48 protein-coding genes, 2 tRNA genes and 1 rRNA gene (2 of these 51 running past the window's edge) are annotated in these 57,671 nt (G+C 33.3%); 29 read left to right on the forward strand and 22 right to left on the reverse strand.

The window, feature by feature from the left end; genetic code table 11:
* Positions 1-760 carry the 3' portion of a P-loop ATPase, Sll1717 family gene (locus tag ACMDB5_RS09985; protein WP_413998116.1) on the forward strand. It extends 872 nt beyond the left edge of the window, so only the last 760 of its 1,632 coding nucleotides appear in the window; its start codon lies beyond the left edge, outside the window; it ends in the stop codon at positions 758-760.
* A gap of 202 nt (positions 761-962) precedes the next feature.
* Here ACMDB5_RS09985 and ACMDB5_RS09990 read toward each other — a convergent pair whose 3' ends face one another.
* The gene (locus ACMDB5_RS09990) at positions 963-1,262 is read right to left on the reverse strand and encodes a transposase (protein ID WP_413998117.1); all 300 of its coding nucleotides are present in this window, start codon (positions 1,260-1,262) and stop codon (positions 963-965) included.
* 240 nt (positions 1,263-1,502) lie between these two features.
* Between ACMDB5_RS09990 and ACMDB5_RS09995 the strand changes: the two genes are divergently transcribed.
* From ACMDB5_RS09995 to ACMDB5_RS10005, 3 genes are all read left to right on the forward strand, one after another.
* The gene (locus ACMDB5_RS09995) at positions 1,503-2,216 is read left to right on the forward strand and encodes a DUF4886 domain-containing protein (RefSeq protein ID WP_413998118.1); all 714 of its coding nucleotides are present in this window, start codon (positions 1,503-1,505) and stop codon (positions 2,214-2,216) included.
* Positions 2,217-2,277: 61 nt separating this feature from the next.
* On the forward strand, positions 2,278-4,467 hold the full coding sequence (locus tag ACMDB5_RS10000; protein WP_413998119.1) for an ATP-dependent endonuclease: 2,190 nt from the start codon (positions 2,278-2,280) through the stop codon (positions 4,465-4,467).
* Positions 4,464-6,332 carry a UvrD-helicase domain-containing protein gene (locus ACMDB5_RS10005; RefSeq protein WP_413998120.1) on the forward strand — a complete coding sequence of 623 codons (1,869 nt, stop codon included), beginning with the start codon at positions 4,464-4,466 and terminating at the stop codon, positions 6,330-6,332. The genes ACMDB5_RS10000 and ACMDB5_RS10005 overlap by 4 nt, the downstream gene beginning before the upstream one ends.
* 248 nt (positions 6,333-6,580) lie before the next feature.
* On the opposite strand, the gene ACMDB5_RS10010 is transcribed toward ACMDB5_RS10005, so the two are convergent.
* Positions 6,581-6,868, reverse strand: a complete 288-nt coding sequence (locus tag ACMDB5_RS10010) for a transposase (protein WP_413998121.1) — start codon at positions 6,866-6,868, stop codon at positions 6,581-6,583.
* Positions 6,869-7,058: 190 nt separating this feature from the next.
* On the opposite strand from ACMDB5_RS10010, the gene ACMDB5_RS10015 reads away from it, so the two are divergent.
* Positions 7,059-7,427 (forward strand): hypothetical protein, encoded by a 369-nt coding sequence (locus tag ACMDB5_RS10015; protein WP_413998122.1) that lies wholly within the window; start codon positions 7,059-7,061, stop codon positions 7,425-7,427.
* A gap of 511 nt (positions 7,428-7,938) precedes the next feature.
* On the opposite strand, the gene ACMDB5_RS10020 is transcribed toward ACMDB5_RS10015, so the two are convergent.
* The 3 genes from ACMDB5_RS10020 to dinB form a co-directional block, all read right to left on the reverse strand.
* Entirely contained in the window at positions 7,939-10,428 is a 2,490-nt protein-coding gene (locus tag ACMDB5_RS10020) for an erythromycin esterase family protein (RefSeq protein WP_413998123.1), read from the reverse strand.
* A 1,023-nt stretch (positions 10,429-11,451) separates the two neighbouring features.
* Positions 11,452-14,505, reverse strand: a complete 3,054-nt coding sequence (locus ACMDB5_RS10025; protein ID WP_413998124.1) for a DNA polymerase III subunit alpha — start codon at positions 14,503-14,505, stop codon at positions 11,452-11,454.
* Positions 14,495-15,661: a DNA polymerase IV gene (dinB, locus tag ACMDB5_RS10030; RefSeq protein ID WP_413998125.1), complete on the reverse strand. Its 1,167-nt coding sequence runs from the start codon at positions 15,659-15,661 to the stop codon at positions 14,495-14,497. Before dinB ends, ACMDB5_RS10025 begins: the two co-directional genes overlap by 11 nt.
* 87 nt (positions 15,662-15,748) lie before the next feature.
* Here dinB and ACMDB5_RS10035 point away from each other — a divergent pair, with 87 nt between their 5' ends.
* Complete coding sequence (locus ACMDB5_RS10035) at positions 15,749-16,516, forward strand: XRE family transcriptional regulator (RefSeq protein WP_413998126.1); 768 nt, start codon at positions 15,749-15,751, stop codon at positions 16,514-16,516.
* A gap of 276 nt (positions 16,517-16,792) precedes the next feature.
* A complete protein-coding gene (locus ACMDB5_RS10040) occupies positions 16,793-17,530 on the forward strand; it encodes an NERD domain-containing protein (protein ID WP_413998127.1) in 738 nt (245 codons plus the stop codon).
* Between the two features lie 517 nt (positions 17,531-18,047).
* Here ACMDB5_RS10040 and ACMDB5_RS10045 read toward each other — a convergent pair.
* A complete protein-coding gene (locus ACMDB5_RS10045) occupies positions 18,048-18,224 on the reverse strand; it encodes a histone H1 (RefSeq protein WP_413998128.1) in 177 nt (58 codons plus the stop codon).
* Between the two features lie 72 nt (positions 18,225-18,296).
* Positions 18,297-19,982: an AraC family transcriptional regulator gene (locus ACMDB5_RS10050; protein WP_413998129.1), complete on the reverse strand. Its 1,686-nt coding sequence runs from the start codon at positions 19,980-19,982 to the stop codon at positions 18,297-18,299.
* 330 nt (positions 19,983-20,312) lie between these two features.
* On the opposite strand from ACMDB5_RS10050, the gene ACMDB5_RS10055 reads away from it, so the two are divergent.
* Positions 20,313-20,516 carry a hypothetical protein gene (locus ACMDB5_RS10055; protein WP_413998130.1) on the forward strand — a complete coding sequence of 68 codons (204 nt, stop codon included), beginning with the start codon at positions 20,313-20,315 and terminating at the stop codon, positions 20,514-20,516.
* A gap of 10 nt (positions 20,517-20,526) precedes the next feature.
* Here the strand turns inward: ACMDB5_RS10055 and ACMDB5_RS10060 are convergent, their stop codons facing one another.
* Positions 20,527-22,263: a hypothetical protein gene (locus ACMDB5_RS10060; protein ID WP_413998131.1), complete on the reverse strand. Its 1,737-nt coding sequence runs from the start codon at positions 22,261-22,263 to the stop codon at positions 20,527-20,529.
* A gap of 172 nt (positions 22,264-22,435) precedes the next feature.
* Here ACMDB5_RS10060 and ACMDB5_RS10065 point away from each other — a divergent pair, with 172 nt between their 5' ends.
* From ACMDB5_RS10065 to ACMDB5_RS10095, 7 genes are all read left to right on the forward strand, one after another.
* Complete coding sequence (locus ACMDB5_RS10065; RefSeq protein WP_413998132.1) at positions 22,436-22,858, forward strand: helix-turn-helix domain-containing protein; 423 nt, start codon at positions 22,436-22,438, stop codon at positions 22,856-22,858.
* 366 nt (positions 22,859-23,224) lie between these two features.
* On the forward strand, positions 23,225-24,646 hold the full coding sequence (locus ACMDB5_RS10070; protein ID WP_413998133.1) for an N-6 DNA methylase: 1,422 nt from the start codon (positions 23,225-23,227) through the stop codon (positions 24,644-24,646).
* Positions 24,643-26,217 carry a restriction endonuclease subunit S gene (locus tag ACMDB5_RS10075; protein ID WP_413998134.1) on the forward strand — a complete coding sequence of 525 codons (1,575 nt, stop codon included), beginning with the start codon at positions 24,643-24,645 and terminating at the stop codon, positions 26,215-26,217. The genes ACMDB5_RS10070 and ACMDB5_RS10075 overlap by 4 nt, the downstream gene beginning before the upstream one ends.
* Positions 26,214-27,815: an AAA family ATPase gene (locus ACMDB5_RS10080; RefSeq protein ID WP_413998135.1), complete on the forward strand. Its 1,602-nt coding sequence runs from the start codon at positions 26,214-26,216 to the stop codon at positions 27,813-27,815. Before ACMDB5_RS10075 ends, ACMDB5_RS10080 begins: the two co-directional genes overlap by 4 nt.
* Positions 27,812-28,648 (forward strand): hypothetical protein, encoded by an 837-nt coding sequence (locus ACMDB5_RS10085; protein ID WP_413998136.1) that lies wholly within the window; start codon positions 27,812-27,814, stop codon positions 28,646-28,648. The genes ACMDB5_RS10080 and ACMDB5_RS10085 overlap by 4 nt, the downstream gene beginning before the upstream one ends.
* Positions 28,648-29,895: a phospholipase D-like domain-containing protein gene (locus tag ACMDB5_RS10090; protein WP_413998137.1), complete on the forward strand. Its 1,248-nt coding sequence runs from the start codon at positions 28,648-28,650 to the stop codon at positions 29,893-29,895. Before ACMDB5_RS10085 ends, ACMDB5_RS10090 begins: the two co-directional genes overlap by 1 nt.
* The gene (locus ACMDB5_RS10095) at positions 29,895-30,638 is read left to right on the forward strand and encodes a hypothetical protein (protein WP_413998138.1); all 744 of its coding nucleotides are present in this window, start codon (positions 29,895-29,897) and stop codon (positions 30,636-30,638) included. Before ACMDB5_RS10090 ends, ACMDB5_RS10095 begins: the two co-directional genes overlap by 1 nt.
* A gap of 387 nt (positions 30,639-31,025) precedes the next feature.
* On the opposite strand, the gene ACMDB5_RS10100 is transcribed toward ACMDB5_RS10095, so the two are convergent.
* Genes ACMDB5_RS10100 through ACMDB5_RS10110 form a run of 3 tightly spaced genes read right to left on the reverse strand, consistent with a single transcriptional unit; the run spans position 31,026 to position 32,417 of the window.
* The gene (locus ACMDB5_RS10100; protein ID WP_413998139.1) at positions 31,026-31,253 is read right to left on the reverse strand and encodes a hypothetical protein; all 228 of its coding nucleotides are present in this window, start codon (positions 31,251-31,253) and stop codon (positions 31,026-31,028) included.
* A 12-nt stretch (positions 31,254-31,265) separates the two neighbouring features.
* The gene (locus ACMDB5_RS10105) at positions 31,266-31,661 is read right to left on the reverse strand and encodes a DUF5675 family protein (RefSeq protein WP_413998140.1); all 396 of its coding nucleotides are present in this window, start codon (positions 31,659-31,661) and stop codon (positions 31,266-31,268) included.
* Positions 31,662-32,417: a hypothetical protein gene (locus ACMDB5_RS10110; protein WP_413998141.1), complete on the reverse strand. Its 756-nt coding sequence runs from the start codon at positions 32,415-32,417 to the stop codon at positions 31,662-31,664.
* A gap of 433 nt (positions 32,418-32,850) precedes the next feature.
* Between ACMDB5_RS10110 and ACMDB5_RS10115 the strand changes: the two genes are divergently transcribed.
* Genes ACMDB5_RS10115 through ACMDB5_RS10125 form a run of 3 tightly spaced genes read left to right on the forward strand, consistent with a single transcriptional unit; the run spans position 32,851 to position 34,195 of the window.
* Positions 32,851-33,528, forward strand: coding sequence for a hypothetical protein (locus ACMDB5_RS10115; protein WP_413998142.1), 678 nt, complete (start codon positions 32,851-32,853; stop codon positions 33,526-33,528).
* Between the two features lie 6 nt (positions 33,529-33,534).
* Complete coding sequence (locus ACMDB5_RS10120) at positions 33,535-33,816, forward strand: hypothetical protein (RefSeq protein WP_413998143.1); 282 nt, start codon at positions 33,535-33,537, stop codon at positions 33,814-33,816.
* Positions 33,817-33,853: 37 nt separating this feature from the next.
* The gene (locus tag ACMDB5_RS10125) at positions 33,854-34,195 is read left to right on the forward strand and encodes a helix-turn-helix domain-containing protein (RefSeq protein WP_413998144.1); all 342 of its coding nucleotides are present in this window, start codon (positions 33,854-33,856) and stop codon (positions 34,193-34,195) included.
* A gap of 104 nt (positions 34,196-34,299) precedes the next feature.
* On the opposite strand, the gene ACMDB5_RS10130 is transcribed toward ACMDB5_RS10125, so the two are convergent.
* The 3 genes from ACMDB5_RS10130 to mnmE form a co-directional block, all read right to left on the reverse strand.
* Entirely contained in the window at positions 34,300-35,442 is a 1,143-nt protein-coding gene (locus tag ACMDB5_RS10130; RefSeq protein WP_413998145.1) for a tyrosine-type recombinase/integrase, read from the reverse strand.
* A 3-nt stretch (positions 35,443-35,445) separates the two neighbouring features.
* Complete coding sequence (locus tag ACMDB5_RS10135; RefSeq protein ID WP_413998146.1) at positions 35,446-36,000, reverse strand: helix-turn-helix domain-containing protein; 555 nt, start codon at positions 35,998-36,000, stop codon at positions 35,446-35,448.
* A 231-nt stretch (positions 36,001-36,231) separates the two neighbouring features.
* Positions 36,232-37,632 carry a tRNA uridine-5-carboxymethylaminomethyl(34) synthesis GTPase MnmE gene (mnmE, locus tag ACMDB5_RS10140; protein ID WP_413998147.1) on the reverse strand — a complete coding sequence of 467 codons (1,401 nt, stop codon included), beginning with the start codon at positions 37,630-37,632 and terminating at the stop codon, positions 36,232-36,234.
* 166 nt (positions 37,633-37,798) lie between these two features.
* On the opposite strand from mnmE, the gene ACMDB5_RS10145 reads away from it, so the two are divergent.
* Both ACMDB5_RS10145 and ACMDB5_RS10150 read left to right on the forward strand, forming a co-directional pair.
* Positions 37,799-38,632, forward strand: a complete 834-nt coding sequence (locus tag ACMDB5_RS10145) for a universal stress protein (protein WP_413998148.1) — start codon at positions 37,799-37,801, stop codon at positions 38,630-38,632.
* 126 nt (positions 38,633-38,758) lie between these two features.
* Positions 38,759-40,531, forward strand: coding sequence for a MutS-related protein (locus tag ACMDB5_RS10150; protein ID WP_413998149.1), 1,773 nt, complete (start codon positions 38,759-38,761; stop codon positions 40,529-40,531).
* A gap of 213 nt (positions 40,532-40,744) precedes the next feature.
* Here the strand turns inward: ACMDB5_RS10150 and dnaN are convergent, their stop codons facing one another.
* The 5 genes from dnaN to ACMDB5_RS10175 all read right to left on the reverse strand — a co-directional run bounded on the left by dnaN (position 40,745) and on the right by ACMDB5_RS10175 (position 45,619).
* Positions 40,745-41,863 carry a DNA polymerase III subunit beta gene (gene dnaN, locus ACMDB5_RS10155; protein WP_413998150.1) on the reverse strand — a complete coding sequence of 373 codons (1,119 nt, stop codon included), beginning with the start codon at positions 41,861-41,863 and terminating at the stop codon, positions 40,745-40,747.
* Positions 41,864-41,970: 107 nt separating this feature from the next.
* Positions 41,971-43,656: a gliding motility-associated ABC transporter substrate-binding protein GldG gene (gldG, locus tag ACMDB5_RS10160; protein WP_413998151.1), complete on the reverse strand. Its 1,686-nt coding sequence runs from the start codon at positions 43,654-43,656 to the stop codon at positions 41,971-41,973.
* A complete protein-coding gene (gldF, locus tag ACMDB5_RS10165) occupies positions 43,656-44,381 on the reverse strand; it encodes a gliding motility-associated ABC transporter permease subunit GldF (RefSeq protein ID WP_413998152.1) in 726 nt (241 codons plus the stop codon). The genes gldG and gldF overlap by 1 nt, the downstream gene beginning before the upstream one ends.
* Before the next feature lie 62 nt (positions 44,382-44,443).
* Entirely contained in the window at positions 44,444-44,740 is a 297-nt protein-coding gene (locus ACMDB5_RS10170; protein ID WP_413998153.1) for a putative quinol monooxygenase, read from the reverse strand.
* A gap of 48 nt (positions 44,741-44,788) precedes the next feature.
* The gene (locus tag ACMDB5_RS10175; protein WP_413998154.1) at positions 44,789-45,619 is read right to left on the reverse strand and encodes an S-adenosyl-l-methionine hydroxide adenosyltransferase family protein; all 831 of its coding nucleotides are present in this window, start codon (positions 45,617-45,619) and stop codon (positions 44,789-44,791) included.
* 196 nt (positions 45,620-45,815) lie between these two features.
* Here ACMDB5_RS10175 and ACMDB5_RS10180 point away from each other — a divergent pair, with 196 nt between their 5' ends.
* The 4 genes from ACMDB5_RS10180 (at position 45,816) to ACMDB5_RS10195 (ending at position 51,232) form a co-directional block, all read left to right on the forward strand.
* A complete protein-coding gene (locus ACMDB5_RS10180) occupies positions 45,816-46,766 on the forward strand; it encodes a PhoH family protein (RefSeq protein WP_413998155.1) in 951 nt (316 codons plus the stop codon).
* Between the two features lie 166 nt (positions 46,767-46,932).
* Positions 46,933-47,763, forward strand: a complete 831-nt coding sequence (locus tag ACMDB5_RS10185) for a Cof-type HAD-IIB family hydrolase (protein WP_413998156.1) — start codon at positions 46,933-46,935, stop codon at positions 47,761-47,763.
* A 69-nt stretch (positions 47,764-47,832) separates the two neighbouring features.
* Positions 47,833-50,184: a prolyl oligopeptidase family serine peptidase gene (locus tag ACMDB5_RS10190; protein WP_413998157.1), complete on the forward strand. Its 2,352-nt coding sequence runs from the start codon at positions 47,833-47,835 to the stop codon at positions 50,182-50,184.
* A gap of 94 nt (positions 50,185-50,278) precedes the next feature.
* On the forward strand, positions 50,279-51,232 hold the full coding sequence (locus ACMDB5_RS10195) for a phosphoribosylaminoimidazolesuccinocarboxamide synthase (protein WP_413998158.1): 954 nt from the start codon (positions 50,279-50,281) through the stop codon (positions 51,230-51,232).
* A gap of 74 nt (positions 51,233-51,306) precedes the next feature.
* Here the strand turns inward: ACMDB5_RS10195 and ACMDB5_RS10200 are convergent, their stop codons facing one another.
* Both ACMDB5_RS10200 and ACMDB5_RS10205 read right to left on the reverse strand, forming a co-directional pair.
* Positions 51,307-51,846, reverse strand: coding sequence for an SRPBCC family protein (locus ACMDB5_RS10200; protein ID WP_413998159.1), 540 nt, complete (start codon positions 51,844-51,846; stop codon positions 51,307-51,309).
* Between the two features lie 24 nt (positions 51,847-51,870).
* Positions 51,871-52,332, reverse strand: a complete 462-nt coding sequence (locus tag ACMDB5_RS10205) for a DUF1801 domain-containing protein (protein WP_413998160.1) — start codon at positions 52,330-52,332, stop codon at positions 51,871-51,873.
* Between the two features lie 229 nt (positions 52,333-52,561).
* Here ACMDB5_RS10205 and ACMDB5_RS10210 point away from each other — a divergent pair, with 229 nt between their 5' ends.
* Complete coding sequence (locus ACMDB5_RS10210; RefSeq protein WP_413998161.1) at positions 52,562-52,939, forward strand: ankyrin repeat domain-containing protein; 378 nt, start codon at positions 52,562-52,564, stop codon at positions 52,937-52,939.
* A gap of 184 nt (positions 52,940-53,123) precedes the next feature.
* Here ACMDB5_RS10210 and ACMDB5_RS10215 read toward each other — a convergent pair whose 3' ends face one another.
* Complete coding sequence (locus ACMDB5_RS10215; protein ID WP_413998162.1) at positions 53,124-54,212, reverse strand: M42 family metallopeptidase; 1,089 nt, start codon at positions 54,210-54,212, stop codon at positions 53,124-53,126.
* Between the two features lie 80 nt (positions 54,213-54,292).
* Here ACMDB5_RS10215 and ACMDB5_RS10220 point away from each other — a divergent pair, with 80 nt between their 5' ends.
* The 4 genes from ACMDB5_RS10220 to ACMDB5_RS10235 all read left to right on the forward strand — a co-directional run.
* Complete coding sequence (locus ACMDB5_RS10220; protein WP_413998163.1) at positions 54,293-54,970, forward strand: DUF4294 domain-containing protein; 678 nt, start codon at positions 54,293-54,295, stop codon at positions 54,968-54,970.
* Between the two features lie 880 nt (positions 54,971-55,850).
* Positions 55,851-57,364: ribosomal RNA gene (locus tag ACMDB5_RS10225) — 16S ribosomal RNA — on the forward strand.
* A 124-nt stretch (positions 57,365-57,488) separates the two neighbouring features.
* A tRNA-Ile gene (locus ACMDB5_RS10230) sits at positions 57,489-57,562 on the forward strand.
* Between the two features lie 108 nt (positions 57,563-57,670).
* Position 57,671 (forward strand) — tRNA-Ala (locus ACMDB5_RS10235); it runs 73 nt beyond the window's last position.

A 57,671-nucleotide genomic window follows, 5' to 3' on the forward strand; every position in this document is an offset into this window, starting at 1 on the left:
AAACGAAATTGTGTTTGCCAAACACCAACATAAGGGAAGTCAACGAGAAAAACTTAAACCATTATATTCAAAATTAGAATGGTCTTCTGAAGAACTTGCTGAATTGATTAATAAACGACTACTAATACTATCTGAAAATGAATTAGGAATAAATGATGCATTTAATCAAATCCGTAGAGGTAATAAAAAAGGGCTCGATTATGTTTTAGAAAGAACTTTTTATCGTCCTAGAGATGTTATTTCGTTTATGAATCACATAATTGCAAATGCAAATAACAAAACTTCATTTTCTAGTGATATAATTTCGAAAGCAGAACCAGAATACTCAATCGAAAGGTTTCAAGCCTTGGAAGATGAATGGTTTGAAAATTATGGTAAAATATCGAATGTTTGTGGCTTTTTAAAAGGTATTCACAACGGATTTAAGTTGAGATCTGTTTCTGAAAATGCATTCACAGAACTTTATGTTGAAGATTTAGAGACTAACGTTTTGAAAGGAGAACTTCTTTTTGCGGTTAAAGATTGGAAAAATGATACCATTAACTTTATCGCATTTCAAAAAAAACTAATGTTTATTCTATACAGGATAGGAATTTTAGGTGTAAAAAAGAGTCCAGATTATCCAACTGCTTTTTATTACACTAAAGAAGTAATAATTGAAAAGTCAGACATCTCAAATAACTGCAAATTTTATGTTCATCCTGCTTTATATTCAATATTTAAAATCAATGTTATGGATCAACTTCCAGAAGAAGATTAATTTCACACTGCACATAACAGCCGTTCCTATGTAAAGCATTGTTAAGTTATTCACAACTTTTAGAGGGTTATATGTCGGTTCTTTTTCGAGTATAGAATTCCGCTGCAACGGCTTGTTGGAAAAGTCGGAAACAACTTTTTGTCAATTATGCTGCGGCTTTGCTTGCTCTCTTACTTGTACTTCTATATTACGAATACATTACTCATGAAATATTTATTTGTTTTTTTGCATTCGTGAATCCGCTACGCTTGATTTCATTTTCTAGCTTTCTAGGGTTTCGAAGTCCGTTTAAATAACCGTATAAATAGATTTTGAGAAGCACTTTGCTATCAAAGCTCGGGCGACCTTCATCTTTTATGGTTTGAATCGAAAAACCCAAAGACTCCAATACTATAGTCTCGGCTAAAGCATCGATGAATCGAACGGGGTTTTCTGGTAAAATAGTATCTTCTAAACTAGATAAACTTAGTTGATGGCGGGAAATTCCTCTGATATGTTGCATTACTAAATATAATACTTTTCTTCCTTTTGTTAAAATAATTTAACTATTTTTGAAAGAAATCAACGCAGGTTTTTTCACAGACTGACGTTGGCAGTAATTTGAGAAAGATCGTCATTTATGAAAAACATTCTGTTAATTTTAATAACACTACTAAGCATTAGCTGTAATTCGCAACAAAAGGATACAGCGAAAAAGATAAATGTGCTATTTATTGGCAACAGCTTCACATATTTCTACGATATGCCACAAACAGTCCAAGAAATGCTGAATGAAACAGATCCAAATATAAAAATTGAACAAAGCACGTTTCCTGGATTTTCATTATCTGATCATTTGGACAACATAATCGAATCTCGGACAGAGAATGGAATTAGCACAAGAAAAAAGGAGGATGGAGAAACCACAGAAACTGAAATAAAAATAGCTGGAAAAAATTGGGACGTCATTATTCTGCAAACTGGAACTGTGAGCGTCTTGATTGGTGAAAATCGTGATTTAAAAGTAAATAAAGCCGTTTTGGATTTTAAAGATTTAGTGAACAATCCAAATTGTGAATTCATATTGTTTAATACTTGGCCTTCCAAAGAAGAATATCCCAAACAATATTGCTATCCATCAAGAGCTATAGACAAATCAATTGAAAAGGGCAAGTGTTGTTCGCCAACGATAGAGAATTTAGAGCAAGAGATTGAACTGATTAATGAATCTTATGATTTGGTTGCTAAAAAAAATGGATTGCAGAAATCGGATAATGGAACTAAATTCTACGAAATTTTGACAAAACATCCCGAAATTGAAATTTATGAAGATGATAACCATCCGAATAAGTATGGTGCTTTTTTAAACGCTTGTATTTTTTACCAAATGCTGACTAATAAAAAAGCATCTAATTTAAAATATAAAGGAAATATTGAACCTAAAACAGCGAAATTACTAAAAAAAATTGCAGAATAAAAACTACCGCCAACCGCTAACCGCTAACCGCCAACACCAAACCAATCTATAATTTTAAAACATGAAAATTGACTTTGTAAGAATAAAGAACTTTAGAAAACTTAAAAGCTGTAAAATTGAATTTTCTGATAAAGAAACAATATTTGTAGGTGCAAACAATAGCGGAAAAACCACTGCTATGGATGCACTCATTGCTTTTCTCGACAAACCAAATTTTAAAATACAAGACTTTACAATTACCAATTGGAAGGATTTAAATACAATAGCAGAAGTTTGGGTTGAAAAAGAAAATGTAGATGATGCTGATAAGAGCATCAAATTGCTTGAACCTTTTTTGCCTTCACTAGATTTGTGGTTTAATGTTGATTTTTCTGAATTAAGATATATTAGCCACATTATACCAACACTAGACTGGAAAGGCGGCTTGCTTGGTTTAAGACTTATCTTAAGACCTAAAAATTTAGAAGATCTTATAGAACAATACATAATCTCGAGAAAAAAGGTCATAGCTTTAAATGCAAGAGAAGGAGAAGATGTAGAACTTTGGCCTAAAAACTTCTCGCAATTTTGTGATAAAAAATTACCTACATTATTTGAGGTCAAATCATTTTTATTAGATCCTGCGCTAAACGAAGTAGACCAAGAACTTTCCGACTTAAATATGGAAATTGAGGGCAATCCTTTAAATGGTTTAATAAAAATTCACACAATTAATGCGCAACGTGGATTTAGTGATGCCAATTCAGATAATCCTGAATCCAGTGGTAATAAATCATTGTCTTCACAACTACGCTCTTATTATGACAAACATTTAAATCCTTCAATAGAACCCAATGAAAAAGATTTAGAGGCATTAGAAAAGTTGAATCAAGCACAAAGTACTTTTGATAAAAATTTGAATTCAAGTTTTGAAGCCCCGCTCAAAGAGCTTAGCATCTTGAATTACCCTGGATTTGGTAATCCAGAAATAACAATAACATCACTCATTAAAGCTACCGATGGCTTAAATCATGATTCTGCTGTCAGATACAATTTAGAAGAAGGTCTGTCATTACCAGAAAAATACAATGGTTTAGGTTACCAAAATCTGATTTCAATGGTGTTTAAGTTAATTGGATTTCGTGATGAATGGATGAAAAAGGGAAAAAATTTATTAGATGATGAAAATATTGAACCAATACATTTAGTCCTAATTGAAGAACCAGAAGCTCATTTGCACGCACAAGTTCAACAAGTATTCATAAAGAAAGCTTATGATATTTTAAGAGCTCATGATAATTTGAATGAAAATACTGATTTTACAACGCAATTAGTAATTAGCACTCACTCAAGTTACATAGCACATCAAAAATTTGAAAGCTTAAGATATTTTAAAAGAAATATAGTATCTAAGCCACCTACTTCTGAAGTATTAAGCATAAAGTCAGTTTTTAATTCTACTATACCTGAAGAAAAAGAAACTGAAAAATTTGTAATAAGATATTTGAATACAACTCATAATGATTTATTCTTTGCAGATGCAGCTATATTAGTTGAAGGTCCTGCTGAAAGAATGTTAATACCGCACTTTATTAAGAATCATCATGATGTTCTTGATAGTTGTTATATAACAATTTTAGAAATAGGGGGAAGTCATGCACATAGATTAAAACCACTTATAGAAAAACTGGGTTTAGCAACTTTAATTATTACCGATTTAGATTCTCAAGAAAAACATACTGACAATTCAAAAACTCCACCTGAAAGTAGGTACTTAAAATGCCAACCAAAATTAGGAGTTGAACAAATAACCAATAATGACACTTTAAAAACATGGAATCCAAGTTTGTTAAAAGTTGATGAACTGATAAATCTGAAATTTGATGATAAATTATTAACAGAATATCCCATCAGGGTTGCTTATCAAAGTGAGATAAATTTAGGTGGAACAAGGGTATACCCCTACACATTTGAAGATGCACTAGTTTTAGAGAACATAGATAAATTTAAAGAAATCAAAGCAACATCTGGTTTATTAAAAAAAATGGTTGATGTTGCTAATGAAGAAGATAAAAATATTGCTAGTAAAAAAGCTTATGATGCAATAAATAAGAATGGTGTAAAAAAGGCTGAATTTGCACTTGATGTATTATATTTTGAAGCACCAGAAGATCTAAAAGTACCAACTTATATCAAAGAAGGTTTAGACTGGTTAGAAAAGATTTTAAAACCAATAAAAAATATTTCTAAATCTGAAATACCAGTACAATGATAGCAGAAAATAATGATATTGACAAACAAGTTGATGATGATGTCTTCAACTGCTTAAATCCAAAATCACCAAAAAGCTTTTTCCTTTTTGCAGGTGCTGGCTCTGGAAAAACTAGAACATTAGTAAATGTATTAACTTCATTCAAGGAAAGATATGGCATTGATTACAAGCTTCGTAATAGAAAAATTGCTATAATAACTTACACAAATGCTGCTGCAGATGAAATCAATCACAGATTATCTTATGATTCAATTTGTGCAGTAAGTACAATACATAGTTTTTGTTGGGAGCTTATTAAAAATTACACTGCAGATATAAAAAAATGGGTCGAGATAGATACTAAACTATCAATAGTTGATCTTGAAGATAAACTCTCAAGAGCTAGAGACGCAAATAATAAAACTGCAATTTCTAATCGAAAAAAGTTAGAATCTAAAAAGAAAAGATTAATTGTTCTACCGTTAATAAATAAGTTTGTTTACAATCCAAATGGAGATAATTATACCAAAGCATCATTAAATCATTCAGAAGTCATATCTATTACTTGTTTTTTTCTTACTTCAAAAGATTTATTCAAACAAATTTTGATTAATAAGTTTCCAATTATTTTAATTGATGAAAGTCAAGACACAAAAAAAGATTTAATTGAATCTTTATTCGGGCTTCAATCTGAATTTAAAGAAATATTTTCATTAGGTCTGTTCGGTGATACGATGCAGCGCATTTATAGTGATGGTAAAGAAAAACTTGGAGAAGAATTACCTGAAGATTGGTTAAAACCAGTAAAACAGATAAATCATCGGTCTAAATCTAGAATTATTGAACTAAACAATAAAATTAGAAAAGATATCGATAGTCAACAACAATTAGCTCGTGTAGAAAAATCGGGTGGGATGATTAGATTATTCATAGTTGCTAGAACATCGGACAAATTAACTGTTGAAGATGAGATAAAGAGTAAAATGTCTGAACTTACAACTGATAAAAATTGGAACGATGATAAGTCTGTCAAAACTCTAACTTTAGAACATCACATGGCTGCAGTTAGAATGGGTTTTAATACTTTTTTTAACCCTATATATGAAGTTGATAAATTAAAACAAGGATTACTAGATGGAACATTATCTTCTGTTAATTTTTTTACGAAAATAATATTACCATTATACAATGCACATAAAACAGGTAATAAATTCCAAATTGCAAATATTGTAAAAAGAAATTCGCCGCTATTTGATAGAAAATATATTAATGAAGAAGTTGACAAAAAAGAAATCTTAAATCAAGCTAAAATAAATGTTGATAATTTATTAAAGCTGTGGGAAGCTGAAAAGCAGCCAACCTTATTAGAATTGCTATTACAAGTTAATGAGTCAAAATTATTTTTTATTCCAAGTGATTTAAAACTTTCTATCGAAAGGACAAAAAGTGTAGGTGATGAAGAAGAACAAGAAGATGACGATGAAATTCTTTCTGCTTGGGATCAAGCTCTACTTTCAAATTTCAATGAAATATTAAGATACAATGATTACATTTCTGAGAGTTCTAATTTCGGAACTCACCAAGGAGTTAAGGGATTAGAGTTTGAGAGAGTTATGGTTGTCATTGATGATGATGAGTCCAGAGGATTTATGTTTAGTTATGACAAACTCTTCGGTTTAAAAGATTTAACGAAAGGTGACAATGAAAATATTTCAGAAGGTAAAGAAACGGGAATAGATCGTACTGCTCGACTTTTTTATGTTGGATGTAGTAGAGCAAAAGAGAGTTTGGCTGTTGTTGCTTACACTGATAGTGCGCAGCAACTAAAAACTAATATGTTAAAGTTAGAATGGTTTAACGAAGATGAAATAGAAATTATTATATAAGCACTTCCCATAACAGCCGTTCCTATGTAAAGCATCATAAAGTTATTCACAACTTTTAGAGGGTTATATGTCGGTTAATTTTCGAGTATAGAATTCCGCTGCAACGGCTTGTTGGAAAAGATGGAAACAACTTTTTGTCCGCCGAAGGCTTTGGACTAAAAAGTTAGCCTCCTTTTATCAATTATGTTACGGATTTGCTTACCCTCTTGCAGGTAATCTATATTACGTATGCATTACTCATGAAATATTTATTTGTTTTTTGCATTCGTGAATCCGCTACGCTTGATTTCATTTTCTAGCTTTCTAGAGCTTCGAAGTCCGTTTAAAAAACCGTATAAATAGATTTTAAGAAATACTTTGCTATCAGAGCTCGGGCGTGCTTCGGCTTTTATGGTTTGAGTTGAAAAAACCAAAGACTCCAATGCTATAGTTTCTGCAAAAGCATCGATAAATCGAACGGGGTTTTCGGGTAAAATAGTATCTTCTAAACTAGATAAACTTAGTTGATGGCGGGAAATTCCACTGATATGTTGCATTGTTAAATATACTACTTTTCTTCCTTTTGTTAAAATAATTTAGTTATTTTTGAAAGAAATCAACAGAGGTTTTTTCACAGACTGACGTTATACCTGATTGCTCCGCTAATAAGAAACTAGCAATTTTAATTAGACCTTTTAGCAAAAAAGGTTTTTAGTGAAACAACAATCATACTGAGAAATGTCAACTATGGATAATAAAATAGAAAATACAAATAAAACAACAGGGTATAATCCTAATCGTATTCCTTTAGAGGAAAGGATTGCAAGTATTCTTTTGTCAATGTTTGTCCTTCTTTACGGGACTATAGGTGTAATGGTAGATGATATTTTTATACCAGGTAAAAGAGCTGGACAAGGATCGCATTATAATGGCATACTCGCGTGGATTTTATATGCCTCTTTTTTATTTGCAATTGCAAATATGATGTCAGTTGTGTTTGACCATTATGATAAAAGAAATAATGAAAATAATTACAAACTTTTTGCTTCAGTCACTAAAACTATTGGCGGAATATTGTTTTTGATAGCTATGGTTTTGGGCCTTTTTTTTGGGTAATAAACCGTAAATCGTATTTTAAAGTGCGTTTTAAATTCAATAAAGTATAATTCTGTACGTGGAAAAATTAAAGATTTTTTATTTATAAATCGATATTCTATAATTATTTGGACTAGTACTAATTAGCAGTATTATTTATACACAAAAATTAGTGCAGGCAAAGTTGTTTGCTTTTCTTATTGGTATTATTTATGAGAGTAGAAGAGTTACGGGAAATTGGCTAAATCTTATACTTACGGGTCTTGTTTCTCTTTTTGTTTACTTACTTGTAGGCTGTATTTTGTTTTCTACAATGCCAATAGAAAAAGAAGACATTCTGCTTTGAATTATGCAACTATTGAAGAATTTAACAATCAAATTAATTACAAAAATGTAGCTTAACTTATACTGCAGGTTTTATTTGCATATCCAAAAAGCTATTTTTAATGAAAAAGACACTTTAAATTTTGATACAGGTACAACTGAATTGGTTCTAATATTATTCGTTTTTTAAGAAAGCTAATAGTTTAAATTAATCACACAAGTCGAATATTACTTTATCATCTTGAAGTATGAAATTATTTTTATTCCAAAATTCAGTATCTTCTTTGAGGCTAGTCATTTGATTAATTTTTGCAAGTGGTCTTTCAATTTTATCTAAATTACTTGAATTAATTTCAAGCGACATTACATTATTTACTAAAAATTTTTCACTTAAAACTAGATTATCGTTTTTTGAAAAAATAGTAGTTTTATCAATAACATTGCAATAATTTATAAAATACTTACCTTCAAATATTTTGTATGTAAAAATGATTTTGTGCATCATTTGAGCCATTCTGTCAGATTTGTTTTTCAATTCAAATGGTTCCCTTACGACACAATGTTCATATTTCAATACGGCATAAGTTTTCGTATCTATATATACTATTCCGGATGATTTCTTTGGTGCGGGATACCCATATCCCGTTGAATATGTTCCTGGAGAATTATTTATAAAGCTTATTTTATAGACTTTTCTATCGTTATAACTGATTATTCTTTCTTTTTTTAAATTATAAGATGCTGATCTATACAGTACATTGGACTTACTCATTATTATATCTCTATCAAAAATATAAGCGAAATTATCTATTCTACCATATCTGTTATTAGTGGAGTCTTCAACAAGTTTCCTTGTTTGCTCTATTTCTCCATACATTTCTTTATCAGGAATATTAATTCCTTTCATTCCATAAGAATTATATGTCTTTATAACAGCTTCTATATTTGATGTGATTTTATTCTTTTCAATAACTTGAGTCCTATAATAGAATTTTTGATTGTACGGATTTTGAAAATAATTAATCTTAATATTATCTCTAGCTTTTGCAATAATTTCTTCAGCCGTCAATACTTTACTGCTAGAATTAATAATAATTTCATCTAAAACGACTCCTTCAAACTTATGTGGCTTTAATCTAATTTCTAAATTCTTTTTATTAATATTAATTAACTTTGAAATACTAATAGTATCTGAAACATATCCCATTGCAGCAATTATCAATCTATCGGTGTAATTGTTTTTTTGAATATTAAAACTAAAAGCTCCGTCTTTATTTGCAATAACACTTCTATTAGCATTTATCAAAGAAATATCTGAGTTCGCTATCTTTTTTTTATTTTTTGAGTCCCTTATTCTTCCATTAATAATAAAAACTTCTTCATCGTCATTTTGATTGATTGATTCTGGGTAACTTCTTATTTCGGGTTGATAAGATCTTTTAATAAATACTAATCCATCAAATATTGACCCCCATTTTGCCTTAAAGGGAATATTTCCTAAAGCTGAACAATAATAAGGATTTACATCATTTTTATCAAATTCAAAAAAAAACTTCCCACTTCCCTTATCAAAAAGTTGCTTCTCTATACTGTTAATAGGTGGCTTTAATATTGAAAAAAATTTGCTGTCTACAATACCATATTGTCCTTCATAAGATGAAAAAACGATACTATATACTTGGTTACCGAAGTGTTTCTTTAACAATTCGCCCATTGGTATAGCACCTTCAAGTAACTTAGAACCATCGCCCAACTTGTAATCTGTATATCCTGAATTTTTTATTTCAACATTTGCATGCTCCTTAAAATACCCTTCAGTCTCATCAGTATATACTATTTCATTAATGTTGTTAGCAAAGTGATATGATGCACCCCAACAAACTATCTTTTCGTCGGGATAAAGATCTGATAGAAAAATAAGATTCTTTGCCATCTGTTCATCTCTAGGATTTTGAACTGCAATTTTTTGTTTTTGTAATCCTTTAACCTCAAATGATACATCTGCAACTTTACTTTCAAAAACTTGCTTCATTATTTTTTCATCAAAATTTAGATTTGCAATTTTGTTAAACGAATCAATAACTAAATCAAAATTTTTATATAATTCAAGTGAGTCCTTTTTATTAGCCGCTATATTTTCTAGATCTCTAAAAATAAAAGATTTTTCTATGCTCTTTAAAGTATTTTCCGTCAGAGTAATTTTTCGATTTTTAAACAATTTTATCAGATCATCCATATAATGATTTTCAAATATTGAGCCTTCTTGACAGTCAAATCCTAAAATTCTAATAGTATCATTTTGCTGAGCTCTTTCATCTATATATGCCAATAAATTCTGAAATGCTTTTGTATCTGACCAGATTCCAAAAATGGCTTCATTGAAGATCGAAATTTTTGATTTGTTTTCAGAATACTCTTTAAATGCTTTATAATGATCATAAAAACCACTCTCAAAAACTATCGTATTGTATCCCTGTTTTTCGTGAAGATATTTTATAATTTCTACCTTTTCATCAAATGTTGCCCCATCTCCGTGTGATTGTTCCCCTAATAAAACTATTTTTTTGGTTTTAAGTACCTTTTCTAAAAATGAGTAGTCATTTTTATCATTAATAATAAACGCTTTTCCATCTATTTGATTTTGACCAAAAACAAGATTATAAAAAAAGGAAGTCAGAATAATTAAAAATATTTTCATATTACTTTAAAAAATAAATAATTTAGAATATGTTTTTTTAGTATAAGATAAATTACTAATTTATGTTAACACCAACTTATACTAATTTTTGATGACATTGATAATTTTAGTTACAAAATTATACAAAACAAAAGGCTATCTCATTTAGGATAGCCCTATTCTTAAGTTATAACTTATTTTTTTGTTTTGTTACAGGAATATTATCTGCTATTATAGGACCACAGGCTCTCTCACAAGAGTTTTTTACAATATAGTCTGAACCAATAGATAAAAAAGCAGCTTTTTGTACTTCTCCGCCTTTATTAGTTAATTGTTTTTTTGTAATAGCTTTAACTTTTAAATTTTTTAATTCTAATTTTTTTCATCTGTTCTATACTTTTTGATAGTAATAAATATTTTTTATAAAATTAAAATCTTCGCAATCATTAGTATTAATTCTTTACGTGCACTTTGTGTCATTAAAAAAAAATAAGAAAATTCAGTATCTAAAGTATAAAGAAGAAATGAGATATAGATACGGCGACAACAACCTTTAACAAAGAAGGCAGTTATTAAGTAAAGTGTGTTAAAATTGTAGAAGTGGTATTAAATAAAACCTTCTTAATGCCTTCTTTCACTAAGCCAGTGTCGTCAGCAACATCAAATTTTTTTCATACTGACTATGCGCTTTTGGATAGCGCTTGTATGTTTCTTAGTTATGTTGGTGTAATAACTGTCTAATTAATAACCAATTAGACTCAAGTAGAAAAGAGATAAATCAGAATATTTCTGTTTTTCTCTTATGGTGGAGGACCAAAGGATGGAACCATAACGCTTACCAAAGTAACGGCGACTAAAAAACAATTATCAATGAGTATAATAGATGATTAAGGAAGGGAAGTTGGGAATTATTTGACTCAAGTAATGAAATTTTGAAAGCAACAAAAAAACCTCGTTTAAAATGGCTTAAATTTGTTTTGAATTTTTAAAAATTATGAAGCGCAAAAACACTCTAATTGTTATGGTTGCATTTTTAACCATAAGTTAGTTAACAGTCATTCTATACCTTGGCAGATTAATCTCCTGAGGATAAGGTTGCCTATGCGTCATGCTCACATCTTCTTTTATTTGTTGATGAGCTTTGTATTGTCGGTCTTTGGAGTGGGTGTACCTTGGGTCTGGAATGAAAGGCATCTTAGCCATTTTGGTGATGGTAATAGTAGGGAAGTGGTAATCGACTTCGACTGTCCCCAATAACAAATAACAGCCACCGCCCTGAAAGGGATATTGCTGCAGGCTGTTGGTAAAATGTGCTGTATCGAAAAATTGCCCTTCGGCATCAATCCAGGTCCCGAAATACATAGGGCCCATTTTGGTAGGGACATGTTTTCTTGAAATAAGATAGGCGAGCATTTTGACTGTTTTTTTATGGTATTGCAATAAATCTTTGGCCAAGACATCACCTCGGTATTTGGTTTGAAGCAAATCGAATGGCGAACAGGAGACCGGAAAACTCAGCAGTTCTATTTCGTCGAAAGCATCTTCAAAAGGGGAGCGTTCCAATATAGGAAGTTGGTATTCCTTAACGGGTTCCTGAAGTAGCATTAAATTCCGGTTTTCGGGTTTAAAATTGACCAATATCAATCTTGCGATAACAAGTAATTGATTCTTTGTTTTACCCGTAAAATGAAAAGCCCCAATAAAAATCAATAACTGTATGCCTTCAATCCCTATCGGGATGCGATTGATGAAATCTTCGAGCGATTGGTATTCGCCATTTGCCTCGCGATTTGAAACGATACGATGTGCAGTTTTGGTTTCGAGCCCTTCGAGATGTATTAAACCCAGATAGACGTCAATACCGTAAAGCGTGGTTTCATAGTCGCTTTTGTTCACACAAGGCGTATGAATCACGGCACCGGACATCTTAGCTTCATGTACATAAACTTCGGTTCTATAAAAGCCGCCTTGATTGTTGATGACGGCAACCATAAATTCAATGGGATAATAGACTTTCAGATACAAACTTTGATAACTTTCTACCGCATAAGAAGCGGAGTGTGCCTTGCAAAAAGAGTAACCCGCGAAGGATTCTATCTGCCTATAGATTTCTTGGCTCAGTGCCAAGGGATGCCCTTTTTGCGCACAGCAGGCAAAAAAGTTGTCTTTCACTTTTTGCAAGGCTGCGGTGGAGCGTCCCTTGCCACTCATTGCCCGACGCAGGATGTCGCCATCTGATGGGGGAACTCCCGCAAAATGCAATGCAATCTTGATCACATCTTCCTGATAGACCATAATGCCATAAGTTTCGCCCAGCTGCTCTTTGAACACTTCATGAAAATATTCGAAGCGATCCGGATGATTATGCCTGAAAATGTATTCCTTCATCATACCACTTTGGGCAACACCCGGGCGAATGATAGAGGAAGCAGCGACCAAAGTTTTATAATTGTCACATTTGAGTCTGCGCAATAAGCCACGCATGGCGGGACTTTCGATATAAAAACAGCCAATGGTATTTCCGATACAAAGAAATTCGTTCGCCTTAGCTTCGTCTTTGGATAGTGTGGTATCACGGATGTCCACTTTGATTCCGCGGTTTTTTTCAATCAGTTTTACGGAATCATCGATATGACCAATACCGCGCTGGCTGAGAATATCAAATTTTTCAAAACCGATATCCTCGGCAATGTGCATGTCAAACAGAACGATAGGAAAACCTTTGGGAGGCATTTCCAAGACGGTGTAATTCGTAATGGGTTCTTCGGAAATTAAAATACCGCAGGAATGCATGCTGCGCTGATTGGGGTATTTTTCGAGTAGCATGCCGTATTTTTGCACTAAGGCAACTATCGTATTGCTGTCGTGCAATTGCATGGGGTTCTTGGCCAATGCATCCAATTCTTCTTTGGGCAAACCAAATACTTTGCCCACTTCGCGAAATATCGAACGGTATTTGAATTCCACATTAGTGCCACAAAAGGCCACGTGATCGGCACCATAGCGATTGAAGATGTATTCTAGAATAGTATTCCGTTCTTTCCAACTCCAATCAATGTCAAAATCGGGCGGGCTTTTGCGATTGAGGTTCAAAAAACGCTCAAAATACAGATCCAATTCAATCGGACAAATGTCCGTAATGCCGAGACAATAACTCACGATACTATTGGCCCCGCTACCCCGACCGATATGCAGGAATCCTTGGCTGTTGCTGTATTGGATAATATCCCAAGTAATTAAAAAATAACCGCTGAATTGGAGTTCATCAATAACTTTGAGTTCCTTTTCCACTCTTGCGATTGCTTGGGGATTATTGTTTCCATAACGTCTTAACATTCCTTCTTGAGCTAATTTTCTCAAAAGCTGGATGTCATTTTCCTGACTATCCGTATAGTATTTTTTGTTCTTTGGTGTTTTGAAATCGAATTCGAAATTACATTCGTCAATTATCTCCTCGGTGTTTTCTATAATTTGTGGATAGTCATTAAACTTTTCTACTAGCATTTCCAATGGAATCATGATTTCGGATGTGCTGCAATAGTCAGCTTCGCTAAGTTTTGACAGAATGATATTGGTATCAATGGCACGAAGGATTTTATGCAGATTGAATTCTTTTTTGGTACGGAAAGTCACTGGCTGCAAAACCACCATTTTATCTAGTTTAGTTTTCCATTTAGGGTTGAACAGCATCGAAAGTTGTTCTGGGCGTATGCCCAAAAATTCAAAATTCCTAAAGATTTCAGGAGCATTTTCGAATGGATAAATTATAGTTACATTCTGAAATTCCGGTGCACAATCGGGCAGGGGAGTTGCATCAAAATTATGCCTAGTCAGAAAACGGTTCATTTCGGCCAGTCCTGCAGCATTTTTGGCCAGACCGATATAAAGCAGTTTGTTGTTGCATCTGAATTCGATGCCGACGATAGGTTTTATAGAAACTGCCGTGCATTGTTTGATAAAATCGTAAATCCCGGTAACCGTATTGATGTCGGTTAACGCCATGGATTTTACATTAGATGCCGCGGCCAGTTGCACTAATTCGGTTAATGGAATAGTGCCATAGCGAAGGCTGTGATAGGAATGGCAATTAAGGTACATGATTACTTTTTGTTTTAAGATTGGCACCGGCACAGCGGGCTACCGCATCAAATCCATAGCGTTTTTTCATTTTGTCCATTGCCTGATAAAGCGATAACATTTCCTCGGTATCTTCAAATAGATTGATTTGGTAAGTGCCACGTACTAATCCGCTAAAGCGAATGCCAATCAGGCGCAGTCGCATCCGACGCAGATATAGCTTATCGAATAAATCGGTTACAGTTTTAGTCAGAGCATGATCGGCCGAAGTATAAGCGATTTTGCATTGTTTGGTTTCGGTATCAAAATTGGCATAGCGTATTTTTATCACTACCGTTGAAGTAAGCCATTCTTCCGAACGCAACTGAAAAGCCAGTTTTTCGACCATGCCTACCAAAATGGATTTTAATTTTTGAATATCGATCGTATCCTGAACAAAGGTATGTTCCGTTGAAATTGATTTTCTTTCGGTATAAGGTTCCACCGGATTGTTATCAATACCGTTGGCTTTTTTCCACAACTCCAAACCATTTTTTCCAATCATTCTTTGCAGGACTTCGGCAGGCATTTCGGAGAGAGTCTGTATGTTACGAATACCAATACGCGACAGCAATTGAAAAGTGACTTCGCCGACCATGGGAATTTTTTGAATAGATAGTGGATTTAAAAAAGGTTTTACCATGGTTTCGGGAATTTCTAACCTCCCTACTGGTTTGGATTCACCTGTCCCGATTTTAGAGACTGTTTTATTGACTGATAAAGCAAAGCTTATGGGTAAACCGGTTTCTTTTGTGATGGATTGTGCCAGCTCGTTGGTCCATTGGTAGCAACCATAAAATTTATCCATTCCTGTGATATCCAGATAGAATTCATCAATGCTCGCTTTTTCTACAATGGGTGCTTTGTCTTCAATGACCTGGGTAACGTCATGGGACAATTTGGAGTATAATTCCATATCGCCTTTCATCACTTTGGCCTGAGGACAAAGACGAAGTGCCATTTTGATGGGCATGGCAGAACGAACACCAAAAGTTCGAGCTTCATAGGAACAAGAAGCGACAACACCACGGTCTCCGCCTCCAATAATCAGCGGTAAGCCATTTAATTTGGAGTTGGTTAATCTTTCACAGGATACAAAAAAGGTATCCAAATCCATGTGTACAATTGCTCTGTTCATAATTCTTTCTGTTTATACTTTACAAAATTAGTACGGATTGTAACAAAATTAACTATATTTGATGTTACAAATTATAACAAAATAATTATGTCTTTATTTTCCGATAATATCAGGTATCTAAGAGTCAAGAAGAATGTTTCTCAGGAAAGATTAGCGGAGAGCCTTTTAATAACCAGAGGAAGGTATGTCAAATACGAAGACGGCAGCTCTGAACCTCCCTATGATATTTTGAAGAGGATATCCTATTATTATCATGTCAGCATCGATATTTTGCTCTCGGTTGATGTGCAGAAAATACCAATTGATGACTTGCTAAAATTAGGCGATAACAGGATTTTGTTGCCGATAACTGTTGATACGCATGGTGAGAATATCATAGAGATTGTACCACACAAAGCAAGGGCTGGTTATGCTTCGGGCTATTCGGATCCTGAATTTATTGAAAGCCTGCAACATATTTCGCTGCCGTTTTTACGAAATGGAAAATTTCGAGCCTTTCCGGTAGAAGGAGATTCGATGCCACCACATAAAGAAGGTTCTTTTATTGTGGGGCAATATGTGGAACGATTGGGGGATGTTATGGATGGAAAAACCTATATAATAGTTACCAAAAGTGAGGGGATTGTTTATAAGCGATTGAACAAAAACGGGAAGAATGCGCTGATGCTTCATTCAGATAATACGGTTTATTTACCTTATGAAGTGAAGGCATCAGAGATTCTTGAAATTTGGGAATATGCCTGTAGTATTGCCACTAAAGAGTTCGAGCCAGATGATTTAAGTGCGGAGAGTTTAAAAGATATGGTTAGAGAGCTGAGAAAAGAGATTCGGGAGGTGAGGAATAAGATTAATTAGCTATGGTTAATTTATATGATTTGGCTAAAGTTTGGGACTTGTTTGGGCTATACTTAAGATTGTTTTTAACTTTCTGTGATGGCTAAGTTAGCATGTTCAGTATTGTGTCTTCTAAACTTTAAAATGTATCTGGTAAAGGGAAATCCCAGTTATATATTGCCTTCATAAAACAAGAATAATCTTCTATTTATTTAAGTATTTTATATATTTGGTCGTAATACAACGGAGGTTTTTAGAGACTGACCTTAGACGAAATTAAATATTTAGCGATAATTTATGAACTTAGAAATATTAATATTGATTTTTTCATTGATCTTAATTTGGGGATTATTCAGAACAAAAATCAAAGGAGTCATCGGAGAGAAAACTATTTCTTCAATTTTATATTTTTTAGATAAATCGAAATATAAAGTCATTAATAATATTGTTCTAAAAGCAGGTGAAATGACTTCACAAATTGACCATGTAGTAATTTCTGATTTTGGCATATTTGTTATTGAAACAAAAAATTACAAAGGCTGGATTCTTGGAGGTGAAAACTCAGAATATTGGAATCAAGTTATTTACAAACGTAAAGAAAAACTTTATAACCCAATACGACAGAACTTAGGTCATATAAGAGTTTTAAGAAACTGTCTTACTGAATATCCAAATATAGAATATAAGTCTATTATTGTTTTTTCCTCAAAAGCAAAAATCAAAGTAAATACAATAACTAATGTAGTAAATTCATATCAACTCATAGCTACGATTAAAAAATACTCATGTAAAAACCTCACAGAAACCGAAAAAGAGAATATCTTTCAAAAAATCAATGCATTAAATTTGATTGATACGTATAATAAGCGCCAACATATTAAATCAATTAAACAAAGAATTCAAAAACGAGAAAATTCTATTCGAGAAAATGAATGTCCTCAATGTGGCGGCAACTTAATAGTTCGCAATGGAAAATTTGGAGAATTTTTAGGTTGTAGATCCTACCCGCAATGTAAATTCATTAAAAATATTTGATTCCATAGCCTTCGCCCATTAAGTAAGACCTCATGCGGTCTGCAAGCCCCCTCCACGATGTGTTCGTTTCTAGGCTATGCAAACGTCTCATGACTTTACGTTTTTTTACAAGGCGTAAACATCATAAAAGTCTCCTAACTTTTCCGTTATTGTCTTTAAAAAGGCATGTATTTCAATAAATACAAATCTCTTCGAGCTCTCACGACCTCGAATTACTAGCAGTTGTCTTATGAATTATGACGTGGAATTTCATTCGGCTTTGAGGACCCCAGGCAGGCGCAAGCGTCTCGCTTGTGCCCAAAATAAAATCAATGAAGAAAATTGAAGGCTTCCTCATAAGTAGGGCAGTTTTTAAAATCTAGCTACAACAGTGAGTAAATAGGACAATTTGTAGGGTTCCTAATATTTTTTTTAGAAAAAAAGAGAATTAAAATCAATATCATACGGATTTTTTAAATGCGCCTAAGACAAATCAAAAAAGCCCTTTAGCAAAACTAGAGGGCTTCAAAGCGGTCATTTATTCTTTAGATGATGCTATAGATACTTTTCTAAACTCTTTTAATAGTTTCTCTAGCTCTAGAGTAGATTTACGGGCTCTTGGTCCGGCTGCTTTAATTCCTTTCTCTATTAAAGATTCAGATTCTGTTTTGAATGTTTCAAATTCAGCATTGATTTTTTCGATTAAATCAGTCATGATAATACGATATTAAGTTAGCGCACAAAACTAATAATTTTAGCTATAGTTCAATTGAAGTAAAGACAAAAATTACAAAGCGGCTGCCGTTTCTTCCTTTAGGAGCTGTGCTATAAAATAGGAGGCAGGCATTTCAGTTCTTGCTCGAAAAGCATGGGCAAAACGCTGGATAGAGCTAAAGCCTATTTCATCGGCCAAGGCTTTCTGCTTATACTTTCGTAACTGCTTATTTTCTTGAAGCGCCTGAATCAGATAATCTATTTTTAGCTCGTTGACATAAGTTACAAATTTTTTCTGGCGGTAGTGGTACACAATCAGAGAGAGGTATTTGGTATTAGAGTTAAAACTGGCTGCTAGTTTCACCAGACTAATGTCCTGATCCAGGAATTTCTTGTCCTTTTCCCATTTTTCGAGTTGTTTGATTAATTCAGCTGCTACTGCGGGATTGATGTCGGCAATTCCACTAGGCGGTATTTTAGTGGTTTCTTTTTTAGCTTCACTGCTTTTATCCATAAGAGCTTCGAATTTCTTTTTATACATGCTGTTGTTCTTATAGTGCCGGTAGCTTAAGAAGACCAGGATTAGGAATAATAGCGTTACAAATACAATAAACATTAGGTCATTGTATTTTCGTTTATCTAATTGCTGTTCTAATTTTTGTTTTTCAATCAAATAAGTTTTATTGTCATATTCCTTGTGCACTTTGGAGGCCAGATAACGATTGGTTTCATGCAGTAAACGCTCTGCTTTGAGCAGCTGATCTATATAATACAAATGTAGTTTAGGATGGTCTTTTGTTTTATAGTAATTAATCAGTAGTACATAACTTTCTAATAAATCCCTACGTGTAAATTGTGTGTTGTTCAGAATCTGATCCACTTTATTAAAATAGGGAATGGCGGTCTCCTGTTTTTTGAGTTCCCAATAACTTTTTCCAATGTAAAAGTTTCCTACGGCTTCATTGGCAAAATCCTTGTTACTTTCTATCTTAGAAATGCTATTCTTTAAATAATCAATTGCCTGTTGGTAATTTTTTAGAAAATACTGGTTGACTCCTTCTGAATGCCTAAAATAAACGCCCATTTCTGGAACGGAACGCTTTGCACTTTCTCTGATTCCTTCAGCGTTGGTCTGGGAGCACATGCCGTAATTTCCCATCTTATTATAAGAAAGTCCCAAGGAATGGAGTGAATTGAGATAAGGTCTATCATGATTTTTTTTATAATAGTTTGCACATTCTTTCAATAAGGTGATGGCTTCATCGTAAAACCCCATGTAGTTTTTCAACTGTGCCATGTTGTATTTTACTTTGTAAATCAGATAGTGGTCGTTTGTTTTGGCTATGTATTCGTTGGCAATCAGATAGTCATCTAAAGCCTCTTTGTGTCTTTTTTGGGCAAAAGAAAGGATTCCTTTAGTTAAGAATGCAGCCCCTATAGCATCATTGTCTTCTGTTTTTTTTGCCGCATATAACATGCTGTCAGCATAGACAAGTTGTACTGCGGGGGGAGATAGGTACACTATATTTTGGTATCCGTTTTGAAGTTCCCGCCAGTTGCGTTCCCTTTTTGCCTTTTCAAGGTAGCTAAAGAGGTAAAGGGCAGCTCTGGTACTGTCATTTCTAAACTGATAAATTCGGTTTTCCAAATAACGGAAATCTTTATTTTGGATGGAATCTGGAATTTTATAATCACTTTTTTGTGCTGTAATGAATTGCGTTATTACTAGCATTAATGGAAGTAAATAATTTTGTTTCATAGTAGGATACAGATTGGGTTGCATATACTTTGCTAGAAAACAATCCTAATCTAAGGCATTAATAAAATTATAGTAGGATAATTTACCAAAGCGTATTTCAAATATAGTGTAAACTACTGATAATGAATTATTTTAATTGAAAAAGAGGTGTCGATTTTCAGAAAATCCATACAATTATTCTTGAAAATCCATACCTAATGTGTTGTGAAGTAGAATGGTTACTTATAAATTTGCTTCGAATTTAATAGCAGCTATATTTAATATCATGCCCAACTGAACTTTCATTAGATAATTTCTGGCTTTTTAATAGAAACGAACACACACAGAAATATGAAAATAGAACAGAAAAGAGTGTGTATCTACCCGAAAGACATTCAGAGAATTACAGGTAAAAGCTATCGTTACGCAAGATTACTTCAAATTGAAATTAAAAAACAGTTGAACAAACAAGATCATCAATTAATAAGTATCGATGAGTTTTGTTCATATACAGGTTTAAAATTAGAGCAGGTACAGCCATTGATTGTTGGCTAATTTGTTTCATCTATTTTTTATCCTCTTTGTTTTGTACTTCCTTTAAACGGTTGAGTTCTGTTTCCACTACTTCATCCGCTTTAACTATGAAATTGTTGCATCGTCTTTCCAATACCTTAAAATCGAAGGAATCTACATCATTAGCTCTGCTATAACGCAGAGAGTGGGGATGATGTTTTAATACATCGAACAGATGTTGGTCTTCTTGAGTTTTGCGTGGAAAAAAATCTGCTGTTACCCTCGTAAAGTATTCACACAGATTAAATAGATAACCAAGTGAAAAATGATTAGGACTATACCCCATAAAAACACGAATAAGCCCAAGACAGCTTTGTTCAACTAGCTGATAAAGTACAGTTATTTTCACTTCGTCAGTCGATGATATGTTATCCTCAATCGATAACCATTCCAACAGAGTACTAACATTTTTCCTCCTTGCAGCAATATATTGTGCTGTGGAATCTAAGTTTCTACTGGGGATTATTTCAGTAATCATGTAGGGAATATTTTCTTCTTTTTGATATAATAGCTGCGCATCTTGCATGACTTTCCAGAAAAAATACTGCTGGTCACCTCGCATCTTTTTAATATTACTTAATTTATGTATAATGAGTGTAGCAGTAATCAGACCATTGGTTTTCGTTGCGATTTTATCGCTGAGGTCGTTTGCTGTATTTCCCGAGAATTTTTCAACAAAAACAAGTAGATACAAATGGCTGTGATTTTTTTGTGTCTCGATTTCCGGATAGATTTTGCTACACCTAGAATGGGCAGTTTCGCATTTACCAAAGCAGTATATAGCAGCTGTTTTGGCATGCTCTGTAATGATAGCAACAATTTGATGAAATGCATCATTTTCATTGGCTATAGTTGGAGCAATAGTAATATCATTGTCGAGTTCATTTTTTATCCTCTTCTTTTTATTCTTGAAGTTTTTGCCATCACATTGATTCGAAATTTTCTCATACAACAGCACAACTTCTTGCTGTAAACGATCTGCTTTGTCATAGGCAAAAATGGCATCGTCAACGCTAACACTTAGGTCTTTCAAAAAATAATAATGATGATGTGCATTATATAAGAGTTTAGATATTTTTTTGTCCTGCTCCTCTTCTGAACTTAACACCCTAACAAAGGATGGTGAAAATTCAAGTATTTGCTGCTGTTGCCTTATCAAATGCGCCGTTGCCTGATGCCTTCCCAGTATAAGTTCTTCTGCCTGTCTAAATAAAAGCTGTAGCATTTCATACAATGTTGAAACTGCCAGTTGGTAGTTCCGATTTTCAATATAAAAGCCTGCTCCTTGTTGCAGTTCATCAGTTTTATTCAATATTCTGCAATAATGGTTCCTTGCCCTTTTTACTAGCTTTTCAAAATTTAAGGTTGATACATAAGTACGCATTTTTGAGTTCTCACTAATATATACTACAGTTCCTTTAAGAAGTAAATTAACAAAGAATAGATTTCCTCTTAAAATAGTATCTTCTAAATGTGCGATGTTATAGATACGGAAGCGCAAGAAGGGATACTTTCCAAATAACTTATTCGCCCTATCGTACTGTTCATGCACGGCTTGTCTAGAATCCCTATCCAATAGGATAGTTACTAAATAGGCTGGCTCGTCGAATCCTTCAATTGCTAAGAGATAGGCAGAATCTACATCCAAAAAAGAAAATACCTGATCAAGAACAACTCCAATCGAAGCCCGCTCCATGATGTTTTCGGAGATAAAAATGTTGTGATACATAATTTTATTTTTTACATGTTAAACATTGTTTTTAATTTGTATTTTTGTTTAGTACATGCAAGTAAAGAAGAGATTGTACCGTACCGAACCATTCCCAATTGTATCTCACCAAAACCAACTTGTTTTTTACCAATGCCATTTTTTTTGACAAAATTTTAAATATCTTTGAACTATGAGCACAGCAACAAAACCAAAACACATAGGCAGAAATATTAGCCGAATTAGAGAACTAAGAGGAATGAAACAAGAAGCCCTTGCAGTAGCTATGGGCGTAAGCCAGCAATCGGTTTCTAATATGGAGAACAGCGAAAATCTAGAAGATGATAAAATATTAGAAGTAGCAAAGGCACTTGGTGTTACCTCAGAAGCTGTAAAAAACTTTTCGGAAGAAGCAGTTATTAACTATTTCAATTTTTATGATAATAGCTCTAGTCAAGGTAATAATATTGGAGCTTTTGGTACGACTAATTGTACTTTTAATCCATTAGATAAACTAGTGGAAGCTTACGAAGAAAATAAAAAACTTTATGAACGTTTAGTGCAAGCCGAAAAAGACAAAGCAGCTTATTTAGAAAAATTGTTTAAAGACAAGTAAATGCTTTGCAAAAGATATCATTAATTCTAAAGAGAGACTGTAAAGAAGTCTCTTTTTTGTTTATTATTGCATTGTCAGTATAATTTAATATTACATCAATTGAATTCTTATTTTAAAAAGTAATGTTTTATAATAATTTTATTCAAATTCAGCCCAACCAAACATTTATGGAAGTAGCTGTAGAAGTAACCTACTTGACAAAACTAATGCAATTCGAAAAAGTAATAAAAATCACAAGATTTAAAAACCACCTCAAAATATAAGAATGATTAATTGAAAACCAATAATTCAACAAACAGAACAATTAAAATAGAACAACCCAGAAGCTTTTTACTATTGGTACAAAGCCTTGAATAATTAATATAAATGAGTACAACAAGTATAATAAGGTCCATAAGAAATATAATGAGAAAAGACGAAGGAGTTGATGGTGATGCACAGCGTATTTCTCAGATGGTATGGATGCTTTTTATGAAAATTTTTGCAGATAAAGAGGAAGAATGGAAAATCTCACGGAAAGATTATAAAAGTCCTATACCTGAAAAATTAAAATGGCAAAATTGGGCAGCTGATGAAAATGGTTTAACAGGTGATGAATTAATAATTTTTATTAATGATGAATTATTTCCTGTATTGAAAACAATTGACCCAACTGACACTGACCAATCAGTAATTATAAAGTCAGTTTTTAATGACACTTATAATTATATGAAAAGTGGTAATCTTTTCCGCCAAGTGATTAATGAGATTAATAAAATTGATTTTTCTAAAAATAACAAAGATAGGCATGTATTTAATGATATTTATGAAACCATACTAAAAGAGTTACAAAGTGCAAAATCTTCAGGTGAATATTATACTCCTAGAGCAGTAACTCAATTTATGGTAGATATGATAAAACCACAAATAGGTGAAAGTATTTTAGATCCGGCATGTGGTACAGGAGGATTTTTAACTTGCTCATTAGATAATCTATCAAAGCATCAAAATTTTGATGAAACAGCATTAATAATTCAAAACTCAATTCGGGGAGTAGAAAAAAAACCTTTACCTCATTTACTCTGCACTACAAATTTAATGCTACATGGTATTGAGAAACCGGCTATAACTAAAGGTAATTTATTATCAATAGACTATGAAAGTTGGAAAGCAAAAGACCAAGTGAGTATCATACTGTCAAACCCTCCATTTGGTGGACAAGAGGAAGATGGTATAGAAAAAAACTTTCCTGAAAAATTCAGAACTAAAGAAACAGCAGATTTGTTTTTAGCATTAATCATTAAAATTTTAAAGAAGAACGGTAGAGCAGCTGTAGTTTTACCTGACGGTTCATTATTTGGTGATGGAATAAAAACCAAAATAAAAGAGGAGCTTTTAACAAAGTGTAATTTACATACAATTATAAGATTACCAAACGGTGTGTTTAATCCTTATACCGGTATTAAAACAAACCTGCTTTTTTTTGAAAAAGGGAAATCTACTAAAGAAACTTGGTATTATGAAATGCCTTATCCAGAAGGAATAAAGAATTTCAGTACTTCAAGACCAATAGATATTAATCATTTTGAAGAAATAAAAAAATGGTGGTTAGATAGGAAAGAAAATGAATATGCTTGGAGGGTTTCTTTTGAAGAAATAAAAAAAAGAAATTTTAATTTGGATATTAAAAATGAAAACACTTCTGAAGAAGAAATAGCACAATCTACTCAAGAATTGATTTCTATTTTAGAAAATTCATTTCAAAGGAGTTCAATAATACTAGATGCAATTAAAAAATCGTTTCAATGAAAAATTGGAAAAAAGTAAAATTAGGTACTCTTTTAACGGAATCTAAAATTATTTCTGAGAACCCAAATCCAGATAATCGTATTAGAGTTAAACTTAATGTATTGGGAGTTGAAAAAAGACCCATGACTAAAGATAAAAAAGGAGCAACAAGATATTATGTAAGAAAAACAGGGCAATTTATTTATGGGAAACAGAATTTACACAAAGGTGCTTTTGGTATAGTATCAAAAGAATTAGATGGATATGAATCTAGTTCAGATATTCCTGCTTTTGATATTGACGAATCTTGTTACTCAGAATGGATATTTTACTTCTTCAGAAAAAACAATTTTTATTTAAAATTGGAAAACTTAGCTAAAGGTGTTGGTTCCAAAAGAATACAACCTGAGAAATTATTTAATTTGGATATTTATGTACCAAGTAAAGAGGAACAAAGAAAAATATTAGACAAGATTAAAATAGTTGAATTTGAAAATCAAAAATTATTAAAAGAATTTAATTTACAAAAAGATAATATATACAAACTCCGTAAATCTATTTTGTTAGATGGAGTTCAAGGTAAACTAACGGAGGATTGGCGGGTGTATAACCCTCATATTGAATCTGCAAGTAGTCTTCTAAAAGAAATCAAAACAGTAAGAAATATACTTATTAATGAACAAAAAACTAAAAGTGAAAAAGCTTTGCCAATAATCTCAAAAGACGAAATTTCTTTTCTAATTCCTGATAAATGGGTTTGGTGCAGATTAGGAGATATTATTAATCTTAAATCAGGACAGGATTTAAAACCTCACGAATATTCCGACACGACAAAGATTGGTTTGCCATATATTACAGGAGCTAGTAATCTTCAAAGCGAAAAAGTAATTATTAAGAGATGGACAAATAATCCCAAATCAATTGCATATAATGGAGATTTGCTGATAACTTGTAAAGGTTCTGGAGTTGGAAAAATGGGCTGGCTTGAAGTTGAATCTGCACATGTAGCGAGGCAAATTATGGCTATTAAAACTTTAAAAAGGGAGATGATAAGCTATGTGAAAATTATTTTAGATTTAAATGTAAATGAATTTAAGAATAAAGCTACTGGACTTATACCCGGAATAGACAGAAAAACAATTTTAGAAACTATAGTTAGTCTCCCTCCTTTAAAAGAGCAAAACATAATTATTGAGAGAGTTAATAAACTGCAAAATTTTTCTGATAAAATTGAGAAAGAATTATCAAATAATATAGAAAAATCTCAAGAGTTAGTAAATTCTGTGTTGAAGGAGTTATTAGGTGATGAGAAAAATAAAATTTTAAATAAAATTTCTGTTGGCAAAATATCAGAAACTTATCAAAGAGAAATAAAGTACAATACTAAAACAATAAATATGGATTTGATAAAACTGTTAAAAGTAAACGGGAAACTTCATGCAGAAGACCTTTGGAAAATGTCTGAACACTACGATGATAAAAATATCAATGATAGTATTGATAAATTTTATTCTGATTTAAAAACTAAAATTGAAATTGAAAAAACAATTAAAGAAGTCAGTAATGAAAAAGGTTATATAGAATTAGTATGAGAATTGATAAAATTTATATAGAAGAATTCAAAAACCTAAGAGAGTTTTCCATTGATTTAAATGGTAAACAAATGAGTACTGTTCTTCTTGGTCAAAATGCTGCTGGTAAATCTAATCTTTTGGAAGCAATTGTAATTATTTTTAGAGATTTAGATTTAGATGAACATACGAGCTTCGATTATTCTATAGAGTATGAATGCAAAGGCAATTTGTTAAAAGTCAATGGAGGTCCAAGTGTAAAAGGGAAGTTTATATTTTATAAAGGAGAAATAAATGATAATATTATATCTTATTCAACTTTAGTTTCTAAAGCTGTAGTAAAAAGAGATAAATCGGAATATCTGCCAAAATATGTTTTCTCCTATTATTCAGGGATTAGCAATCGTTTACTAGAGCATTTCGACAAACATCAAACGCGTTTCTACAAAGCTTTATTAGATGGTGTTGACGCTCCTCCAAGACCATTATTCTATGCTAGACAAATACATAGTTATTTTGTATTAATGGCATTTTATGCATTTTCAGATGAAAAAGTAAGTCAGTTTTTAAAAGAGTTTCTAGGTATAATTGGTTTGGAGTCTGTTCTTTTTGTATTAAAAGAGCCTATATGGGCTAAAAATAAGAAGGCTGCAAAGCCTGTAAATTTTTGGACAGCCAAAGGTGTTGTACGTAACTTTTTGGATGACCTATGGAATGCTTCAATGGCTCCTATTGTTCAAGAAGACAATGTAAGAGAGGATTTCAGAAGAAGTCATGTCCAAGAACAACTTTACTTATTTATTTCAAATCAAGATAAACTAATTGAAATAGCTGAAAAATATGGTACAAATACAGAGTTTTTTAAAAGTTTGGAAAGTACTTATATATCTGATTTAATACAAGAAGTAAGAGTTAAAGTAAAAAAAGTAAATGTTAATGGAGAAATTACATTTAAAGAACTATCAGAAGGTGAGCAGCAATTATTAACGGTGTTAGGCCTTTTACGCTTCACAAAAGAAGATGAATCATTAATTCTTTTAGATGAGCCTGATACTCACTTAAATCCTTTGTGGAAATGGAAATATATGAATTTATTAGAAGAGTATTCTGGTAAAGATGAATCAAGCCAAATCCTAATGACTACACATGACCCATTAGTTATTGGTGGTTTAACTAAAGAAGAAATAAGAATTTTTTACTCTAAAAAGGCTTTTGATAAAGACGGAATTGAATTTCAGAAAATCGAGACATTTGAACCCGATTTTGACCCAAAAGGATTAGGTGTCGCAGGAATTTTGACTAGTGATCTATTCAATTTACCAACTACTTTAGATGAGGAAACTCAGAATGAGTTAAATGAATATAGATCATTAGAAGTAAAAGAAAGAAAAGGAGATTTGTCAATAAGTGAAAAAAAATTGCTAAAAAAATATTCAGAGTATTTTGATTCATTAGGTTTCAATAAATATAGTCGAGATCCACTATATTCTAAATTTATTGAAAAAGTAGCAAACCTGTCCGAGTTTTTATCTATTCCGAAAAACAGAGAAGAACAGCAAAAACAAGATGATTTAACAGTTTCTATTTTAGAAGATTTACTAAAAGAAGATTTAAAATGAGAACAATAGATATAAGTAATTTGGAAGATTTACTCCCAGATAGTTGGAAAGAACATGCTAAAAATTTAAAAGATTCTTTAGAGGGTAAAAATGCGATGGAAAAGAGAGAAATTTTTAAAGATAATCCTATTTGGCAAGAATTATTAGTTATTCTCAAAGGTCTATCGAATAATAAATGTTGGTATTCTGAAGCACAAGAAGTCATGTCTGATATGGATGTGGATCACTTTAGACCAAAAAATGAAGCTAAACAAATTGATATAGATGGAAAAACTATTAAAAGAAACGGTTATTGGTGGTTAGCTTATGATTGGAAAAACTATCGATTGAGTTCTATTTATTCCAATAGGTTAAGAAAAGACAAGCATACTGATGATAATGAGTCATTTGGTAAAGGCTCTTTTTTTCCATTAAGAAATGGATGCTTACCAGCTACATGTGTTGATGAATTAGATGATGAAGTTATTTATCTTTTAGATCCCATCAATCCAAATGATCCTGATCTTTTATTCTTTTCTGAAGATGGCAAAGCAGTGCCTTCTGTTGAAAAGGATTCAGAGCCTTGGAATTATGCACGAGCTGTAGTTTCAATTGATATTTACCATTTAAATCATACACCTTTAAAAGATGCAAGATTAGTTGTGTGGAATTTATGCCAAAGAAAAATAAATCAAATAAAACAAATCAATCAAAAAGAACACAGAACTGCTGGAGATAACGCAAGAATCGAAATAATAAAAGCAGAAATTCGTGAAATGATTTCAAAATCTGCAGAATTTTCTGCAGTTGCATTAGCTTGTATTGAAAAAAATAAAATTAGAATGGCTGCTTAATGATAATTGAAACTAACATCAAATCAAAAATTCAATCAGTACTAATTGATGCCAAATCAATTTGGGTAGCTACGGCTATGATAAGTAATAATGGCTGGAGTTTTATTCAAAAAAACATTTCTAAACACACTGAACAGCATTTTTTAATTGGTATTGATTTAGCAACTGAACCAAAAGTTTTCGAAGCATTGTTAGATAATTTGAATATAAATGCTAGAGTATATCAAACAAATTATACGTTCCACCCAAAAGTATATCTTATTAAAAAAGAAAATGATTCTTTTACAGCATTTATAGGTTCTTCTAACACAACGAATTGGGGGCTTGAAAAAAATATAGAAATGAATTTTCAAGTAAACGACCAAGAGGAATGTAAAAAACTATTAAGTTGGTTTAGCAATCTTTACAACAATGGATATATAATCACCGAAGATTTTGTAAAAGATTACAAATCAAAATTCATTAAAGCATCATACAGAAATAAAGAAACACAAATAGATATTGACAAAATTACAAGTGAAATATCTAAAGATGAAGGTCAATTTTTTTCTAAAAATCATTATCAAATTTTTGAAAAAAAATATCATCGAGTAAACAGTCAAGATTTAAAAAGGGTAAGAAAAGAAGTTAGTGTCAAATTTAAAGAATTACACAACCTCATTTATCCTCAATTTAAAAAATATGGTTTCTTCGATTTACATTGTCATCATAATTCAAGAGAAATTGTAAGTCGTCATTTTTTCAATCAATTTAGTGGCAATTATATAAGTGCAATATGGCTTCATTATGGGAAGTCTCCAAAAGAATTAACTAAATATATAAATGGGGATTTATCTATTAATAAGCCCGACTCTTTTATCAATAATATAAGATTGCAAGTAATAATCCATGAAGATAGTTTAGGTATTTGGCTTGTTTTAGGTCGAAATAATGGAAGCTATAAAGATAGATTATATTTTAGAGAACAAATGAGAGATGAAAATATTCGAAAAAAAATATTTGAAGCATATAAAAATCTTGGAAATGAATATCGGATGAATATTGAAAATATGCCGCCAATGCAGAACATAAAAACTCCTGAACAATTACATTTACACACACAAAAGGAAAGTATAGATAATTATTTCATTATAGGTTGTGACATTAATTGGTTAGACAAAAGACTATCAAAAGAAAATATATCTAATACAATTTTAACGGAATTCAAAAATCTATATCCTTTGTATGAATTAATGAAAGATAAATAATGAAAATAATAGCTGACACAAATATTTGGTACGGTCTAGGTCAAGATGAAAACTTATTTGCAAAAGTAAAAAAGGATCCCATTGCGCCTACATTTGCAAATATTCATGAACTTTCAAAATCTGAGAATTTAATAGACAAAGAAGATTTATCAAGAAGTGCTATTCAAATGTTATTTAAGTTCAAAGAAAATACAATTTATGAACCGCCTTTCATTTACCTGACCAAATTAAAACAAGAGTATAAATATGACATAATCTCAGAAATTGGGCATTGGTTAGAATTTACTTCAAAATTTGCTGTAGGACATTCAATAAGTCCTGATAAATTAGAAGAGTTTAAACAAGAAATATTAGCTGGTAGAGAAAGCTTAGAAGAAGTAGCTAAACTATTTAATAATGAGGCAGAGAACATTAGAAATAGAATTTTAGATAAAAAAGCACATAAAAAAATTGACACTTACCAAATAACAGCTGAATTTATCAATTTCTGTGTTGAGCAGTCAACAAAAGGTAAAGTAAATATTGATGGTTTTGAATTGGGTAATATTGAATTATTAGTTAAAACGTTAGACCATTTTTTCAAAACATTGGAAACAAGTCATATGAAAGTACAAGCTAACGATTGGTATGATTTTGCAATACTTGCATATGTGCAACCAGGAGATAAATACTGGACTAGGGAGAAGAGATGGCAAAATTTAATTAATGACGCTGGGTGTGGACATTATTTAATTACTGATTGATCTAGAGTGAATAATTATCTTATATCGCTGCACAAAGTCCTAGTTTAGTCCATTTATTACTTCATTTGATTAATTTTAATTAAAAGCTTGGTTTGCAATTAAAAATGATTCAGGCGGTTACGAAAATAGATTCTAAGATAATAAAGTGATATAAAACAAAAAAAGCCCAGACCGCTAGGTCTGGGCTCTTAAAGCACAACTCACAACTCACAACGGAAGCAGTTTCATTTCTTCTCCTTTCGAATCAGTTTTTTGAGCAGCAACGAAATACTAAAACTAACAACTGCACCAATAATTGCTAGTACAATGGTTTTCAATAGGTCTTCCGAATTTAAATTCGGCAACACGCTCAAAAAAGTACCACTCGCAGTCCCTACAAGCGGACTGTTACTCGTTTGCACTGGATTCCGAATTGGGCTCGCCAGTCAACTGACTAACAGCCGATAAAACACCTCCGGCAACAGCCAGATAACCGCCTATCGAAACAACCGTCAAGGGTAAGGCTACAGGCGCAGCAATAATACTGCCACCAACTGCCGCCAAGGCAAGACCTATATTTCGAAGCATTTTAAAAAATTTTGGGGTAGGAGCTTTTGCTCGGTTTATTACATTCATAATAGTTATTTTTTAAGATTGAATAATTAATAAAATAGACTCTTTGGCATCCAGTTCAGGATAAACCAAATTTTTAAGCTTTATAAAAGCTTTTTTTGATTCGAGACCTAAGCCTGAACCAACTACTTGGCTCACAGGAGCAATACAGCCGCGAAGTTCAACTAAAGCATTATTCGCTGGATGAAACAAAATCAAACTCCTGTTAGGTACAGCCAAAACCTCAAAGTGCCATCCAAATCGCTTACTAAAGCGCTTTTCTATAAAGTATTCCCCCTCAGGAATGCAGGAAATATGACTGAGATTGTCTTTCAATGGCAATTCAATCGTATGACAGATTATTTCGCCTTTAAAAACGAGTTTCCCATTAGTCCCTTCGGGAAAATACGTTCGGGTTAATACCAGTACCATTTATAGTCCGCTTACGGCAATTACAGCCAATGGGTTATATGCTCCGTTTTTTAGGGGGTACATTTGTCCGTTTACTTCTTGGTAAAACTCGATTCCCAATACCAAAAATAACGGCTTAGTACTGTTTGGAGTGACCATATTGCTATGGTTGATCGCTACCGTAGGCAACATATTCCAAGCTAACGTAGCAGTTTCCGCATGCGACTCGACAAATGTTTCCGCTTCGAAATCAATTTCTGTTCCAGCCGAAATGATTTTAAAATGAGTCGTTCCAGCTGGGGCGCTAAGCATAGTAGCGGGTACAAAAGGAGCTAGGCTAACCGTAATTTCACCACCAATGCGATCAATAGTGCCAATATAAGGGGCATACAAAGTGGAGCCCAAGCTGCTATTTTTATTAAATTCGAAGCCAGTTAATAATTCGGCTTCTCCATCAATAACGTTTCGCAATCCTCGTACACTAGTGGTATCGGCTTGAATTACTTTAACCATCGATTGTGTCAATCGGCTGACCATCCTGCTGTCAGCAGCATTCAAAAGCAAAGTGCGTAGCGAAGCTCTCAGTATTTTACCTGCTTTCCCGGCTCTGCCAAATTCAGAGCCATTTTCCCGGGTGCGCTGAAACGCAGGATCAGTAGCAATTCGCTTGGCGTCAACGCCTCCTTTTTCACGAGCCAAATGACCGTCTTTGGTTTTGTAAAAAGTAATATCTCCGATAGTACCTCTTAATTTAATTATGCCTCTTTGTTTTGCCATAATTTCTAATTGTTATAATGTGGAAGTATAAAATGTTAGGTACATTTTTTCAAACCTTATAAAACCAATTTCGATGCATCTAAAAGCGGATCTATAAGACAAAGCTTTGACTATTTAAATGAATATCAAAGCACTAGGGTTCAGGAAAGACCATAAAGGACTATTATGACCATTTTAGCCTATTTTGCCCATTGTATTTGCATAGTTCTATCAGGATTTATTTATTAACCTGTATAGTTATTTTAGGACGGGTCAAGGAATTCCACGCTCTATGGATAGTGTATGGATAGAGCATGGTTAGTGTATGGATAATGTATGAGAATGGTGTCTCCGAACATATTTGTTTAAGACTTTCAAAGAATACCCATGCAAAATCATAATAACAGAGCTGTATTCTAGTAGTTATATCCCCTGTACTACTAGTCGTGATATCGTGAAAGCATCTACTGATCGTGCCAAGGCAACACTGCATTTTAAAAAATCGGATCAGAGTGAGATGTATTTTTTTAATTCCTATAAGGTGGATTTGCAAAAAGACAATTCGAAAGAATCATTGGAGCAGACTTTCTATATCAATAAAGGGAGCAATATCACAATGAAAGAAGCTTACAATCTAATGGAAGGAAGAGCAGTCAATAAAGAATTGACTAATAAAGAAGGTCAGTTGTATAATGCTTGGGTACAGATGGACTTTAAAGAAATCGATAGTAATAGTAATTTTAAGCTAAACCAGTACCATCAAAATTATGGTTATGATCTTGAAGGCACTTTAGCAAAGTTGCCTCTAAAGGAATTAGAAAATCCAAAATACAAGGAAGATCTTATTGATTCCCTGAAAAAAGGAAACCTGCAATCTGCAACATTCTTGAAGGATGGCAATGAGGTAAAACAATTTATTGAAGCCAATCCTCAATTCAAAACGATTAATGTTTATGATGTGAATATGAAGCGTATTGACAACCGGGAGTCTAAAGGGGAAAAACAGTCAGAAGGTGCGAAGACTTCTGTTAAACAGGACAGCAAAAAACAAGAAGCTAGTGCTGATAATGAGAACTCTGATATTCCAAACGAAGGAAAAAAAAGGAGAAAAAAACAGTCTAATTCAATTTGATAAATAATGGAAAGTCTAAAACCCTTATCTGAGTTCTTTTCAGCTATTGAAAAGGATTATCGCATCAGTATTACGCACATAGGAATCTATGCCGCTTTGTTGCAATATAGAACGGATAAGGGTTTTACTAATCCAATACAAGTTTTTAGTTATGAGATTATGCACATAGCTAAAATATCTGCAGCCGCTACCTACCATAAATGCGTGAGAGAATTAAACGAGTATGGCTATATTAGATACGAACCTTCTTTTAAAAGAAATCAAGGGAGTAGGATCTATTTTTATTGATTGACAATATCCTTTTTTTTGTTAAAATTATCGAGCTATGAAACAATTTACAGTTGAAGATCTTCCCGATATTATCGGAAAATTGCATACGAAAATTAGTAAGATTGAAAAATTGCTTAAAGACAGAAAAAAAAACAAAGAAGATGAAGAACTTCTTACAATTAAAGGAGCTTCCAAACTTTTAAACCTATCAATAGCTACGATCTATACTAAAGTATGCAAAAATGAAATTCCAGTTAACAAGCAGGGCAAACGACTTTATTTTTATCGAGTAGAATTATTGGATTGGATAAAATCTGGGCGAATTAAAACGATTGCAGAAATACAGCAAGAAGTGGAGTTGAAATTCAATACCAATACCAATAATTCTACCAAATAGTTGAAATTTATTTTGTTTTACGCCAAATTAATATTCTAAATCTAACAAGAAAGACATCCTGTAAATGGGATGTCTTTCTTGTTTCTAGTTTTATATCTAAATGTTTATTTTAGACTAATTTTGCTTGCTGCTTCTCTTTTTTTCTCATCAATTATCTTAGTGTAAATTTGAGTAGTTTTTACATTTTTATGACCAAGCATTTTTGATATTGTATAAATATTCGTTCCCATCGATATTTGAAGGGTAGCATACGTATGGCGGAAACAATGGAATGTAATATGTTTTGTTATCCCAGATTTAGCAATCCAAACAGGTAGGACTCTATCCATATCCCATTTCTTTAGACCGATAAATACTTTTTCACTATGTTTTCCTCTATGTCCAAGGATTTTAAAGGCTTCGTCTGAGATTGGAATGGTCTCCATACCTTTAGTTTTCTTCTGCTTAAATCTGATATAGTGTCCATCATTCTCAATATACTCCACTTCTGACCATAATAATTTATCTATATCAGAGTAGCGTAGCCCTGTTAGGGTGGAGAATATTGATATTCTGCGTATTATTTCGTTTGGACAAACTGTATTAAATAGTTTTTTTGCTTCCTCAAGGGTTAGAAAATTGCGCTGTGACTCCTGTTCTTTAATTGAATTCACTCCAGCATTAATATCAGTTTTTAATTTACCTTCTTTATGAGCTCTCTTTAAAGTAGTTTTAAGCTTATTATGATAAGTTAAAGCTGTATTGGTGGATAAAGTATTTCCATTTCCTTTTAAGCTTTTTGCTTTTAAAAGATAGTCTCTAAAATCGTCAATTAGTGTAATCGTTACATCTTTGAAAAGTAGATCTTGTCCTTCCATAAATGCTTGGAAGTGTAAAATTGAACAATTCCAAATCGATAGATTGTTACCTTCTCTTCTTTGCGCTAACTTATTAAAGTATTTGATGAATGAAGTACTTCCAATTGCTTGTATTTGTAGTTGTTCTTGTTCAAAAATAGAATATATGTTATTTTTATTTAGGTCGTTTCGCCTTCTTATATGAATCAGTTCTGCTGTTCGTAAGTTTTCAATATTTGATATTTTTTGGATTTGATTTATAGGCTTTTTAAAAAGGTATAATTTTAGAAATTCACGTCTGGTGTATTCGTTAGTTCTCGGATTCAGAATAGGAGGATAAAAATCCAAATAGAGTGATTTCCTATCTTTAGAGATGTCCGTTTGCCTCAATGTTACATTAGTCTTTTCCATGGTCTACTTGTTAAATATTGTATCGATATCCTTTCTTGCTACATAGTTGAATCTACCGATGGCATATTTCGCTATACAATATCTTTGGATTAGCATATAAAGTGCACCGGGAGATATCTTAAATTTTTGCTGTATCTGTGTTATAGAATAACAATTCTCCAATCCTGGAAATTCTTGTGAAGGGCGCAGTATGGACTCCTCTAGAGGAAAAGAAAAAAAAGTATCCATGTCGCACCTCCTTATAACTGTTCTTGCACCAAATTTTGCGATATCTAGCTCTCCTCTTGAAATAAGTCTGTAGATAGTCCTTCTGCTTATTCCGAATAAAAGACTTGCCTGATTTACGCTAAGAAAATCTTTTACTTTCACTACTTCAAGGTCAGGCTTCCTGACAGCTTGTGTTTGTTTGTTGCTTTCTGCAATCTTCGCCTCTTTTACACGCGATTTGTAAGCACGACTATTACATTTTAGTGAACAAAATCGCGTTTTTGTTGTTTGGGCAGTAAATTCGTTTTTGCAGAATTCACAGATGCGGGTAATCTTCATGTTGCTACTCATAGAAATGTGACTTTAAGTGTCCCACTGTGACTATGTGTGTCTCTATGTGCCATAATTTGGCCAAAAAAAATATTTTTTTGTACCTCGTAATTTTGAGGTACAAATGAGGTACAAATGTAGACAAAATAACACACAATATCCCAAAGTATATGTAAATAAAAACGCATTAAAATACTGATTTAAAGTGTTTTAATGCGTTTGTTTATTGTTGTTTTGTCTTGTTTTGTTCTGCTATTTTCCGATGCAGAAATTAGCAAAGATATTTCCTAATAATTCATCGTTAGTGACCTGACCTGTAATCATCCCGAATTGATACAATGCTTCTCTGATATCCAAAGCCATTAAGTCGCTGGATAAGTTGGTTTCTAATCCGTATTTAACTTTTTGTATTTCATCTAAAGCCTTTAGCAAGGAGTCATAATGTCTTGTATTGGTAACGATTGTCTCGTTATTTCGCAAAGCTCCAGTATTGACAAAGGAAAGCAGTTGGTTTTTAAGATTGTCGATGCCTATATTTTGTTTTGCCGAAATAGTTTCCAGAATTACGTTTAGTGGTTGAAGCTGTCTTTTTATTTCTTCAATTTCATCATTAGCTAATAATTCAATTTTATTAATAACAACAACTAGAGGTTTAAGCGGGAATTGATTCTTGATTTTTTCAATTTCTATGATATATTCGGAACTTTGAACTTTGAACTTTAAACTTTCAAACAAATACAAAACAACTTGTGCTTGTTCAATTTTTTCGAAAGTTTTTTTAATACCAATGCTTTCAACTACGTCTTGGGTTTCACGAATCCCGGCAGTATCTATGAATCGGAATCCGATGCCGCCAATAACTAATTCATCTTCAATTGTGTCACGAGTTGTTCCTGCAATTTCAGAAACAATGGCGCGTTCTTCGTTCAATAAGGCATTCAAAAGCGTTGATTTCCCTACATTGGGCTCGCCCACAATTGCCACAGGAATTCCGTTTTTGATTACGTTTCCTACCGCAAAGGAATCAATCAATCTTTTTAGAACAAATTCAATTCTGTTTAACAGCTCATGAAATTGGGTTCTGTCGGCAAATTCCACGTCTTCTTCGGCAAAGTCGAGTTCAAGTTCGATTAGTGAAGCAAAATTCAATAATTCCTCACGCAATTTGGCTATTTCATTCGAAAAACCACCACGCATTTGTTGCATTGCAATTTGATGGGAAGCTTCATTATCTGACGAAATTAAATCGGCAACGGCTTCTGCTTGCGATAAATCGAGTTTTCCGTTTAGGAAGGCTCTCAGTGTGAATTCCCCTGCATTCGCCATTCGACATCCTTTGCGAAGCAATAACTGGATGATTTGTTGTTGTATATAAGTAGAGCCGTGACAGGAAATTTCAATCGTATTTTCGCCTGTATAGGAATTTGGACCTTTAAATATAGAAACCAATACTTCGTCTAAAGTTTTATTGTCATCAACTATATGACCTAGGTGTAAAGTATGTGATTTTTGCTGAAGTAAATCTTTGTTTTTAATTGATTTAAAAACACTATTACCAATAGTGATAGCCTCATTTCCAGAAATTCGGATTACCGCAATGGCTCCCGCGCCTGAAGGTGTAGCCAATGCTACTATGGAATCGTTGTATAACATATTTTTTATTCTAAGTTGCAAAGGTACTAAATCTTAATAAGTATCTAATTTTTTATAAACTATCGGTAGAAGCGGAATAAAAAAGGGTAAATAGTTGATAATTATCACATTAAAATATTAACTTTAGGTGTAAATTCGATTAGTAATCACTTTAAAGATTTATAAAATGAAACGAATTCTATTTCCAACCGATTTTTCTGATGTTGCTACTAATGCTTTTGTTCACGCCTTAGAATTTGCCAAAATAGTTCAAGGAGAACTTGTATTATTGCATACGTTTGAATTGCCTGTATTTGATAATCAGTTTTTTCCTGAAAATTATATGGTTATTTATGAATCACTAGAATTGTCTCAGTTTGATATGTTTAAAGACGAAATTCCAAAGCTTCGCGCCATTGCAAAGGAACGCAACCTGGACAAAATAAAAATGACACATCGCCTTATGGATGGAGATTTGATTTACAATATAAATAAATCTATAAAAGAAGATAAAATTGATTATATAGTTATGGGAACCGAAGGTGCTTCGGGTTGGTCTGAGTTTTTTATGGGAACAAATATGGGAGCAGCTTTAATGGATGTCAAGATTCCATTGTTATGTGTTCCTATGGAAGCCCAGTTCAAAAAAATTCATACTATTGGATTTACAACTCGTTTCAGACCGAAAGATAAAAAAGCACTCAAAAAAGTACTTGCTATAGCAAAATTGGCAAAAGCAAATTTAAAATGTCTCTATGTAAAAACCAGTAAATCTGATGTAGAAAAGGAAACTATTAAGAAATGGGAGGAGGAATTTGCAGCCGAGCCTGTTGAGTTTTTTGTAATTTCTGGCGATGAAGTAAAGGAAATCATTTTGGATTTTATCCTTTACAAAGAAATAGATATCTTGACCATGCTGACTTACAAAAGAAGTTTTTTTGAAGGAATATTTCATCCGAGTTTGACCAAGAAATTCGCCAATAGTTTTGATGTTCCTATTTTATCGATTCACATTGAATAGTTTATAATAATTTAAATTTTAAATAAAATAGCTTATTTTTATCAAGGCCTTTGTAATGTATTACGGGGTGTTCAGATAGTTTATTTGTCTTTATAATCTTAGATTTGTATTTCATTAAACTGGAATATGGAAATATATAAAGCAAAAAGCAAAGACTTTTCTGAAGAATTAAAAAAAATAAGCAAAAAATACAACAGCATCAGTTTTCTTAGGCTGATCTGCATTCTCTTCTTTTTAGGATCACTTTATTATTATATGAAAAATGGTGGACTTGGTTTCATCGTTTTGGCTGTTGCTCTTTTTGTGGGTTTTATTTTTTTGATGCGAATTCACTCGAAGTTGCTTTTTGAAAGAAAATTAAATACCGCACTTTTAGAAATCAATGAAAGTGAAATTTCCTATTTGGAAAAAAAATCAATTCCATTTGAAAACGGACAAGAATTCAATGATTTTCATCATCCTTATGCCTATGATTTAGATATTTTTGGTGAAAACTCCTTATTTCAAAACCTGAATAGAACCGCAACATATATAGGCAAAAAAAAATTGGCAAAACAATTACTTAGTTTATTGCCTAATCCCGAAATTAAGGACAATCAACAGGCTATAAAAGAATTGACCAAAAAAATAAATTGGCGACAGGATTTTTTGGCGTTGGCTAAAATAAGTCAGGACAATCAATCTAGTTACGAAACGTTATTGAAATGGAGTAGGTTTAATAGTATGGCTTTATCAAAAACGGCGGTACTGATTTCTTATATTTCGCCAGTTCTTTTTGCGGGAATTACTGTAGCTTATTTCTTGACTACCAATTCAATTTATTTATCGTTGTTGTCCTATTTGTTTATTTTTAATTTGGTTTTTTTAGGGAGATTTTTAAAACGAATCCAACTTGAAATTGCAAATTCATCCGATATTGATAAAATCATTAATCAATATAGTTTGTTAATGCAGCAAATAGAAGAGGAATCTTTTGAGTCTGAAAAACTAATTGCTTTACAAGCAAAGCTGAAATACAAAAAAGAGAATGCTAGTGTTCATCTGAAAGAATTAGCTTCTTTGTTTTCTAAAATGGATAGTATTGGGAATTTCGTCACTGCAACAGTATTCAATGGAACTTTTTTGTATAATATTCATGTTTTAAAGAGTTTGATTCAATGGAAAAACGAGCATGCCGAAGCGCTAGAGAACTGGCTGGAAGTGATTGGTGAATTTGAAATACTCAATAGCTTGGCTAATTTTTCGTATAATAATAATGAATTTGCTTTTCCAACATTAAATTCTGACTATAAAATTGCTTTTTCAAATTTGAGTCATCCTTTGTTAAATCCCAAAAATAGAGTAGGGAATGAAGTTTCTTTTTATCCTGAATCTTTTATGATCTTGACGGGTTCAAATATGTCCGGGAAAAGTACTTTTCTGCGCAGTTTAGGTATTAATATGGTTTTATCCGGAATAGGCTCAGTAGTTTGCGCAAATCAGGCCAATGTGCATCCTTTGCCTGTTTTGGTATCGATGCGACTATCGGATTCCTTATCTGATAGTGAATCTTATTTCTTTGCCGAAATAAAGCGTTTGAAGCAAATTATGGATGAACTGCAAAGAAAACCGGCTTTTGTTTTGTTAGATGAGATTTTGAGAGGAACAAATTCTGACGATAAGCGAAACGGAACCATTGAAGTGGTTAAAAAGGTAATCGCCCAAAAAGCAATTGGTGCCATTGCAACCCATGATATAGAAGTGTGTTTGACTACAAATGAATATCCAGGTATTCTGACCAACAAATGTTTTGAAGTCGAAATACACAATGACGATTTGCATTTTGATTATAAACTTCGAGACGGTATTTGCAAAAATAAAAGCGCTACTTTCTTGATGAAAAAAATGGGGGTTATTTAGAAGTTAGACATGGGAAGCAAAAATTCCCAAATACGTATCCCTCTCTGAGTATTGAGTAATTTCTGAACAAAAAAAAACCGCATATCCTGGTTAGGAAATAGCGGTTTTTTTAAATATAAAAAATGGTTTGGTTAATAGCGTATTTTGAAATACAATGATAGTTATTATATGTTAATTAACAAAAAAAACGTACAATAAAATATTAACTTTATGTTAACTATTCAACATAACAGGCATTACTAGCATCGTAACTGTTTCACCTTCTTCTAATCCGTCAACAGGAGTAAGGATTCCGGCTCTGTTTGGTAATGACATTTCTAGCATAATCATATCTGATTGCAAGTTGGTCAACATTTCGGTAAGAAAACGGGAATTGTATCCTATTTGCATATCGTCACCTTGATAGTCACAAGTCAATCTTTCTTCTGCTTTGTTAGAGTAATCAATATCTTCTGCCGAAACGTTCAATTCAGCACCAGCGATTTTTAAACGAATTTGGTGCGTCGTTTTATTAGAGAAAATAGCAACACGACGTACTGAACTCAAAAATTGAGAACGGTCAATCATCAATTTATTAGGATTCTCTTTTGGGATAACCGCTTCATAGTTTGGATATTTTCCGTCTATTAAACGACACATCAAGATGTAATTATCAAATGAAAAAGTAGCATTCGAATCATTATACTCAATTTTTACTTCAGCATCCGAAGTAGAAAGGATGTTTTTTAAAATGGTCAAAGGTTTCTTTGGCATAATGAAATCAGCAACTTGAGAAGCTGTTACATCTGTACGAGCATATTTTACTAATTTGTGTGCATCTGTAGCCACAAAAGTTAAGCCTTCTGGAGAAAATTGGAAAAACACTCCTGACATTACCGGACGCAAATCATCGTTACCGGCAGCAAAAATGGTTTTGCTTATTGCCGTTGCTAATACATCAGCAGGAACTAAAGTTACAGATGGTTCTTCTAAGTTAACTGCTTTAGGGAATTCCTCTCCAGGAGCGTATGCTAATGCATATTTACCTGAATTTGAACTAATCTCAATTGTACTGTTTTCTTCAACAGTAAAAGTTAAGGGTTGTTCAGGGAAAGTTTTAAGGATTTCCAAAAGTAATTTTGCAGGTACCGCAACACTTCCTTGACTAGTTGAATCAATGGCTAAAGTGGCGGACATAGTTGTTTCTAAATCTGATGCTGAAACCGTTAATTTATCATTGTCTAATTCAAATAGAAAGTTATCCAAAATAGGTAAAGTATTGCTACTGTTGATAACGCTACCTAAAACTTGTAATTGTTTTAATAAGTATGAACTCGATACTATAAATTTCATCTGTTTTATTTTATTTTTTTGTGGTATCTATTTTTAGTTTGTAAAATAAAATACATTTTACAAATATATCGTAAACTATTCTAGTAAAGAAACTTTTTTATTAACATCTACTTGCTGTATTTTCTTTTTCGGAGAAAGGTAAATAAGGTGCCAAAAAGTATCAAAATTAGGATTGGTAGCCCGATAGTTATGAGTTGTGTTCGAGTATAGTTTTGATAAACTTTTTCTTTATCCAATAAAGGCAAGTCAAGATCCTTAGATCGAATGTTAATAAGTCCGTTATCATCGAGTAAATAATTGACACAATTTAAAAGGAAATCTTTGTTGTCGTATAAATTCCCAGATCTTTGATCATAGCCTAATTCTACAGGTTGAAAGTTTTTGTCGACTTGGTTTTTTATCAAATCACCATCCGAGATTACAATCATTTTATTTTTGTTTCCTTTAGGCTCGAAGTTTTTTTGCTCGAAAGGCAAAACCCTATTTTCAAACATGGAATTGAAAGAACCTTCGAGCAAAACGGCAAGCGGTATATTTCCTGTCTTGATATAGTGATTTGGGCTGGTTTCTTCGGTAACAATATTCAAATTGATTTCCGATGGCGCACCTATTTTTTTTGAATATAAAGAGGATTGTAAAAGAACCGTTTTCTTGATTCCGTTTTTCAAAGTGTCAATAGGATTGGCAAAATCAAATTTGATACCGCCTAAATTCTTTACAATAGGATGACTGCTTTCCGGATAAACAAGCGGAGCAAATTTCCAATTGAAGTCTTGGTATTGGGTAGCGCTTCCTTGTTCGCCAGAAGCCAGTTTTATAGGACTTCCTTGCTCGTCTTTGACAATATCAGGATTGATTCTTATTCCATATTTAAAGAACATATCGTTTAAATTCAAATCTCTTGGAAAAGCTAAGGTTGAACCAGAGTTATTATAAAGACTATCCATCTCTACAGCAACTTGATCCACTAGCCACATCGTTTTTCCACCATTGATGATAAACTGATCCAGTACTTGTTTTTCGGAATCTGAGAAGGCTTCGGTTGGTTTTGCAATTATTGCCAGATCATATTTTTTCAATGCGTCCAAAGTTACTTCTGGATTTTTTGCAACTGAATCCAGTGTAAATGGACCAATATAATAGCTTTCTCTTAATTGCAAAAGAAATTTAGCCATAAATAGATCCTGAATTTCTCCATTTCCTTTGATTACGGCAATCTTTTTTTGCTTGTCTTTTGTAATTTTATTCAAAGCATCGGCAATGGAATACTCAAGATGTTGAACTGATCCAACTACTTTGTCTGTTGTAGAAGCTCCCATCTTGTTTTTTAGCAAAGGGATATTGACTTCTTTATTATTATACACAGCAATTGCCCAAGGAAAAACCATCGCTTGCGATTGCTTTCCTTTGTCGTCAACTGTTATGTTTACAGGTGTTAAGCCTTTTGCATATAAGGCTTTGATGTTGTTCATGCTGTCTTCTTCATTCTCCAATGGATTGACAAATTCAAAAACAATATCTGAATTATAGGCTTGAAATTCTTCGAGAAGTTGTTTTGTCTCCTGTTGTAATCTTTTGAATTCAGCTGGCAGATCGCCCTGCATGTATATTCTTATCGAAAGAGGTCCTTTTACCTGTTTGATAATATTCAAAGAAGTTTGCGAAAGCGTATATCGCTTGTCTTTTGTTAAATCAAAACGATGAAAAAAATAAGCTCCAATACCGTTTAAAACCAACAAAATTAGGATGATAGTCAATAAGGCTTTTAGGTTGTTTTTTTTATTAAGTACCATTACAATTTAAAAGATTTAAGTTTATAAACAGTAAACGAAAGAAACAACGCCGTTATACTTACAAAATAAAGTACATCTCTGGTGTCTATAACGCCGCGTCCCATACTTTTAAAATGATCTTGCATTCCTAGAGCAGAAATCAAGGTTGAAAATGTAGGTACAACAGATGCAATGCCTTCAAATCCAAAATAGAAAATGAAACATACAAATACCGCAACGATAAAAGCAACAATTTGATTTTCGGATAGGGTAGATGTGAAAATTCCGATAGAAGTATAGGCTGAAATTAAAAATAATAGTCCAAAATAGGATCCCATTGTGCTTCCCATATCAATATTGCCTTGCGGCATTCCCAGATTAGAAATTACAATTACATAGATAAATGTTGGAATAATAGCCAGTACAATTAGCAGTAATGAGCCAAGAAATTTTCCGCTTACTATTTGCCATATACTCAGTGGTTTGGTTAGTAGTAATTCAAGTGTTCCTTGCTTTTTTTCGTCCGAAAAACTGCGCATAGTTACGGCTGGAATTAGGAAAATTAAAATCCAAGGTGATAAGGTGAAAAAAGGGCTCATGTCAGCAAAACCCGTATTCAAAATATTATATTCTCCTTCAAAGACCCAAAGGAATAATCCGTTTAAGATTAAAAATATGGCAATAACTAAATACCCGATAGGCGAACCGAAAAAGGATTTTATTTCTCTTAAAACGATTGATTTCATATTTATTTGTTGTCTGTTGTCTGTTCTTGTTGTCTGTTTTAATTTTAACTGACAAGCGACAACTATGTTAAACTAGCTAATTTATCTACGCTCCAAGCTTCCGGTTTGGCATTGAATAATTTTTTGGTAAAAGTCCAAACCTCATTAAAAAACTCTGATTTTCTATAATTTTCTAAATCGGCTTCTGTTTCCCAATAGCTATAAGTAAAGAAAATACTTTTATTACTCTTATCCTGATATAATTCTAGAAAACGATTGCCTGGAGCATTTCGGATTCTGTCTTTAATTGATTCAAAATTTTCCAAGAATGCAGGAATGTTCTCTTCGTGAAAACTCAATTTTACTATTCGTACAAACATTTTGATTTTTAGATTAAAGATTGATGATTTGAGATTTATAGAAATTTTCTAATTCTTAAACTGAATAGAAACCATATCTCTATAATTTAATCCCAATAGACTATTTGCCGAACCTACTTTTGAAGGATTGCTGCGGAAAACGGCTATTTCGAGAAAGCCGGCCTCATTGAAAATTGCCAGTTTTTCTCCTTCATAATTCTTTATGGGATATTTTTCTGAGCTGGCTATAGCAGAATAATTGGGCAAAATGGTTTTGATGTTCTTGGTTTTCATCAGGATTTCATAAGGACGCCCTTTGGCAACTTCTAAGAATTGTTTTTTGCTGATATTAGTGACGACATTCCCAAAATGGTCAATATAAATAACATGTCCTTTCAACATATCGTTATCATCTGATACAACCGCTTTTAGTTCGGTTATTTGTTTAATGGCGCTTATTTCTTTGCCAATAACACTTAACGAACCTCCTTTGGCAATATGACAGGCTACTTTTACAAAAACATCCAAGTCGGTTGCTTCACTAGGTAAGCGATCATGAATATTGATGGAGACCATTTTCTGAGGAACAATTTTTTGCGAAAGCATGCTTAAAATACCATTATCGGCAGCAATAAAAAAAGAATCATTCCATTGCATGGCAATGTGTTGATTTTCTTTATTTAATTCTAAATCCACACCAATGAGATGAACAGTGCCTTTTGGAAAACTAGAATAAGACGCACTAATAATATAACTTGCTTCAACGGTGTTGAAAGGGTCAATATGATGCGAAATATCGATAATTTGAGCTTCCGGATATTCAGATAGGATTTTCCCTTTTAACGCACCTACAAAGTGGTCTTTCAAGCCGTAATCGGTAGTAAGGGTAATTATTGACATAATTTTGTTTATAACTATTGGTGTAATCTAAAACTAATTTTCATTAAATTTGAGAAATGCAAAGCTAATAATAGTAAATTCAAAAAAGCAAAAAAGCAAAAACAAATTGTAAATATTAATCGAATAAAGTCAAGGTTTAAAACTTAAAATGGATTAAATTTATTAAATGAATAATTAAAATATAAAACTACAACTTTTGAACGAAAGAATAATAGAGCTCATAGACATCGCTCCAAAAGAGTTTTGGGGTGCTCAAGACACTCATCTTGAAACTATTAAAAAATATTTTCCAAAATTAAAAATAGTTGCCAGAGGAACAACTTTAAAAGCTTTTGGAGAAAAAGAAATTCTGGACGAGTTCGAAAAACGTTTTCAACGACTGATGTTGCATTTTTCTAGATACAATACTATTGATAATAATGTTATAGAACGCGTTATTTTAGGTGACGGACAAGATGATAGAAATATAATCAGCAATGATAAAATTCTTGTTCATGGCGTAGGAGGCAAAATCATTAAAGCCATGACACCTAATCAGCAATTACTGGTTGATACGATGAGTAAAAACGATATGGTTTTTGCCGTTGGACCTGCAGGAACCGGAAAAACGTATACCGGTGTTGCTATGGCAATAAAAGCTTTGAAAGAAAAACAAGTAAAACGCATTATCTTGACGCGGCCCGCAGTTGAAGCAGGTGAAAATCTTGGTTTTCTTCCCGGTGATATGAAAGAAAAACTGGATCCTTACATGCAGCCGCTTTATGATGCCTTGCGTGATATGTTACCCAATGAAAAATTAGAGGATTATATTTTAAAAGGAATTATACAGATAGCACCTTTGGCATTCATGCGCGGAAGAACGTTAGATAATGCCTTTGTTATTCTTGACGAAGCCCAAAACACGACTCATTCTCAGATGAAAATGTTTTTGACACGTATGGGGAAAAGTGCCAAATTTATGGTTACAGGCGATCCGGGACAAGTCGATTTACCAAGAAGGACCATTTCGGGACTCAAAGAAGCCTTACTGGTATTGAAAGATATTGACGGAATTGGGATAATTTATTTGGATGATAAAGATATTGTTCGTCACAGATTGGTGAAAAAAGTGATTGACGCTTACAAGCAAATTGAGAATAATGATTGACAAAATCGCAACTCTATAAAATTAAAAAGAAAGGCAAAAAGAGCTTAAAATGAGGTTTTTGCCTTTTTTTTTGTTAAAATTGGAGCAGCTTTCAATTTCATTGGTATACAATGCTTTTCTTTGTAAATATTGATAAAATGAATAAAATTGAACGATTAAAAGAATTATGATAAACGAAAAGATTAAAGTTATAATAAGTGATTTAGACGGAACTTTATTAAATTCAAATCACACCATATCAGAATATACCAAAACCATTTTTCAGGAACTTCATAACCAAAACTACTTAATAATTGTTGCCACAGGCCGCCATCACTTAGATGCGATGTCTATAGTTGAAACTTTGGGTTGTCCGGTTTATTTGGTAACATCAAACGGTGCCAGAATTCATTCGCCTGAAAACGAACTTCTTTTTTCAGTTGATATTGATGGAGAACTTGTAAAAGCAATTTTTGATCTAGAAATTGATTCTGAGATTACCTCAGTGCTTTTCAAGGAACACATTTGGCAAACCAATAAAAATAACGATAAACTGAATAGTTTTAATAAAGATTCAAAATACCTACCCGAAATAGTTGATTTTGATTCTTTGGAAGATTTCAGTGCCATAAAGATTTTCTTTACTCACGATAATCATCAAAAATTGGTTGATTTGAAAGAGCAAATTTTAGAAAAGCATCCGGCTAATTTTAATCATGCATTTAGTTTGCCTTTTTGTTTGGAATTTATGGATAAAGACGTTGATAAAAGTGTTGCAATTGCCAAAATTCTGGAAAAAGAATGTTTCAATTTTGAGCAAGCTATGTCGTTTGGAGATGGATTTAATGATGAAAATATGTTGAAATCAACCGGAAAAGCTTTGATAATGGGCAATGCATCTCAAAGTTTGATGGATAAGCTTCCGCATCTTGAAACGATTTTGTCGAATGAAAACGATGGCGTGGCAAAATATTTAGCTGAAAAGGTTTTAAATGGCAAGGTGCCAACAACTATTTGATCTTAAAGAAGAAATATTTTTTTAATAATTTTCAAAGTGTATTTTTGTGTAAATTTAATCACACAAAAAATGACCAAAAAAATTTTTAAACTTGTATTTTTATTTATTGCGGTAGCCGGACAAAGTCAGAATCTGAAGTTAGAGGAGATAATGAAAGGCGACATTTTTATAGGTTCCCAACCTTCAAATGAACGCTGGTCTTTGGATGGTAAAAAAATATATTTTGAATGGAATCCAAAAAATGATTTAGGGGAAAGTACCTATTTTTGGGAGAAAACAATGGAAAAACCAAAGTTAGCTCCGGTAAATGAGGCGGCATTTTCTAGATTAAATTTTATAAAAAATCCAGAGTCTGATTTGGCTTATTACATTGAAAAAGGAGCTCTATATTCCTATTCGATAAAAAACAAAACAACAAAGAAATTATTGCAGCAAAGTAGCCCTATTTCAAATTTACAATTGGGATTTGAGAATGGGGTTTTATTTTTTGAGCAAAATGATAACCTTTTAAAATTCAATACCAAAGAAGGAACCTTAGTTCAACTCACGAATTTTAAAACAGGAAAAGGGCAAGATCAAGTGTCTGATAAAGAAGATTCTTTTTTGAAAACTCAGCAGAAGGAGTTGTTTCAATTTATTAGAGATCAAGAGGCAAAGAAAAAATGGAATACGGCAAAAGCAGATGCGACTAAGTCTGATTTTCCTAAAGCTTATTACTCGGGTAAAAATGAATTTGAAAGTTTGAATGTGAGTCCAAAAGGAAATTTTGCGACATTCAGACTTCGAGAAGAAAAGGATTCCAAAAGTGAAAAAATGGAAGTTTTTATTACTGCAGATGGCTATAATCAGTCCCCAAATACCAAAGCGAAAGTATCAACTGCGAATTTTACCAGCACTAAATTCGGAATTTATTCTGTTGCAAAGGACACGACGTATTTTGTAGACTTTTCTAAATTGAGTCATATTCAGGATGCGCCGGAATATTATAAACTATATGATAATCTTAAAAACAAAGAAAAAACAAATAAGTTAATCTTTGTGCAAACGCCAGTCTATAATAAAGATGGTTCTTATGCAGTTTCTGAAATTAGAAGCTTGGACAATAAAGACAGGTGGATTGTAAAGCTGGATTTAGAAAAAGGAAGTTTTGAAGAAATAGATTACCAACATGATGAGGCTTGGATAGGCGGTCCTGGCATTTCGTCATATGAATACGGCAGAGGGACGTTGGATTTTCTTGGAGATAATGAAACAATCTATTTTCAATCAGAAGCAACAGGATATTCTCATTTATACACTTATAATTTAAAAACAAAAGCGAAGCAACAATTGACCAAAGGGAATTGGGAAGTTCGTGATGTAAAGCTGTCAAAAGACAAAAAAACATTTTATTTAACGACAAATACGACTCATCCTGGTAATCGTAATTTCTATAAATTAGCGGTTTTAGGAGGAATATTACAACCTATTTTGACGAATGATGGTGCTTATGAGGTAAGCTTATCTCCTGATGAAAGTTCGCTATTAGTTCGTTATTCCTATAAAAATAAGCCTTGGGAATTGTATGTTGCCGATAATAAAAAAAGTACTTCACTTCGTCAACTAACGTTTTCTACTACTGAGGAATTCAAGGCTTATGCTTGGCGTTCTCCCGAGGTAATCACTTTTAAGGCGCAAGATGGTACAAATGTAAATGCGAGATTGTATAAACCAGAAGCTAATAAGTCCAATAAAGCGGCAATTCTTTTTGTTCATGGAGCCGGTTATTTGCAAAATGCCCATAATCACTGGAGCACTTACCACAGGGAATATATGTTTCACAACTTATTGACCGATTTGGGATACACTGTTTTAGACATCGATTACAGAGGAAGTGACGGATATGGACGTGATTTTAGAACAGGGATTTACCGTTTTATGGGAGGCAAGGATCTAACGGATCAGATAGACGGTAAGAATTATTTGGTTGACAATTTAGGAATTGATGCGAACAGAGTTGGTATTTATGGAGGATCTTATGGCGGTTTTATTACCCTTATGGGAATGCTTACCACACCAAAAGAGTTTGTTTCGGGTGCGGCTTTGCGTTCAGTAACGGATTGGGCGCATTACAATCATGGTTATACTGGTAATATTCTGAATTTTCCAGAAACCGATCCAGATGCCTATAAGAAAAGCTCTCCAATTTATTTCGCCGATAATTTGCAAGGAAATTTACTAATGCTTCACGGGATGGTAGACAATAATGTAGAGTATAAAGATGTGGTGCGTTTGTCACAGCGTTTTATTGAATTAGGAAAGAAAAACTGGAGTCTTTCTTCCTTTCCTGTAGAAGCACACGGATTTAAGGAAACCTATTCTTGGGTAGATGAGTACAGTAGAATCTTGGATTTATTTAATAGTACGCTGCTTAAAAAATAGTATGTTTTATCAGTTGAATAATGTTTCAACAATTTTGTGTATCTCTTTGAAACAACCTATTTTTGCAAAAACAACAACGCAACACTTAACAACAATGAGCAATACAATCACGACTACCGATTTTAATTTTCCCAATCAAAAATCGGTTTACCGAGGTAAGGTGAGAGAAGTTTATAATATTAACGATGACCTTTTAGTAATGGTTGCTACTGATAGGCTTTCGGCTTTTGATGTTGTTTTACCAAAAGGAATTCCATACAAAGGGCAGATTCTAAATCAGATTGCCACTAAATTTATGGAATTGACTCAGGATATCGTTCCAAACTGGTTGATAGCAACTCCAGATCCAAGCGTTGCCGTGGGTCATTTATGTGAGCCTTTCAAAGTAGAAATGGTAATTCGTGGTTATTTGTCAGGTCATGCTTCACGCGAATATGCTCTTGGAAAAAGAACAATTTGTGGTGTGACAATGGCCGAAGGATTAAAAGAAAACGATAAGTTTCCTGAACCAATCATTACACCAACAACAAAAGCGGATAATGGAGAGCACGATGCCGATATTTCTAGAGAAGATATTTTATCCAAAGGAATTGTTACCGAAGAAGATTATTTGGTTTTAGAAAAATATACCAGAGCTTTATTTCAAAGAGGAACTGAAATTGCTGCCAGCCGTGGTTTGATTTTGGTTGACACCAAATACGAATTTGGTAAAACCAAAGAAGGTGTTATTGTGTTAATAGATGAAATACATACGCCTGATTCTTCTCGTTATTTCTATGCCGAAGGTTATCAAGAAAGACAGGATAAAGGTGAAGAGCAAAAACAATTATCAAAAGAATTTGTGCGTCGTTGGTTAATCGAAAATGGTTTTCAAGGATTGGAAGGACAACAAATTCCTAATATGACTGACGAATACATTGAAACGGTTTCCGAAAGATATATCGAATTATATGAGAATATTTTAGGAGAAAAATTCATTAAGGCTGATATTTCTAATATCAATGAGCGTATCGAGAAAAATGTTTTAGCTTATTTAGCAAATAGATAATCAAGAAAATAAAGAATAGAAAAAAAACCGCAATTCAATCAGGATTGCGGTTTTTTGTTTTAAAAGTAAAAGGCTTATTTTTCCATTTTGGCTTTTAGATTGTCGAGTCCTTGTTGTAAATCCTTTCCAATCATTTGATCCATGTTCATAAACGGAAGCATGATATTCATCGGATAAGGCATAACTCCATTGATTCCCCATTTCACTTTGGTTTGATTAACAGCAACCATTTCAGTTGACATAAATCCCATTGCAGTATCATTCATAGGCTCTTTGAAACGAAGTTCAAAATCAAGACGTTTTCCTTCGCTAATTTTGGTGATTTCTTGTTCGCCAATTCCTACTTCTTTTACTTTACTTTCCCAAGCTGAAACTGCGCCAACAACTCCATCGGTTCCTTTAAAAGTGGACTTCATATTTGGGTCAATATTAGCCCAAACACTAAATTCATTTTGATTTTTTAAGTATTTTACATAATTAAAAACGGAATCAATAGGTTTGTTGATGGTAATTTCTCTTTCTACTGCGTATTCTTTAGGCATGAATAGCGCAACAATGAGTGCCAATGCTATAATTCCTAAAAGTCCAAAAAAGATTTTTTTGATGAAGTTCATGGTTTTTTAAATTAAGGTTAATGATTATTTTGATTTAGTAAATGTTGATTCATAACAATTGATCCATTCCTCAATCGATATTTTCTGCAATAGTGAGCCAATTAAATCAAAGGGAATTTGATCCATTTTTTTGAACCGAATGCAGCTTTTTCCCATATCTAATTTTTGATTGCTGTGTTTGGGATATTCATCAATAAACCATTGTGATAACTGAGGATTAGCATAAATTCCCATGTGGTAAAGTGCTATGAAGTTTTTCTGGGAGGCAATATTTACAAATGGCAAAGGTAATTTAGGGTCACAATGATAGCCTTTCGGGTAAATTGTATGCGGTACGATATAGCCAATCATGCCATAACTAATTTGCTCAACAAAACCTTTTGGAATATTGTTCAATATTGTTTCTCTAAGTTTTAGAAATGCTGGTTTTCTTTCTTCTGGAATAGTAGTTAAATAGTCATTAATTGTAGCAGCCGTTGATTGCATTTTTTAAGTAAAGTTAAAATATTTTTATGATTTAGTAAAGATTTACTGTAACATATTGGCTTTTTTATCGTCTCAATTAGAAATGAATTCTGTTTTTATTTTTTTGCTTTAAGCCAAAGTTAATACTATGTTAAATATGGTACTATGTTAAACATGATTATAATTTTTGATATATATTTGTAATGAATTTATTAAATATTTAAAATCAATCAATCAAAAAACAATCATCATGAAAAAATCAATCGTTTATTTAGGAGTGGCTTTAATGGCTTTTGCAAATGTTTCTTTGGCTTCAAATCAAAAGTCATTGAGCGTCGAAAAGAATTTAATTAGTAATTATGGTACTACAACACCTTTGAGTGTAGCAATAAGTAAAGGAGACATAGAAATTGTGAAAAAATTTCTAGAGTATGGGGCTGATGTTAATGAAAAAGCAAATGGTATGACGCCTTTGATGATAGCGGCGCGCTACAACAAAGTTGAAATTATAAAGCTTTTATTGTCTAAAGGAGCCAATCTAAAGGATAAGGATGAAAAAGGTTTTACGGCTCTAAAATATGCCGAATTATCTAATGCTACAGATGCAGTTTTTGTTTTGAAGCAATAGTATAGTCAAAGTAGTATAGAAGTAATTAAAAAAGCATCAATATGATTTCATATTGATGCTTTTTGTTTTTAATTAATAGAGATTGTGATTTTATGTTTTTAGCCCCGATAGGAGCGATATCCTTTTGTTTCGTTTTTTACGAGACAAAAGATAAAGCGGATAGCGGGATCAGCTCCTTAAAATATTATTTGAAATAAGAAAAAGTTTCCTCATTTTCTAACTTTAATAAGGTTTCATAAATCAGTTTAATTACATTTTCAACATCATCGCGGTGTACCATTTCTACGGTGGTATGCATATAACGCAAAGGAAGTGAAATCAGAGCCGAAGCGACGCCGCCGTTACTGTAGGCAAAAGCATCGGTATCAGTTCCTGTAACACGGGAGGAAGCCAATCGTTGGAATGGAATTTCGTTGGCCATAGCGGTTTCTAAAATCAATTCTCTCAAATTATTTTGAACTGCTGGGGCATAAGTTACTACAGGACCTTTTCCTATTTTAGTTTCTCCCTCAATTTTCTTTTCGATCATTGGAGTAGTGGAGTCATGGCATACGTCAGTAACAATCGCTACATTGGGTTTGATGGTTTTAGTGATCATTTCGGCACCGCGAAGACCTACTTCTTCCTGAACAGAGTTAGTGATGTATAATCCAAAAGGTAATTTGATCTTGTTTTCATGAAGTAAACGTGCCACTTCGGCAATCATAAAACCACCCATACGGTTATCAATGGCGCGGCAAACAAATTTGTTTTCGTTCAAAATCATGAATTCGTCAGGGTAGGTGATAACACAACCTACGTGTACGCCCATTTTATCAACCTGTTCTTTCGTCTCACATCCAATATCAATAAATAAATTATCAACTTTAGCCACTTCTTCCTTGCCTCTGTTACGAGTGTGAATTGCCGGCCAACCAAAAACACCTTTTACAATTCCATTTTTAGTGTGAATGTTTACGCGTTTTGATGGTGCTATTTGATGATCTGAACCACCATTGCGAATTACATAAATTAAACCATCGTCTGTAATGTAATTCACATACCACGAAATTTCATCAGCATGCCCTTCGATTACTACCTTATAAGGAGCATCTGGATTGATGACACCAACTGCGGTTCCATAAGTATCTGTTATGAATGTATCAACATAAGGTTTCAAATAATCCATCCATAATTTTTGACCTTCGGCTTCAAACCCAGTAGGGGAAGCATTATTTAAATATTGCTCTAAGAATGTGATAGAGGATTCTTTTAATATCGATTTTGTGCTCATAAAATATTTTTTTGCTAAATTATAAATTTGGTATTACAGTTGTGTATATAATGTATAATTTTACATTTAAATTTTACTTTATGAAGTTTATTAATTTTCTGCTTTTCTTCTTTTTTATATCTATAACAGTCCATGGACAGGTTGTTTCTAAAGACACTGTAAAAATGGGCTATGTCATAAAAGATTCTGACGAAATTCTTAATGATACTATTCAGCTGGATGAAATAGTAGTTTCTAAAGAAAAACTGGATCCCGATGCTAAGAAGCAATTCCTGCTTTTGCAAAGCAGAGTGTATCGAACGTATCCTTATGCTAAACTTGCTTCGGAAAGATTAACGATACTAAATAAAGGTATGGCAAGTTTAAAAACAAATAAAGAGAAAAAGAGATACTTTAAGATTGTTGAAACTTACCTTAACGATGAGTTTGAGACAAAACTTAAAAAACTCTCTCGTAGTCAGGGTAGGATTTTGGTAAAGCTGATCCATCGTCAAACAGGAACTACAACTTATGACTTGGTGAAAACTTTAAAAAGCGGTTGGAAAGCTTTTTGGTCTAACACCGCTGCCAGCATGTTTGATATAAATTTAAAGTCGCAGTACTCTCCTTATGAAGTCAACGAGGATTTTTTAATAGAAACAATCCTTACTAGGGCTTTTGAATCTGGAAGATTGCAAAACCAGCCTCCGGTAAACCCGATTAACATGGATAATCTGAATGATTTTTGGGAGGCAAAGACTGTAAAAGGGAAGTCCTAATTATTTTTATGATATTCCTTACTTATTAAAAGAGGCTCTACCTATTATATAGGTAGAGCTTTTTTATAAGCAGTCGGTTTACGCCGTTCTATCTCTAGTTAGGATGAGATGAATTTTACAATTGAGCCAGAAGATTCAGTCTAAAATGGGATTTTTTGATTCTTTCAATAAAGCAAAACGTTTACAAGAGCCCAAAATCGAATCAAAACAATCAATGAAAACTTTATTATATAGGAGTTAAAGCGATGCTCGAGCTGTATTTTATGCAAATTGCTTGGGATTGGCTTCTGTTTTCCTTCGGAGAGGGCAGGGAGCTGAAAAAACTTTGTATTCCAAAAACCACGTTTTCAGTGATTTAAAATTAAAGTTAAGAAAAGTTAAAAAAAAGGGGTTTAAAAAGCTTGAATACCCAGATAAAGGTGGTAGTTTTGCAGCCGCAACAGCGACAAACGTTCATTAAAACACTGACAGCGATTATTTGATTTAGGGATTTAGTTTTCTAAAATAAAAGTCAAAAAAAGCTTGTGAGATTTGAATTTGCTTGTTATCTTTGCACCCCGCAAAATACGCAAAGTTCTTTGAGAGATTGGTAAGAGAGAATAAAGAAAACGAAGTTTTAAAGCTTCAAAAAAACTTTAAATTTTTCTTGCGAGATTAAAAAGAAGTTGTACTTTTGCACCCGCTTCGAGAAACACATTTAGATGTGAAGAACGAGACGAAAAAACGATAAGACACGTTCCTAGACATATTGAATTGACAGCCGTTTTAAGAGAGATCTTAAAACAAAAGAATAAGAGTAATAGAATCGATAGATTTGAAAAAACCGATAGATCTTCAGTCGAATAAAAACAGAGAATCATTTATGGTTCTCGCATAATATACGATGAAGAGTTTGATCCTGGCTCAGGATGAACGCTAGCGGCAGGCTTAACACATGCAAGTCGAGGGGTATAGTTCTTCGGAATTAGAGACCGGCGCACGGGTGCGTAACGCGTATGCAATCTACCTTTCACAGAGGGATAGCCCAGAGAAATTTGGATTAATACCTCATAGTATTATAGGATGGCATCATTTTATAATTAAAGTCACAACGGTGAAAGATGAGCATGCGTCCCATTAGCTAGTTGGTAAGGTAACGGCTTACCAAGGCTACGATGGGTAGGGGTCCTGAGAGGGAGATCCCCCACACTGGTACTGAGACACGGACCAGACTCCTACGGGAGGCAGCAGTGAGGAATATTGGACAATGGGCGCAAGCCTGATCCAGCCATGCCGCGTGCAGGATGACGGTCCTATGGATTGTAAACTGCTTTTGTACGAGAAGAAACACTCCTTCGTGAAGGAGCTTGACGGTATCGTAAGAATAAGGATCGGCTAACTCCGTGCCAGCAGCCGCGGTAATACGGAGGATCCAAGCGTTATCCGGAATCATTGGGTTTAAAGGGTCCGTAGGCGGTTTAGTAAGTCAGTGGTGAAAGCCCATCGCTCAACGGTGGAACGGCCATTGATACTGCTAAACTTGAATTATTAGGAAGTAACTAGAATATGTAGTGTAGCGGTGAAATGCTTAGAGATTACATGGAATACCAATTGCGAAGGCAGGTTACTACTAATATATTGACGCTGATGGACGAAAGCGTGGGTAGCGAACAGGATTAGATACCCTGGTAGTCCACGCCGTAAACGATGGATACTAGCTGTTGGGAGCAATCTCAGTGGCTAAGCGAAAGTGATAAGTATCCCACCTGGGGAGTACGTTCGCAAGAATGAAACTCAAAGGAATTGACGGGGGCCCGCACAAGCGGTGGAGCATGTGGTTTAATTCGATGATACGCGAGGAACCTTACCAAGGCTTAAATGTAGATTGACCGGTTTGGAAACAGACTTTTCGCAAGACAATTTACAAGGTGCTGCATGGTTGTCGTCAGCTCGTGCCGTGAGGTGTCAGGTTAAGTCCTATAACGAGCGCAACCCCTGTTGTTAGTTGCCAGCGAGTCATGTCGGGAACTCTAACGAGACTGCCAGTGCAAACTGTGAGGAAGGTGGGGATGACGTCAAATCATCACGGCCCTTACGCCTTGGGCTACACACGTGCTACAATGGCCGGTACAGAGAGCAGCCACTGGGTGACCAGGAGCGAATCTATAAAACCGGTCACAGTTCGGATCGGAGTCTGCAACTCGACTCCGTGAAGCTGGAATCGCTAGTAATCGGATATCAGCCATGATCCGGTGAATACGTTCCCGGGCCTTGTACACACCGCCCGTCAAGCCATGGAAGCTGGGGGTGCCTGAAGTCGGTGACCGCAAGGAGCTGCCTAGGGTAAAACTGGTAACTAGGGCTAAGTCGTAACAAGGTAGCCGTACCGGAAGGTGCGGCTGGAACACCTCCTTTCTAGAGCTTGAATGTTAGTAGCAATACACTTTCAAGAAAGAAGACGAAAAGAGATATTGGAAAAATATCTAAAGAATTTATTACTCTTGCTGTTAGTTCAAATAATACAATTTAAGAATAAGAGTGTCTCGTAGCTCAGCTGGTTAGAGTACTACACTGATAATGTAGGGGTCGACAGTTCGAGTCTGTCCGAGACAACTATTTACACTTAAATACAAAGAAGAATCTAGAGTTAGCAATTCACAACTCATTTGGATGTAAAGTAAAGTTACTGAAAACTGAATACTGAACACTGCCAACTGTATTG

The organism is Flavobacterium sp. W1B, from assembly GCF_047344965.1.
Taxonomy (GTDB): domain Bacteria; phylum Bacteroidota; class Bacteroidia; order Flavobacteriales; family Flavobacteriaceae; genus Flavobacterium.

Coding starts and splice junctions, on each gene's coding strand:
- ACMDB5_RS10005 (WP_413998120.1), top strand. CDS start 4,464: ATGATAGCAGAAAATAATGATATTGACAAACAAGTTGATGATGATGTC.
- ACMDB5_RS10210 (WP_413998161.1), top strand. CDS start 52,562: ATGAAAAAATCAATCGTTTATTTAGGAGTGGCTTTAATGGCTTTTGCA.
- ACMDB5_RS10170 (WP_413998153.1), bottom strand. CDS start 44,740: ATGTTTGTACGAATAGTAAAATTGAGTTTTCACGAAGAGAACATTCCT.
- dinB (WP_413998125.1), bottom strand. CDS start 15,661: ATGAACAGAGCAATTGTACACATGGATTTGGATACCTTTTTTGTATCC.
- ACMDB5_RS10085 (WP_413998136.1), top strand. CDS start 27,812: ATGAGAACAATAGATATAAGTAATTTGGAAGATTTACTCCCAGATAGT.
- ACMDB5_RS10150 (WP_413998149.1), top strand. CDS start 38,759: ATGGAAATATATAAAGCAAAAAGCAAAGACTTTTCTGAAGAATTAAAA.
- ACMDB5_RS10080 (WP_413998135.1), top strand. CDS start 26,214: ATGAGAATTGATAAAATTTATATAGAAGAATTCAAAAACCTAAGAGAG.
- ACMDB5_RS10010 (WP_413998121.1), bottom strand. CDS start 6,868: ATGCAACATATCAGTGGAATTTCCCGCCATCAACTAAGTTTATCTAGT.
- ACMDB5_RS10035 (WP_413998126.1), top strand. CDS start 15,749: ATGTCTTTATTTTCCGATAATATCAGGTATCTAAGAGTCAAGAAGAAT.
- ACMDB5_RS10100 (WP_413998139.1), bottom strand. CDS start 31,253: ATGAATGTAATAAACCGAGCAAAAGCTCCTACCCCAAAATTTTTTAAA.
- mnmE (WP_413998147.1), bottom strand. CDS start 37,632: ATGTTATACAACGATTCCATAGTAGCATTGGCTACACCTTCAGGCGCG.
- dnaN (WP_413998150.1), bottom strand. CDS start 41,863: ATGAAATTTATAGTATCGAGTTCATACTTATTAAAACAATTACAAGTT.
- ACMDB5_RS10175 (WP_413998154.1), bottom strand. CDS start 45,619: ATGTCAATAATTACCCTTACTACCGATTACGGCTTGAAAGACCACTTT.
- ACMDB5_RS10020 (WP_413998123.1), bottom strand. CDS start 10,428: ATGAAAATATTTTTAATTATTCTGACTTCCTTTTTTTATAATCTTGTT.
- ACMDB5_RS10110 (WP_413998141.1), bottom strand. CDS start 32,417: ATGGCAAAACAAAGAGGCATAATTAAATTAAGAGGTACTATCGGAGAT.
- ACMDB5_RS10105 (WP_413998140.1), bottom strand. CDS start 31,661: ATGGTACTGGTATTAACCCGAACGTATTTTCCCGAAGGGACTAATGGG.
- ACMDB5_RS10040 (WP_413998127.1), top strand. CDS start 16,793: ATGAACTTAGAAATATTAATATTGATTTTTTCATTGATCTTAATTTGG.
- gldF (WP_413998152.1), bottom strand. CDS start 44,381: ATGAAATCAATCGTTTTAAGAGAAATAAAATCCTTTTTCGGTTCGCCT.
- ACMDB5_RS10090 (WP_413998137.1), top strand. CDS start 28,648: ATGATAATTGAAACTAACATCAAATCAAAAATTCAATCAGTACTAATT.
- ACMDB5_RS10220 (WP_413998163.1), top strand. CDS start 54,293: ATGAAGTTTATTAATTTTCTGCTTTTCTTCTTTTTTATATCTATAACA.
- ACMDB5_RS10190 (WP_413998157.1), top strand. CDS start 47,833: ATGACCAAAAAAATTTTTAAACTTGTATTTTTATTTATTGCGGTAGCC.
- ACMDB5_RS09990 (WP_413998117.1), bottom strand. CDS start 1,262: ATGCAACATATCAGAGGAATTTCCCGCCATCAACTAAGTTTATCTAGT.
- ACMDB5_RS10025 (WP_413998124.1), bottom strand. CDS start 14,505: ATGTACCTTAATTGCCATTCCTATCACAGCCTTCGCTATGGCACTATT.
- ACMDB5_RS10205 (WP_413998160.1), bottom strand. CDS start 52,332: ATGCAATCAACGGCTGCTACAATTAATGACTATTTAACTACTATTCCA.
- ACMDB5_RS10130 (WP_413998145.1), bottom strand. CDS start 35,442: ATGGAAAAGACTAATGTAACATTGAGGCAAACGGACATCTCTAAAGAT.
- ACMDB5_RS10070 (WP_413998133.1), top strand. CDS start 23,225: ATGAGTACAACAAGTATAATAAGGTCCATAAGAAATATAATGAGAAAA.
- ACMDB5_RS10050 (WP_413998129.1), bottom strand. CDS start 19,982: ATGAAACAAAATTATTTACTTCCATTAATGCTAGTAATAACGCAATTC.
- ACMDB5_RS10120 (WP_413998143.1), top strand. CDS start 33,535: ATGGAAAGTCTAAAACCCTTATCTGAGTTCTTTTCAGCTATTGAAAAG.
- ACMDB5_RS10145 (WP_413998148.1), top strand. CDS start 37,799: ATGAAACGAATTCTATTTCCAACCGATTTTTCTGATGTTGCTACTAAT.
- ACMDB5_RS10060 (WP_413998131.1), bottom strand. CDS start 22,263: ATGTATCACAACATTTTTATCTCCGAAAACATCATGGAGCGGGCTTCG.
- ACMDB5_RS10185 (WP_413998156.1), top strand. CDS start 46,933: ATGATAAACGAAAAGATTAAAGTTATAATAAGTGATTTAGACGGAACT.
- ACMDB5_RS10095 (WP_413998138.1), top strand. CDS start 29,895: ATGAAAATAATAGCTGACACAAATATTTGGTACGGTCTAGGTCAAGAT.
- ACMDB5_RS10195 (WP_413998158.1), top strand. CDS start 50,279: ATGAGCAATACAATCACGACTACCGATTTTAATTTTCCCAATCAAAAA.
- ACMDB5_RS10015 (WP_413998122.1), top strand. CDS start 7,059: ATGGATAATAAAATAGAAAATACAAATAAAACAACAGGGTATAATCCT.
- ACMDB5_RS09995 (WP_413998118.1), top strand. CDS start 1,503: ATGCCACAAACAGTCCAAGAAATGCTGAATGAAACAGATCCAAATATA.
- ACMDB5_RS10065 (WP_413998132.1), top strand. CDS start 22,436: ATGAGCACAGCAACAAAACCAAAACACATAGGCAGAAATATTAGCCGA.
- gldG (WP_413998151.1), bottom strand. CDS start 43,656: ATGGTACTTAATAAAAAAAACAACCTAAAAGCCTTATTGACTATCATC.
- ACMDB5_RS10135 (WP_413998146.1), bottom strand. CDS start 36,000: ATGAGTAGCAACATGAAGATTACCCGCATCTGTGAATTCTGCAAAAAC.
- ACMDB5_RS10200 (WP_413998159.1), bottom strand. CDS start 51,846: ATGAACTTCATCAAAAAAATCTTTTTTGGACTTTTAGGAATTATAGCA.
- ACMDB5_RS10125 (WP_413998144.1), top strand. CDS start 33,854: ATGAAACAATTTACAGTTGAAGATCTTCCCGATATTATCGGAAAATTG.
- ACMDB5_RS10045 (WP_413998128.1), bottom strand. CDS start 18,224: ATGACTGATTTAATCGAAAAAATCAATGCTGAATTTGAAACATTCAAA.
- ACMDB5_RS10075 (WP_413998134.1), top strand. CDS start 24,643: ATGAAAAATTGGAAAAAAGTAAAATTAGGTACTCTTTTAACGGAATCT.
- ACMDB5_RS10055 (WP_413998130.1), top strand. CDS start 20,313: ATGAAAATAGAACAGAAAAGAGTGTGTATCTACCCGAAAGACATTCAG.
- ACMDB5_RS10000 (WP_413998119.1), top strand. CDS start 2,278: ATGAAAATTGACTTTGTAAGAATAAAGAACTTTAGAAAACTTAAAAGC.
- ACMDB5_RS10215 (WP_413998162.1), bottom strand. CDS start 54,212: ATGAGCACAAAATCGATATTAAAAGAATCCTCTATCACATTCTTAGAG.